This is a genomic window from Dehalococcoidia bacterium, assembly GCA_040902535.1.
Taxonomy (GTDB): domain Bacteria; phylum Chloroflexota; class Dehalococcoidia; order DSTF01; family JACRBR01; genus JBBDXD01.
In genome coordinates this window covers 113,902-171,572 of record JBBDXD010000018.1, presented here as the reverse complement: position 1 = coordinate 171,572, position 57,671 = coordinate 113,902, and the positions used below count along the sequence as shown (strand labels likewise).

Genomic DNA, 57,671 nt, shown 5'->3' with positions numbered 1-57,671 from the left:
GCCGTCGCGCCGCACCTCGTCGTCATCACCGACGTCTGCCTCTGCGAATACACCAGCCACGGTCACTGCGGCGTCATCGTCGATGGCGACGTCGACAACGACCGTTCTGTCGACTTGCTGGCGCGCACGGCCGTGTCGCATGCGCGTGCCGGCGCTGACATGGTCGCGCCGAGCGACATGATGGATGGCCGCGTCGCCGTCATCCGCGAGGAACTCGATGAGGCAGGCTACGTGCAGACGCCGATCATGGCGTACAGCGCCAAGTATGCGTCTGCCTTCTACGGCCCGTTCCGCGAAGCCGCCGACAGCACGCCGCAGTTCGGCGACCGCCGCGGCTACCAGATGGACCCGCCGAATGCCCGCGAGGCGCTGCTCGAGATCGAAGACGACATCAACGAGGGCGCAGACATCGTCATGGTGAAGCCGGCTCTCTCGTACCTGGACGTCATTGCGCAGGCGCGCGAGGCGTTCGATACGCCGCTCGCCGCCTACAACGTCAGCGGCGAGTACGCGATGTTGAAGGCCGCCGAAGCGAACGGCTGGATCGATGGGCCGCGCGTCATGATGGAGATCCTCACCTCGATCAAGCGCGCCGGCGCCGACATCATCATCACCTACCACGCCAAAGACGCCGCAAGGCTGCTCGCGCAGCAGTAACCTCCGCACTCCGGCTCCCGCTTCCCGCTCCCACTCGCTACCCTCACCCACGATGCCCACCAGCGCCGTCCCCAGCACCCTCTTCGCGCCGCGCTCTGTCGCCATCGCCGGCGCTTCTTCGAATGTCGACAGCCCCGGCCACGATTACGTGAAGGCCATCATCGGCGCCGGCTTCGCGGGTGCGATCTATCCGATCAACCCGCGCGCGACGGAGGTCGCCGGCCTCCCCGCGTACCCGTCGCTCGCCGAAGTGCCCGGCGATGTCGACCTCGTCATCTCCTGCATCCCCGCCGATGCCGTGCTCGAACTGATCGATCAGGCCCGCGCGAAGCACGTCACGACGCTGCATCTCTTCACCGGCCGCTTCAGCGAGACCGGCGACGCAGCGGCGGCGGACCTCGAACAGCGCGTGCTGGCGGCGGCGCAGCAGGCGGGCATCCGCATCCTCGGGCCGAACTGCATGGGCGTCTTCGACTCGACGAGCGGGCTCTCCTTCCGTCCCGACCTCCCGCAGCAGCGCGGCGACGTGGCGTTCATCAGCCAGAGCGGCAATAACAGCGTCGAGCTCATGCTTCATGGCGCCGCGCGCGGCCTGCGCTTCAGCAAAGTCGTCAGCTATGGCAACGCGCTCGACATCACCGAGGCCGACCTGCTGCTGCACCTTGCCGAAGACCCGCACACGCGCGTCGTCGGCGCGTATATCGAAGGCACGCGCGACGGCCGGCGGCTGTTCGAAGCGCTGCGCGCGTGCGCCGCCGCGAAGCCCGTCGTCATCCTGAAAGGCGGCCGCACGGGCGCCGGATCCCGGACCGCCGCATCGCACACGGCGGCGCTGGCGGGGCAGCGGCAGGTGTGGAGCGCGGCGATCCGGCAGGCGGGCGCGCTCGAAGTGCTGACGTTCGACGAGTTGATTGACATGCTCGTGGCGTTCGCGAACCTCAGCGGAGCGGCTGGCCGCAATGCGGGCGTCGTCGGGGGCGGCGGCGGTCGCGCCGTGCAGTCGGCCGATGTCTGCGAGGAGGCCGGCCTGCACGTGCCGAAGCTGCCCGACGAGATCCGCGCGGTGCTTCGAGAGAAGGCGCCGCAACTGGCAGACTGGGTGGACAATCCCGTCGACCAGTCGATCCTGGCGGGGTCGGGCGTGTCGGGCGCGCGCGTGCTGGAGATGATGCTCGCGCACCCGGCGTTCGACGTGCTGATCGCGAACGTCGGCGAAGACTGGGTGTTGGGCCGCCCGGACGCCATCGAACGCATGGCGCACCTAGTGCAGCGCTTCGTGCAGATCGGCGAACGGGCGCGCGAAGCGGGCAAGCCGCTGGCGTTCGTGCTGGGCACCGCCGATTCGCCCGACGAGACGAAGTGGCGCGCGGTCGAGGGCGGCCGGCGGTTGCTGACGGACGCGCGGCTGGCGGTGTACCCGTCCGTCGACCGCGCAGCATCGGCGCTCGCGCGATATGTCGCCCGCAGCGAAGACGGCGCGTAGCCGTCGTCCCGGCGCCTCGCCTTGCTGCAAATTTGATTGCTTGCGCTTTCCGGGCGCGCTTCGCACGTGTTCGAAGCTGATCTTGATTGTCCGTTTTGATTGAGTGCGCGGGGGAGGGCAACCGCGGCGGCGGAGGGGCACGCTCTTTGGGGGACGGGAACCACAGAGGCACAGAGGCACAGAGTGTTTGGGCATTTCGGGGACGGGAACCGCAGAGTCGCAGAGAAGCAGATGTGTTTGGGCATTTCGGGGACGGGAACCGCAGAGTCGCAAAGAAGCAGAGGTGTTTGGGCATTTCGGGGACGGGAACCGCAGAGTCGCAGAGACGCAGAGGTTTCTTGGGGGATGTTTCGAGGACGGGGGCCGCAGAGTCGCAGAGACGCAGAGGTTGTTTGGGTTTTTCGGGGACGGGGACCGCAGCGTCGCGGAGACCCAGAGGTTGTTTGGGTTTTTCGGGGACGGGAACCGCCGAGGCGCAGAGGCACAGAGGTTGTTTGGGGGTGGGGGCGAGTGTGCTGGTGTTCATGCGAGCGGGGGGTCGCTGTATTCCTCTTCCCACCACTCGAGGAGGTCTTCGTAGTAGCGGCGGTGGAGGGCGCGCTGGACGCGTCGATGGGCGGCGGTGATGGTGCGGGAGACGCCCGGCGTCACGGGCTCGTAGCGGTTGGTGAGCGGGTTGTAGGGCGCGCCATCGGTCTCGCGGAGGAAGACGATGGGGCCGCCGTCGGCGTCTCGCTCGATGGCGGGCGGGGGGACGATCCACGTGCCGTGGGGGAGCGCCATGACGAGGCGCTCGATGCGGCGGGCGCGGGCGTTGCGGAGCCTGCGGAGGCGCCTGCGGGCGTACTCGTGCTTCGCGTCGGTGATGGGGACGCCCTTGAGGGCGTGCTTGACGAGCGCGGAGGTATCGCCGCCGCGGGCGCCGACGCGCATCATTTCGACGATGAAGCGTTGCATGACGGGGTCGGTGGCGAGGGCGCGCAGGTAGGCGAGGAGCCTTGGCGAGCGGCGGCCGTTCTTGAGGCCGTTGAGGTTGCCTCGCGGGGCGCCGGCGCCGGGCCGTTTGCCTCCCCAGGTGGCGGGTGAGTCCATCGGTCTTTCAGTCTTCAGTCAGTCGTTCAGTCAGTCAGGGTGTTGCGGCGGTCAGCGGTCAGCCTGTTTGGGTGGTCCGCAGATGGGGACAGATGGCCGCAGATGCGGGTTTGGTTGGGGGCTAGTGTAGTGCGGGGGTGGGGTGGGGCTAAGGGGGTTGTGTCACTGGGGGGATGGGTGATTTGAAGATAGTCTCGCGAACGCTGATCCGAAGCACGGCGTGTCGGCTTCGGCGGCTCAAGGAGTGACATAAACGGCACCGAGATGCCGAGGATCCTGAGGTAGAATCGTGGCGGCACCGAGCAACAACCTGTGGAGGAAGCCATGCCAAGGTGGGGATTAGCGCCAGAGCAGAGGGAACTTGCCCCGTGGAGCCTGCCCCCAAGAGTGCTGGTGCCGAAGAAAGTCATCACGGATCCGGTACACGGCGATATCTACCTCAACGAAATCGAGCGAATGTTCCTTGACTCGCCGCCGATGCAGCGGTTGAGGCGGGTGCGGCAACTCGGAACGACTCACCTCGTATATCCGGGTGCGACTCACAGCCGATTTCTCCACGCGGTGGGCGCGTTGCGTGCCGCGCAAGACCTTCTGGATGCCGTCGTCTCCCAAGGAGACGGTCTACATCCTGTACGTGACCTGTTCCAACAATGGAAGGCGGACCCTGCAGACTACGCGCTAAAGCTCGCGGAAGCGACAGTACTCGCGCGGTTAGGCGCGTTGCTCCATGACCTCGGTCATGTCGCGTTCGGACACTCTATCGAGGACGACCTCAAGATCCTGGATGCCCACGACAAGAACGTAGCCCGGTTTGACTACTTCTGGGCGCAGATCGAGAACCATGACGAACTCGGAGAATTGATCGCGCCGGAGCTGAAGGCTGCATTGCGACCGTTGATCCTCTCCAAGGAGATCGAGGATCGCGAGAATCTACCCGAACCTGCGCGGCGCTATAGGTTCGTGGAAGACATAGTCGGGAATACGATCTGTGCTGACCTGCTCGATTACCTCCCGCGCGATCACCACTTCACCGGGTTGCCAGCGAAACTAGGGCACCGCTTCATCGATGGTTTCTATGTAACGCCCAAGGACCATCCCTACTTACCCATGCGCATGGCGATCCAGATCGCCCGTGATGGACACCCCCGGGCCGATGTGGTTTCGGAGCTCTTCAAGTACCTGCGATACCGCTACGAACTCAGTGAACGCGCGCTAGTGCACCACGCCAAGCTCGCCGCAGATGCGATGGTTGGTAAGGCACTAGAGATGTGGGCAGATCTGCTTTGGGCCGATGCCGCCGCTACCCGATTCCCGAAGGTCATCAAGGCAGCAGACCGAGACCTGGAGATCGACGAGATCAAAGCGAAGGTCCGTCAGTCGCACAGCGCCGAGTTGGCGGCGATCGATGAACAGGTGCGAGACGCATTGGAACTCTCGTTCCGCACGCGAGGCGATGACGGTCTTCTTGAGCATTTGGCGGTAGATCTTCCTAGCGCTAACGGCAGACGTGGCGCCGCAGTCAGTGCCCTCGCGAGCGCTCTGCTCAATAGAAAGCTGTTCCAGCTCGTTGGGCGCTGCTCCAGTCTTGCGATGGCCGCGCAAATCTATGACAAGCACGGCAGCCGCGACTCACGACGGACGCTAGAGCAGGAGGTAGCACGCTTCGCCGGACTTGAGCACCGGTGGCAGGTTGTACTGTGGATTCCGTCGCCGGACATGCGGTTGAAGGCGGCTTCGGTGTTCGTTGACGACGGCACCCAAGTGGCACCTCTCGATCAGGTGGACAAGAGCGGTGCCAACCGTGGCCGAGAGATCTATGCCAGCCATGAGGCACTTTGGGCTTTAAGCGTCTTCGTGCATAGGTCTGTCACGGACGAACAACAAGCCGTGATTCTTGCGTGGCTCGCAGAGCGGTTGAATATCAGATGGGAAGGCGTTCCTCGCGAGAAGCCTAGGGTGGTTGATCTCGCGATCAGGCAGGTGCTCAAAGAGTTGAGCCTCCCGCGGCGGTATGAAGACGAACTGATGGCCGGCGCCGCCGACATCGCCGCCCGGGGCGGCGAAGACACATATGAGGGGGTGATGAGTCGGATGAAGGACGTCGGGCGACATTTCACCCGCGCCCCTGAGGACGATGACGCCTCAGACGGGTCACTTGGTGCCGAACCGAGGTTGATGTGATGAACAAACATCGCTGGCCTCAGTGGCAGTTGGCAGCCGTGCCAAGTGATCGTGTGGCTGAGCAGTTGGCACTCGAAGTACGCGAGTTTTCGCTGGTTGGTTCAGCCTCTTGGAGCGGCCCGTGTGACTTCCAGCAGGTGTGCGAGCGTGCCGGATTTCGTATCAGCTACGTGCCATTAGAGGCGGGCACGGGAGGACATGAAGCGCTCCTCGTGCCGCGTCTCGACGGGTCGTTCGACATTCTCGTCGACGACGATCCGCCACCTCCAGACTCTCTACTCGCTGAATGCGAAGGAGACACGGATGAGCAGCGCGCGCAATACAGAATCGCGCACGAAATCGGTCATAGCTTCTTCTATGACCGCTCCTCGGCGCCACCCCGCCGGCTTATTCCGCCCAGTCCTCAAGAGGAGCGATTCTGCGATCTGTTTGCCTCCGCGCTGCTAGTGCCGCCTGGCGTGACGGCGCGCATCAGCGCGGTGCAGGAAGTCCTTGAATGCAGGAAACGGTTCGAGGTTTCCACGGCCGTAGCAAGCAAAGCCTTAACGCGCGAGCACCCGGGAACGGTTGTAATAAAGGCTACGACGAGGCGACAAGACAAGCCGGAGACGATCCGGCTATTTGTCGCGTGGTCAATCCCTAATCGCTTTGCGCCTGGCACCGTGCTGCACAGTCGTGCCGCCGCGGAAGCGTTCTGTGCAGGTGCCGCGCGGGATGAGGAAACCGTGCGCATCGAAGGGGTGTTGGGACGCTACCTCGTGGATGCCGTCCGAATGCCCGATGTCTCAGAAATCCTCATGGTGATGATGCCCACGCTCCGTCTCGCGCGGAGGCGGCGCTTGCAAATGGCCTTCAATATCTAAGCTCCTCGAGCGCGCCCGCCTTACGAGTCTTCCCTACCTTCCCCACCGCTAGGTGCCACCCCCTTACCCCGCGGCGCGCGCTGCCGACAACAGATGCGGAGGCCCAGCGATGCGGGGCCGCGCATTCGCGCGCGCCCGTCGCAGAGCCTCGAACCTGGAACTTGGAACCGGGGACGAGGGAGGGCTGAACGCTGACGGCTGATAGCTGATAGCTGAAAGCTGACACGCGCAAGGAGGCCACGGTGGCTGTTACTGATGCGGTGATGGACGGGACGCGGCGGACGGTCTCGACCGGAAGCAGCGAGATCGATAAGAAGATGGGCGGCGGCATCCCGGAAGGGTCGCTGATCCTCATCGAGGGGTCGTCGAACGCCGGCAAGAGCGTGATCACGCAGCAGCTCGTACACGGCGCGCTGAACGCGGGCTTCCGGGCGTCGCTGTACACGACGGAGAACACGGCGCGCAGCCTGTTCCGGCAGATGGCGAGCCTGAGCCTCGACGTGACGGACTTCTACCTGCTCGGCGCGCTCAACGTGTACCCGGTGCCGGCGGCGATGGACGAGGAGTCGGCGGACAAGGCGTTCCACAAGCTGCTCATGCACATGAACACGCTGCTCGGCCGCTACGACTGCGTGTTCATCGATTCGCTGACGTCGTTCGTGTCGCAGGTGCCGGAGTCGCACACGCTGCAATTCTTGTCGGCGGTGAAGGAGCTGGTCGACCAGAACATGACCATCTTCTTCACCATGCACTCGCACGCGTTTGAAGAGGCGATGTTCATGCGCATCCGCTCGCTGTGCGATGCGCACCTGCGGCTGCGGACGGAGGAGATGCGCGATCAACTCATGAAGGTGCTCGAAGTGGCGAAGGTGCGCGGCGCCGAGAAGACGACGGGCAACATCATCAACTTCGACGTCGAGCCGGGGCTGGGGATGAAGATCATCCCGGTATCGAGCGCGAAGGCGTAGGGGCGGGGCATGCCGGCACGACTGCCGTTCGACGTCGCACCGGACGCGCTGCCCGATGGTCATTCGGGCGCAGTCGCGGCGTCGTGCCCGATCCACGGCATCCTGGCGACGGAGCTACGCGAGCAGGCCGACGCGAACCCGCACCTGATGGCGTACCTGCACCGCGTGCCGATGGCGGAGTTCGGCGTGCCGGAGTACTTCCCGGAGATCAGCCGCAAGATGGGCGACCTCAAGGAGCCGAACCTCATCTACCCCGTCGGCAAGAACACGTTCATCCACATCTACCCGGAGTCGGCGGGCGACCGTAACTGGTACGTCGCGATCGAGCCGGGGTCGGACAAGATCGTCGACTTGCTGGAGCAGATGGAGTTCCGGCTGCTGGACTTCGTCGAGATCCTGGCGGAGGCGCACACGCCCGAAGAGAAGACGGCGGTGCTGCTGAAGGCGATCGATGACTCGTGCGACGTCATCGACGGCGAGAAGCCGGCGCTGGCATCGACGATGCCGAACGTCGATGCGGGCGAGGGCGGCTTCTTGAAGTTGCCGTTCGCGTCGAAGAGCGGCGGCGGCGGTTCGAGGCTGCGCGTGACGGCGACGGACTACAACAGCCTGCGCTACATGGTGATCCGCGACAAAGTCGGCATGGGGCCGCTGGAGCCGCTGATCAGCGACAACTGGATCGAAGACATCTCGTGCAGCGGCATCGGGCCGGTGTATATCGAGCACAAGGTGTTCAAGGGGCTGAAGAGCAGCATCAACTTCGACTCGCACGAAGAGCTGGATGACTTCGTGCTGAAGCTCGCCGAGAAGATGAAGAAGCCCGTGACGTTCCGGGCGCCGATCGTCGATGCGACGCTGCCCGATGGCTCGCGCATCAACATCGTCTACGGCGGCGACGTTTCGAAGAACGGCTCGAACTTCACGATCAGAAAGTTCATGGGCATCCCGCTCAGCGTCATCGACATCTGCGAGTCGGGGATGATGACGTACCAGATGTGCGGTTACCTGTCGCTCGTCGTCGAGGAGGGGCTGAACTTCTTCGTGTCCGGCGAGACCGCATCTGGCAAGACGACGCTGATGAACGCGCTGATGACGTTCGTGCCGCCGCACGCCAAGATCGTCAGCATCGAAGACACGCCCGAAGTCGTCGTGCCGCACCCGAACTGGACGCGCGAAGTGGTGCGCGGCGCGTCGTCGCAGGGGACGGGCGTCGATATGTTCGCGCTCCTCAAGGCGGCGCTTCGGCAGCGCCCAAACATGATCATCATCGGCGAGATCCGCGGCGAAGAGGGCAACATCGCATTCCAGGCGATGATGACCGGCCACGCCGTCAGCGCGACGTTCCACGCGGCGACCGTCGAGAAGCTGATCCAGCGCATCACCGGCGCGCCGATCAGCGTGCCGCGGACGTACGTCGATAACCTGAACGTCGTGGTGATCGCGAGCGCCGTGCGGCTGCCGAGCGGCAAGTCGGGGCGCCGGCTGATCAGCATCAGCGAGATCATCGGCTACGACCCGGTGCAGGGATCGTTTTCGTTCGTCGAGATTTTCCGCTGGGACCCGGTGAAGGACGAGTTCGAGTTCGTCGGGCTGAACAACAGCTACCTGCTGGAGCAGCGCATCGCCCCGTCGCGCGGCCTCTCGGAGAAGCGCCGGCGCGAGATCTACAAAGAAGTCGACCGCCGCGGCGCGCTGCTGCAAAAGCTCGCCGAGTCCGGCGTCAACAACTTCTACGAGTTGTTCAAGCTCCTGTCGAAGGCGCAGAAGCAGGGGCTGTTTTAGCGGTCGGCCGTCCGCGATCAGCGGTCAGCGGTTAGCTGTCAGCAGTCAGCAGTCAGCTCTCAGCGCTGACGGGAACAACTCGCGCCGTGCAGAAGGCGCAACGGGTGGCGTCTGCGACGATCGATGATTTGCACTCGAGGCATTCGCGCATGCCGTCGTCGTCGCCGGCTGCCGCGAGTTCGGCGGCAGTTGGGCGGACGAAGAGCCACCAGGCAATGAGTGCAGCGAACGCCAACGTAAGAAGATCGACGAGCGGAATGCCATACGAAATGCTTGCATCGCCGATGTTGAAGTCGAGGTCCGTGAATCCGAAGTTGCTGAACCCCTCCTCCTCATCGCCCAGCGGTGTCTGGGAGAGCAATGGCGTGAGCATATAAAGGAAGGCAGTACGCAACAGCTCTGAGAGCGCGAGTCCGGCGACGACGCCGACGGGGATCGTGATGCCGATGAGCTCGTTGCGGAAGAAGTCGCGCAGGCGGTTAATCATGGTGGCTGCTCCCCTTCGCTGATCGTGCGTTAGCGCGGAGTGCAGGCCGGGGAGGGCCGGATTACAACAGGCGCCAGAGGACCGGCTACGCCCCGTCGGCTCTGTGATTAGTAAGTGAAACATCGCACATCTTCTTATCGCTCTGGGCTGCTCACGGGCAGCGCAGCAGGCCCGACGTGTCGCCCCCTTTTTCCCTAAGCAACATAAGGAATGCCGATCTAGGGACGGCTAAGCCCTATAATAGAACAAAATTCCTATTTCTCAAGGTGATGGCGACTGTGACAGCTCTGGAGTGGGTGCTCGCACGTCTTGCAGCGGATTTGGGCGCGGGGGAATTCGGGGGGGCCTATCCGCGGCAGAGTCAGCTGTCATCGAAGAGGCAGCCAGTTGCCCGCCCACACCGCGAAGCCAGATCGAACAATTCCGTCACTTGATCGGCGGCGGAGATGATCCACTTGGAAGGATTCTCTCGGACATGCGGTCTGCCGTTGAGAAGCGATCCCTAGGAGCCATTTTCACGCCTTCGACGATCGTTGAGCCGATGGTTGACTGGGTGATGGATCGCGCAGCCTCAACGCGTCGTGGACGCGGGATGCGGCTCGGGGCGCTTCGCCAGTAGCGTGGTACGCCGAGACGCAAACGTTGACGTCATCGCGGTTGATCTCGATCCGTTTTCTACGCTTGTCACGAGAGCGAACCTTAAAACGTTGGGAGCTCGTCGCGCACGCGTTTTCAATTCGGACTTCACCACTACCACCATTCCTCGAATCGACGGGCGCACCGCGTGGGTTGGGAACCCGCCATACGTGCGCCACCATCAGATCGATCAGCAGAACAAACGTGGTTGAGCGAAGCGGCAGCCAAGACGGGGCACATCGCCTCGCGTCTCGCCGGGCTGCACGTATATTTCTTCGTCGCAACTGCGTTACAAGCACAGCCTTGCGACCTCGGGTGTTTCATCACGAGCTCTGAATGGCTCGATGTGGCCTACGGCAAAGTGGTACGCAACCTTCTCACGAATGGACTCGGACTTCAGGCCATCCATTTGATCGATCGCCACACCATGCCATTCGAAGACGCGCAAACCACCGGTGCTATCGTGTGTTTCGAGGTGACCTCTGATCGTGGTGGCGTTTCCGTGTCGCTTGGATCGCGAAAGGTGGCTGGCCCCCAAATCGGCTCAGGTCGCACCATTGCGTTGGACTCGCTCATTCACGCAGAGCGGTGGACGCCAGCTCTCTTAGACCGTACACCCCATGCGGAGGGCCTCCAATCCCTGGGGGAGATCGCCCGCGTGCACCGCGGCATTGCGACTGGCGCCAACGGCTTCTTCGTCATTAGCCGGCAGGAAGCCAAGCTCTTCGGCATCGAACGCTGGTGTGTGCCAGTAGTCTCCGACGGACGAGAGATTCTTCAGTCTAACTTTGAGATCCGCGACGGCGAGGAGAGGAAAGTGCTGGTTGTCTTTCCCCGCGACGTGGATCGTGCATCGCATCCGGAAGTCGACCAGTACTTGCGCATGGGCGAGGAAGAGATTCTTGATGGCCTTCCCATCAGCCAGCGATATCTTTGCACACATCGGCGATCGTGGTGGAATCTAGGAACCATTCGTCGACCACCAATCGTGGCGTCGTATATGGCCAGACAGCCGCCTCGCTTCGCGCTGAATCCTGATCGACTTGGAATCATAAATGTCGCCCATGGGCTTTACCCCGGAGAGGACTTGCCTCAAGAGCGCCTGCAATTGCTGGTCAGATCCCTAAACGGCTCACGCGCCTCGTTCACAGGGATGGGTCGAACCTATCAAGGCGGGCTCGAGAAATTTGAGCCGCGAGAGATGGAGGCGCTTCGGTTCAAATGGGTGACTGATGGCTGATCGGCGCGCCCTGCCTCAAACGTGGACGCGCGACCAACTCACCCTTATACCCGATCGCTCTATAGACGCCTTCATTTCGTGGTTTCAGGAAAAGGGCAACACTTCCCATCGTAATCACTACGCGACGGCAGTTGAGTCAGTCGAGCGGCTGCTTTCGATCTCGAACGATCTCCGGAACCTCTCGAAGGACACGCTGCTTCGTGGCGAGAAGTCGATTCGCGAGGCCGCGCGTTACGTCGCCGGACCACCACTGAGTAGCGACGATCTAAAGATTCTCGCACGAATGAAAAGATTATGGGAGCCGGACCGATTACAAGATCTGGTTGATGTCATTGTTAGCGCGCGAGATCCGCTGAGGTTTCCATGGCTATTCGAGACACCACCCCGTGCGCCCTTAGCGGAGGAACGGCGACTGGCCGTCGCTTGGACTGCGGGCCTGCTCGCAGCGCAGAAGGCATCAACAGAGAGAAGGGGCGAGTCATCCAAGCGCCAGGAGGCCGCTGTCGATGCCGTTCTCAGCAGCATCGGATTCAAGAAGGAGTCCGCCCGAGCCATCCGGTCCATTCGGGATCTAGAGACGGGTACGTACTGTCGTCAGTCAATGGTCTCAAGCACGCGCGCAGACCTATCGGTGGGCCTCTGGGATGGTCGCCTTCTCTTGCTGGAATGCAAGGTGTCGAATTCTGAGGTCAATAGCTACAAGCGATTGAATGCCGAAGTTGGACGCAAGGAGACAGTGTGGAGAAATGAGTTTGGCAATCAAGCCGTCACTGGAGCCGTACTGGCCGGTGCTTTCAGCCTTGAGAACCTCGCCAGTGCGCAGACGAACGGCATCTATTTATTTTGGGAAGCGGATCTGGGCTCGCTGGTTTCATTCGTCGGATCCACTAAGTGAGTCTATCAGTACTCCGTTGACACGTCGTTCCGTCGTGGATCTGACCCCACAGTGTCCTAACCCCCACCCCCGCCGTCAGCTGTAAGCAGTGTGTGACGCGAGGGGGCGACGGATGACAACATACGAATCCTCTGCCGACCGACGAGCGTGCAGCCGTGAGCGATGATACGTCATCGTAGCTGCTATTCATTTTTTCGATGCTTGATGCGGCGTTACGTCGCGCTGTAGCTTCGGTCGCGGTTTGCAACTCCGTTGCTGCGTGATGTCCGCGCATTATGGAAATTGACAGCGTCTCACCTGCAAGATTAGGATGTTTCATAACGAGCCTGGCCGAATCCGCGCCCCCGTCGCGAGCGCGGAACGGGGGAACCAGATACCGCCACGATGCTTCCATCCGCGATGTCGCAATGCTTTCGCAATCGCGGGTCTGTTAGCTTCGTAGCGGGTGGGGTGAATCTCGCCGATGGCGGCGAGTAGGGCACGTCTCGAGCCCGAATCCGTCAGCTAACCCCGTAGGAACCAGAGATGCAGGCGCAGGTGCCCGGGCAACCCTAAACGGGCGTCCCTTTCAACCCTGTGCATGCCATGGAGGAAACCGTATGTACGGCACTCTGGCGCTGTCGCATCGTGCGTTGGACGACCTTGCCGACTCGGCGGGTCGTGATGCCATCGATGAGCTACGTTCGCTCGCCCGACCCATCGAAGGCTTACGCGTCCTCAATCTGAGTGTCACGGGCTTCGGCACGGGCACCGCAGAATTGCTCAATTCGTCCGTCCCGCTGATGACCGATCTGGGCCTCGACTGTTCGTGGCAGGTCGTCCGCACCTCCGAGGAGTTCTCGCACGTGACGCGCGCCATGTATCAGGCGCTTGGCGGAGTGTACGTGTCGTGGACGCAGGAAATGACGGATACGTGGCTCAGTTATGCCGCGATGAACGCCGGCCTCCTGACCGAACCGTTCGACGTCGTCATCATGCACGATCCGCAGCCGGCCGCGATTCGGTCCTACGTTGCCGACGGCGGCGCGAAGTGGCTGTACCACTCGCATCTCGATCTGTCGTCCGCCCAGGACGATGTCTGGATGCAGCTGCGCCAACACATCGGCCAGTTCGATGCGGCTATTTTCGAAACGGAGCGCTTCAAGCGGGAAGACAACGGCAACATCAAGACGTACATCGTGCCGCCCGCGATCGATCCGAATAGCCCGCGCAACATGCCTCTCCCGGATGATGTCGTCCGCACCGTGCTGGAGCGTTACGGTATCGACCCCGAGCAGCCGCTGGTCGTGCAGGTGTCGCCGTGCGATGCTGCCAGTGACCTCATGGGCGCCGCCGATGCGTGCAGCACGCTCTACGAGAAGTTCCCGGGCCTCCAACTCGCCGTGATTCTCACGACCGAGCCGCAGGATCCGCAGGGACGCCAGTGCTACGACGACCTCGCACGCCGTTGCGGCGAGGACCACCAGATCTTCGTGCTCAACATGGGCAACGAGGTGGGCAACGTAGAGGTCAACGTCTTCCAGCGCGCCGCCGACGTGATCATCCAGAAGGGACTCCGCAAGGGCTTCGGCATGTGGGTGTCCGACGCGCTCTGGAAGGAGCGCCCCTGCGTCGTGGCGCCGGTGGGCGGCCTGCAGGAGCAGGTGATCGACGGCCAGACGGGGATCGTCGCGCACACGAACGAGGAATTCGCCGCAGGCATCGAACTGTTGCTGAAAAATCGGGAGTTGGCCGCGCGATATGGGGAAAACGGCCGCCGCCACGTTGCACGGCGATTTCTGATCACCCGATATCTACGTGACTACCTTCAGGTATTGAACGCGCTCCACAGGAGAAGCTAGTGCTCGGTTCCGTCCCCACGACGCCGAAATCCCTCGAGGACTACCGGCAGATCATCGGCGACGAACGGACCGAGGAGATTCTCGCCCTTGCCGACTCCCTGAAGGACGCGCGCGTCCTGCACGTCAACGCGACCGCGTTCGGCGGCGGCGTCGCCGAGATCCTCGCAACGATGGTGCCGCTGTTCAACGACGTGGGTCTCCACGCCGACTGGCAGGTGATCAAGGGCGCCGAAGAGTTCTTCAACATCACCAAGGCGATGCACAACAGTCTGCAGGGGATGTACTACGACTGGACCCCCGGCGCCCGCGAGATCTGGCTCAACTACAACAAGCTCAACGCCGACCTGTTCGATGACTCCTACGACTTCGTGGTCATTCATGACCCGCAGCCGGCCGCCATGCTCTCGTTCCTCGATGAGGCGACGGGCTCACATCGGGGCAAATGGGTGTGGCGCTGCCATATCGACCTCACCGAAGCTCAGGTGCAGGTCTGGGACTTTCTGCGCCCGCACATTGAGCGGTACGACGCAGCGATCTTCACGCTTCCCGACTACGTCAAGGACGACCTCACCGGCCCGCACATTTACTCTGTGCCGCCCGCCATCGATCCGCTCAGTCCGAAGAACGTCGACCTCCCGATCGACACGGTCAATGGCATCCTCCAGCGCTACGGCGTCGACCCCGACCGGCCGATGGTCACGCAGATCTCGCGCTTCGATCCCTGGAAGGACCCGCTCGGCGTGATCGATGTCTATCGCAACGCCAAGATCGAGTTCCCCGAACTCCAGCTCGTCATGATCGCGTCGATGGCCAGCGACGACCCGGAAGGCTGGGACTGGTACGAGCGCACGGTGCGCCGCGCCGGCGAGGACTTCGACATCCACATCCTTTCGAACCTCAACGGCGTCGGCAGTATCGAGGTCAACGCGTTCCAGCGCGCGGCGCGCGTGGTCATCCAGAAGTCGGTCCGCGAAGGATTCGGGCTCGTAGTCTCGGAGGCGCTATGGAAGGGACGTCCAGTAGTCGCGGGGAACGTGGGTGGCATTCCACTGCAGATCGTGAGCGGGAAGACGGGATACCTGGTCAACACAGCCGAGGAATGTTCGGAGAGGCTTCTCTCGCTCCTCCACAACCGCGAAGCGGCGGACCAGATGGGCGCGGAAGGAGTCGAGTACGTACGGGACAAGTTCCTGACTACGCGCTACCTGCGGGACTACCTCAACATCTTTCGCGACCTGGCCGGACTGTCCACGCAGGCTCAGCGCCCGCGCTCCGCACAGCGCGTGCGGCACTAGATCATGGGGTGTCGATGAAACGCGTCGTGGCGCTCATCCTGGCTGGAGGCCAGGGCGATCGCCTCAGCGTCCTCAGCGAAGAGCGTGCAAAGCCCGCCGTCATCTTCGGCGGACGCTACCGGATCATCGACTTCGCGCTCAGCAACATCGTCAACTCAGGCGTCACCCGCGTCGGCGTACTGACGCAGTATCGGCCGCGCTCGCTCAACGACCACATCGGCATCGGCCGTCCGTGGGACCTGGACCGCGCCGGCGGCGGCGTGACGCTGCTCCAGCCGTACCTCGGACGCGAGAGTTCGGATTGGTACCGCGGCACGGCAGACGCCGTGTTCCAAAACATCTACTACCTCGAAGAGTCGCGCGCCGATGTCGTGCTGATCCTCGCCGGCGACCACGTCTACAAGATGAACTACGACGAACTGATCTCGTACCACGTCGCGAAGGGCGCCGATGTCACGGTGCCGCTGTACCGCGTCCCGATGGATCAGGCCCACCGCTTCGGCGTGCTCACACTCGGCGAAGACAGCCGCATCGTCGAGTTCGACGAGAAGCCGGAACAGCCGCAGTCGAACCTGATCTCCATGGGCATTTACGTCTTTAACCGACGCGCGCTCATTGAGCAGCTCGTCGCCGATGCCCGGCTCGACACCACGCACGACTTCGGTCGCGACATTGTCCCGGCGATGGTCGAAGATCCGACCCAGAACGTCTACGGTTTTCAGTTCGAAGGCTACTGGCGTGACGTCGGCACGATCGAGTCCTACTACGACGGCAACATGGATCTGCTCGAAGACCTGCCCGAACTGAACATGTACGACCCCGATACGCGCATCCGCTCGCGCGTGACGGGCTACCCGCCCGCGAAGATCGGCCATCGCGCGTACATCTCGCGGTCGTTGCTCGACCTCGGCAGCATCATCAACGGCCACGTCGAGCATTCGGTGTTGTCGCCGGGCGTCTTCGTCGAGGAGGGCGCGGTCGTGCGCGATTCGATCATCTTCGACGACTGCCGGATCGAATCCGGCGCCATCGTGGAGCGCTCGATCGTCGACAAGCAGACGGTCGTCGGCAAGAACGCCTATGTTGGCTATGGCGATGACTGGACGATCAACCGCGAGCGTCCGGATATCGTGAATTGCGGTATTACCATCATCGGGAAGCGTGCGCGTGTCGAGCCTTACGTGCGCGTCGGGCGCAACGTGGTCATCGGCCCTAACGTCGTCGCGGAGGGTGTCCAGGACGGCACCATCCCCAGCGGCACGACCATGCGCTCGCCGGAAAAGCACTTCCCATACACCGTATAGCGAAAGGACCGGCGGGCTCCGCCACGGAGCCGCAGCATGAGCAAGAAGCAAGGCGCGTTCACATTCGTCCTCCACTCCCACTTGCCGTATGCCCGCATGGCGGGTCGCTGGCCTCACGGTGAAGAGTGGATCCACGAAGGCGCCGCCGACACGTATATACCGCTGCTCTCCGCGCTTCACGATCTCGCCGCCGAAGGCGTGCCGTATCGTCTGACGATCAGCATTACGCCGGTGCTCGCCGAGCAACTCGCCGACGGCGATATCCTGCGCAACCTCGACGACTACATCGAAGACCAACTCGCGCGAGCCGTGAGCGACATCAGCCGATTCGAGCGCGAGGGCGAGCCGCACCGCGCGTACGTCGCCACGTTCTATCGCGATCGGTTCGCCGGCCTGCTGCACGAATTCCGCGATCGCTTCGGCCGCGATCTGCTGGGCGCGTTTCGCAGGCTGCAGGACCAGGGCTACGTCGAACTCGCCACGAGCGCCGCGACGCACGGCTATCTGCCGCTGTTCGAGCGCGACTCGTCGATCTACGCGCAGATACGGCAGGGCGTACGCACATACGAACGGCACTTCGGACGCAAGCCGGAGTCCTTCTGGCTGCCGGAGTGCGCCTATCGGGCGGGCTACCTGCGCGAGGACGGGCAGCACAAGCCGGGGCTCGAGGCGTTCCTCGCCGACCAGGGCCTGCTCGTCTTCTTCGTCGAGACCAACGCCATCCTGGGCGGCAAGCCCGTCGGCAAGGCGGCCGGCGACGCCGTCGGCCCTTACGGCCAGGTGCCCAAGCGCTACACCGTGCCACAGCCTGACTATCCCGCACCAAATGAACGCACGACCTTCCAGCCGTACTGGGTTGCGGATCCGCGCGTAGCCGCCATCGGACGGAACGTCGAGACCGGATTGCAGGTATGGTCGGCCGACCACGGCTACCCCGGCGACTTCGTCTACCGCGAGTTCCACAAGAAAGACGGCGAGTCGGGGCTCCACTACTGGCGCACGACGGGCGCCCGCGTCGAGCTTGGCGACAAGGACTTCTACGAACCGCACGCCGCTTTCGAGCGCACGAAGGACCACGCGCGGCACTTCAGCGATCTTGTCGAGCAGCAGATCGCGTCGTACGCGACGACCAGTGGCAAGTACGGCATCGTCAGCGCGGCGTACGACACCGAACTCTTCGGTCACTGGTGGTTCGAGGGTGTCGCCTGGCTGAAGGAAGTCCTGCGCAATCTTTCGCGGAGCGAGGTTGTCGACCTGACGGGCGCCGCGCAGTACGTGCGCGAGCACCCGGCCGAAGACGTCGTGTCCCTGCCCGAAGGTTCGTGGGGACAGCAGGGCACGCACTTCACCTGGTACAACGCCGACACGTCGTGGATGTGGCCGATCATCAACGGCGCCCAACGCCGCATGGAGGAGATCGTCGCCCAGCGCCCCGGCGCGCCGGCTGAGGCGCTCGCACAGCTTGCGCGGGAACTCTTGCTGCTTGAGTCGAGCGATTGGCCGTTTCTCGTCACCACCGGCCAGGCCCGGCAATACGCCGAATTGCGCTTCACCAGCCACGTCGAGCGCTTCAACAGCGTCGCCATGCAGATCGAGCAGGGGCAGGTGGACATGGCGTCCGTCAGGGCGCTCTACGAGCGCGACAAGCTCTTCCCGGATGCCGATCCGCGCGATTTCGAAGCGCGCGAGGGCAGGACGGGCCGCCCCGCCGACGCCACCCGCGGGCGATGACGAGCAGATGATCAACAATAGAAGGGGCGCAACGACGGCCCCGGGAGCCGATTCGGTGCGATGGCAGGTCAGGCCGTAAGGCCTGTCCCGCTATCCCGGACATAGCGGAAAGGGACGCGGCCGCCGCGCGGCCAACACATGTCAACGATCTATTGGGCCTCGCTGCTCCACTTCTATCAGCCGCCAATCCAGATCCCGGAGGTGCTCCGCAAGGTCGTCGATGAGTCCTACCGGCCGTTGATCGACGTGTTCAAGCAGCAGCCGCATGCCAAGGTCAACGTCAACATCAACGGCGTCCTCACGGAAATGCTCTACGAGAGCGGCTACGGCGATGTCATCGATGGGCTGCGCGAACTCGCCGAGAACGGGCAGGTGGAGTTCGTCGGTTCGGCGAAGTACCACGCGATCCTGCCGCTCATCGACGCCCAGGAACAGCGGCGCCAGATCCGGCGCAACCACCTGACCAACAAGCACTTCTTCGGCGACGCGTACAACCCGAAAGGCTTCTTCCCGCCGGAAATGTGCTACGACCGCGCCATCCTCGACCCTATCGCGGACTTCGGGCACGAGTGGGTGATCATGAGCGGCGTCGCGTGCCCCGCACCATGGCCCACAAACGTCGTCTATCAGGCGAAGTCCGCCGATGGCGTCGATCTGGCGGTCATCTTCCGCGACGACGTGCTGAGCAACCGCATCTCATTCCAGGACATCGATGGCAAGGGCTTCGTCGAGCACTTGCGTGAGGCGCACGGCAACGAGGGCGATATGTACATCGTTACGGCGATGGACGCCGAGACGTTCGGCCACCACATCGAGAACTGGGACCAGTTGTTCCTCGCCGAGGCCTACGAGGCGGTCCACCCTTACGAGGCTGTCGTGCAGGCCCGCCCCCTCGCGCAGAGCACGCGGGCGCTGCTCACCATGACGGAAGCACCGCCCGTTGAAGATGTCGACCGCATCGCGTCATCGACGATCAGCGAGATCATGGAGCAGTTCCCGCGCGGCGACGTCATCGAGCCGAAGCCCGCATCATGGAGCACTTCCCACGAAGACATCGCCGCGGGCGTGCCGTACCCGCTGTGGCAGGCGCCGGGCAACTACATCCATAAGCTGCAGTGGGAACACGTCGATGTCGCGCTGGCGCTCGTGCAGCTTGCGCAGGAGTCCGCCGATGGCGCCGTCAGCCAGCGTCACGCCGAGATCGCGCGCGGGCTCATGGATCCGGCGCTCCACTCCTGCCAGTTCTGGTGGGCGAGCCGCAGACCGCACTGGGACGTTAACATGATCGCACGCGGTCTCGATCAGCAGGCCGATGTCATCGTAAACGCGTTCCGCTCCATCAATCTGAGCGGCGCTGCCGAACACGTGAAGCGCGACGCGTACTACAAGGTCGTCGCCGCGCGAGACATCCAGCACAAGATCCACGACCAGTTGTTCTGGGACTGATACGCCGCACGGCCGCGAATCTCATGGCCGATATCGTAGCGTGAGAGAGGTCGTCTCAGACAGCGTGCGTCCAGGGGAAGGGTGAGGATGAAGCGAGTCAACGTAATCCTGGCGTTCCACGCTCAGGAACCGCTGTGGGACCTGCCCCGCAAGGTGCTCGACGGGCTGGCCGACGAAGATGTGAAGCGCGAAGCCGTCGGCAACGACAACTGGGTGCGCCGGCGCGCGGAGGCCAACCGCGATATCTACCGCGGTCTCGTCGAGATGGGGGCGCGGCTCGGCGCAACGGTGTGCCTCGAAGCGACGAACGAAGTCCTCATGCAGATCAAGCGCTTCATGCCGGATACGTTCAGCCGCCTCGGCGAGGCCTATCGTTCCGGCGCCATCTACCCCGTGTACGGCAACGCTTTCCACACGCACATCGCCATGCTCACCGATGACGAGTTGACCGATGAGCTGCGCATGAACCGCGAGTTCCTGCACGACGTGCTCGGCGCGCCGGAACCGCGCCACGCCGGCGCATTCCCGATGGAAGGGTCGATCGACGCGCACAAGCTCGCCGGCTTCACGCGGGCTGGCATGGAATACGTCATCTTCCCGAACCTCAGCGAGCGCAAAGCGCGTTTTGCGTTCGAAGGCTTGCCCGAGGGCGCCGATCCGGTCTACGGGCCGTTCACGATCGGCGACGGCCTCCTCGCGCTGCCACGCCACTTTCCGATCTCGCAGGAGATCTGGCGGCCGATCACAAAGTGGCAACCGGAGCGCCTCAAGGCACAAGGTTACATCCTCGGCAAGTACTGGGTGCTCGATGAGGAGTACCGTGAGCGCAAGTTCGTCGAGTTTCCCATCGATCGTCCCGCCGCCGTCGAGCAGTACGCGCAAGTCCTCCGCGATGCCGTCCAAGCGGCGCCGGATGATGCGCTCCTGCTCTACATCCAGGATCTCGAACTCATGGACTTCGGCGAGGAAGCGCTCGACATCATGGGCGATGCGTGGGAAGCCGTCCGCGCCGAGCACCACGCCGACATTCGCTTCGTGACGCCCGACGACTATCTCGATGAGCTGCGTGATTCCGGCCGCGCGCTGCCCCACATGAAGTTCCACCAGGTGTCGTGGGCGCCCGAGATCCGGCTCGTGCTGCGCAGCGACGGGCACTACCCGCCGCTGCACGCGGGCGAGTTCCGCGGCGTCGACAACGACCTAGAGGTGTTTCGCCGCTGGCCGTTCATCTTCTGGGAGCCCGGGCGCTTCATCGCCGATGCGTTCAAGTCGCTGCTCACGAGCTTCGGCCACGACCTTGCGATTCCGCTCAGCGGCGCCGAACTCGATGCGCGCGGCTACGAGTTTGACGACGACCTCGACGACGCCACGAAGCTCGCCATGCACGTCCGCATCATGCAGCGGGCGTGTAACTTCGGCTGGCAGCCGGACGAAGACCGCCACAAGTGGCCGTACATGCACGCGATCGGCATCACCGAGATCCTCAGGGCGGAGTTGAAGCGCCCCGCGGTCGCCGAGCGGGTCTCGCATTCGTTTCGCCCGCTGCCCCAGCGCGCCCTCGAAGGGCTCGACCGCGTGCTGGAGATCTTCATCGATACGCGTATCGCGTACCTCCGCAGGGGCATCGCGCGTCTCGGTGACCGTGCCGGGAGCGACGAGAAGCGCGCCGAGTCCGAGCAGCATCTGCGCAACGCGGAGCAGCGCCGCTCTCGGGCTTCGGCGCTCATCCGCCAGGTGCGCGCGGAGAACGGCAAGTTCATCACGAGCTGCGCGATCGATGATCGGGGCATTCAGCGCATCCTCGCGCTGATGCAAGAGCACGCGCGCGAAACGTTCCTCGGCATCAACGAGATCCAGCGCGCATGGATGTGCATCGACGACACGGCGGGGATGATCGAGCAGATGTACGAATACCTGTACGAGGTCTACCCGCCGCGCTTCCCGCAGATCCTGCGCGAACTGCTCAGCGAACAAGAGCTTGCCGAGATCGACGAACCCGCCCTGGCATAAGCCCGCCCGGCCGACGATGACGCCACTCCGGCCGCTATGCCGGACGTCCAGCGGGCGCTACCATCCACCCCATGCGATCAGCGGAGGATCTCGCGCGCCTGGCGCTCGCCGTCAACGAAGCGCAGTTCGCGCTCGGCAACGAAAGCTTCGAAGCGGACGGCGGCCGCTTCATCCGCAATCGCGATACGCCGGACATCCGCGATGCGAACCACGTCGCGTACGTGACCGCCGCCGCGCCTGCCGGGATCGACCGGCTGCTCGAGCGCGTCGATCTGGAGTACGCGCACGCTCCTGCGCGCGCCTACCACTGTGACTTCACGACGCCGCCGGCGTTCGAGGCGCGCCTCACGCTCGAAAACTTCACGATGCGGAGCAACCTGGTCTCAGTCCTCGAAGGCGAACTGATTGGGGAAGCCGCGCCGTTTGAGATCCGCGCCGTCGAGCATGAGGACGACTGGCGCCAGTTCGAGGGCCTGCACGCGCTCGACTGGAAGGAGACGCGCGAGCGCCTGGGGCAGGAAGAAGTCGCCGATGCGGGCGTGCGCATGGCGCGTACGCGGCGGCTCAAGTGCCCGCCATCGCGTTACTATCTTGGTTTGATTGACGGCGCGCCCCGCGGCTACTTTTCGACGCTGCCCGGCGTGGATGGCATGGCGCAGGTCGAGGACCTCTTCGTCGACCCGGCTCACCGGCATCGCGGGCTGGCGAGCGCGCTCATCCACCATTGCGTGCGCAAGTGCCGCGAAGCGGGCGCCGGGCCCATCGTGATCGTCGCCGACCCCACCGACACGCCGAAGCACATGTACGCCGCGATGGGATTCCGTCCGGTCGCGATCAAGCGCGACTACTGGAAGGTGCCGGGTTAGGCTGCCGGAACGAGCGTTAGAGCTGCAAGCGACGGCCGTCAGTCGTCCAGCTACGGCTGGATCTCGAAAATGAACTCCGCTTCCACGCTCGCGCCCAGCGGCAGTTCGAACATGCCGATCGCCGATCGCGCGCCCAAGCCCGCGTCGCCAAAGACATCGCGCAGCAGCTCCGAAGCCCCGTTCGCAACCGACGGCTGATCCGTGAATCCTGCCGCCGATGCCACGAACACGGTGCTCTTGACGACGCGCGTCACTCGGTCGAGCGATCCCGCCGCCTGCCGCACGATCGCCAGCGCCGAGATCGCGCACCCTCGCGCCGCTTCGCTTCCGCGTTCGACGTCGACTTCGCGCCCGAGCTTTCCCGGGTGCAACACGCGCCCGTCCTGCACGGCGATCTGCCCCGACACGAAGAGCAGGTTGCCCGTCCGCACGCATGGCACGTACGCCCATCGCGGCGCCGCGACCTCCGGCAGCGTCAGGCCGAGTTCGCCCAGTCGTGCTTCCGCGCTCATGGCTGCGACTCCAGCGTCACGCTGCACATCTCGCCGCCTGTGTCGTCCTTCGCGGTGATCGTCAGCACATCCGGCGTGACTTCGACGAGCGCGTATGCGTACGAGTGCAACTCCGCGCAGTCGACCTTCAGCAGGCCGGTGAGAAAACCTTCGACTCCGCCCGCCGCCGCCTCTCCGACGACATCCACGATCTCCTGCCGGAACTGCGCGGTCGCGATCGGCCCGGCGATCGCCTCGTACGCGATCTGCTCGTCATCGAACGGCTCCAGGCGCACGCCGCCGAAGATGTTCGCGTGAAAGTCCGTCGTCAGGAAGACGACGTTCTCGATCCCTTCGTCGCGGATGTACTCAAGCACCTCGCGACGCTCGGCCGCGAATCCCTCCCACCGATCATACGGCGACACCAACAGGTGCTGGATCGCCACAGGGTTCACGACGATCTTCCAGGTCGCGTCGGTCGACGACAACCAGTCGAGGAAGTACTCCTTCTGTTCTGTGCCCAGGAGCGTCCGGCCGGCGTCCTTGATGGCGTCCTCGCATCCCTCCGGCAATTCGTCCGCCAGGCCGACAAAGCCGCGGATGCCGCGCAGCGCATCGGCCGCATTGTCAAAGGCGGCGGCAGGCAGCGGATCGGCAGTGGATTCCTCGCCCGAACTGCATTCCTCTGCGGCCGAGTCGTCGCGGAAGCTGCGTTCGTCGAGCAGGATCATCTCCACGTCGGCCCCCCACCGGAACGTGCGATAGAGGATCTCGGGATCGCCGCTGTCATCGATCGGCAAGTACTCTCGAAACGCCTGCTGCGCGTCGTCGAACAGACCCGGATCGACCTCTGTGCCCGCGTAATCGTTGTGCACCTCGTGGTCGTCCCACGTGTTGTACGTCGATGTGGCAGCAAATATGCGACGCAGGGCTTCGTAACCGCGGTTCTGCGCGTACTTGCCGCGAAAGCCGGTCAGGTCCTCTGCCGACGGCGTCCTGTCTGCATAGATCGTGTCGCCGAAGTACAGGAAGAACGCCGGATCATCCGCGGCGGCGGCGTCGAGCACTTCGAACTCGTTCCACACCGGCGTGCCATCCTCCTGGCGCGAGCCGTCGGAGTCGCCGCTGAACACGAACCGCAGCGCCTGCGACGTCGATGCGTCCGGCGCCGTCACGAACGTCCCCGCGTCGCTCAGCGCGTCCCCCGACCGGAAGCGGAAGTGGTAGCGCGTATCGGGCAGCAGGCCATCGACATGTGCCTTGACGGTGAAATCGCGCTCCTCCGAGGTCTCCGCATCGATCTCACGGACGTCGCCGTCGAATCGGGCGCTCGTCGTTACCTCGACGCTCAGCGCGGCCGCGCCTTCCGCGCGCGTCCACAAGACCGCGCTCTCGCTCGTCACGTCACCGCTCGCGATGCCAAGCTCGAACGTGACGTCTTGCGCGGCATCGGAGTCTGAGTCCGGTGTGCCGTCGTCGCAGGCTGTGGCGACCAGCGCAAGGAGCGCGACGACCATGGCGAAGCGGGTCACAGGAACTCCGTGGTGTATGTGCGCCACGCGGAGCATGCGCCCCGCCCGCAAGACGTACGATAGCATCGCCATGGTACGAAGGAGAACAATCGGTAACGCGCCGTCCGACCCCGGTCAATTCGCATATGCCTGGGCCGCAGCAGACCCGCAGCATGCCGGCGTCAGTGCCAGAAGTACCATCGCCAGCTTCGTACTCGGATACGTTTAGGCTCCGTTTAACAGTTTCCGCGATCGTCCTTAACAGCGTCCGCGGATACTAGCTTCTGTACCAAGCAATGGATGGCGCCGCGACCACGCTCCCCCGGTCGCGGCGCTGTTCATTTTTCGAGGTTGGCATCAGCCCGGTGCGGCGCAGTGAAGCCCGGAACCCACCGCTACGCCCCGGCCCGCTCCGAAGCCAGCACGTTCATGATCCGCATCCGGCTCACGTATCCGACAATCCGTCCCGCGTCGACGACCGGCAGTTGCAGCTGTCTCGCCGACTCGAGCTGTTCGAGCGCCGTCGCCAGGTCGGCTTCGGGGCCGATGGTCTGCACGTCGGAGGTCGGCGTCATCGCCTGCGGCGCGTATGTCGTCGCCCAGCGGTCCTTTGGCACGCGCGCCGCCTCAGCGTCGCTCAGCATGCCCAGCACGCGCTCGTCCCGATCGACGATGAACGCGCAGAGCCCGAAGTGCGGGTCGAAGTAGCGTCCTACCGTCTCCAGCACCGTCGTCGTCTCGGGCACCGTCGGCAGCATCGTGCGCATCACGTTCGATGCGCGGTACTTGCGCAGCGTCTCGAGCACTTCGACCTGCGTCCACGCCTGACGCGCCGCATTGTCCAGGAAGAGCCCGACCAGCACGAACCAGGCGCCGCTGAACTGGTCGAACCACGTGAACACACGCAAGAACACCAGCAGCCCAAGCGCCATCAACGCGAAGCCCAGCACCCGGCCGCAGATCGAAGCCAGGAAGGTCGCGCGCTTGAAGTTGCCCGTGATCCCCCAGATCGCGGCGCGCAGCACGCGGCCGCCATCGAGGGGGAATCCCGGCGCCATGTTCACGACGCCGAGCGACAGGTTCATCACGAACAGGAACTCGAACATGATCCCGGCCCGACCGCCGGCGATGCCCGGCGTAAACGCGAGCCCCAGGAAAATCGCCGCCAGCGCAAAGCTCGTCAACGGCCCGACGATCGCGGTCACGAACTCGACGAGCGGGCGCTTCGCCTCTTTCGTGATCTGCGAGACGCCGCCGAGCATGAACAGCGTGATCGCCCGCACCGGGATGCCGTTTCGCTGCGCCACCAGGCTGTGCGCCAATTCGTGCACGATGATCGAGGCAAAGAAGAGCAGTCCGCTTACGAGCGCCAGCGCCCACAAGAACCAGGCTGGCTCGTCTTCGAGCGCTTCCGGATAGAGCTGGCCGCCGAGCACGTACACGAAAAAGGCGAGCGTGAAGAGCCACGTCGGATTGACCTCGATCGGAATGCCGAACAGCGAGAAGATGCGGTAGTTGCGAATGAACAAGCGGGCTGCGCTTTCTACGGGGGCGAGGCGTGTGTCACATCCATCCTACCAGCACAGAGGGTCTCAGCCCGCACGCCCGTCACCGTCGACCGGCGTTCAGCTCGCGCGGCGTCGCGTGCAACGGCTCCCCGCCAGCGCCGCGCTAGAATGCCCTAAGGAGACGTCGATGCAGGAAGAGCAGGGCCCCGTCCGCGCACCCGAGTTCCCGCCCGACGCCACGTGGCTCCAGGGCGGCCCGCTTCGCATGGCGGACCTCCGCGGCAAGCCCGTGCTCATCGACTTCTGGGATTACACGTGCGTCAACTGCATCCGCACGCTGCCCTACGTCAAGGAGTGGCGACGGCGCTACCGCGAGCACGGCCTGACCGTCATCGGCGTGCACGCGCCCGAGTTCTCGTTCGCGCGCGACGGCGGCAACGTGCAGCGCGCCGTCCGCGAGCATGGCATCGATTATCCGGTCGTGCTCGATAACGATTATGCGATCTGGCGGGCCTGGGCGAACCGTTACTGGCCCGCGAAGTACCTCGTCGACGGCAAGGGCTACCTGCGTTACTACCACTTCGGCGAAGGCGCCTACGGCGAGACCGAGGAGGCGATCCAGTTTCTCCTGCGTGAAGCGACGCTTGACGTGCTGCTCCCCGGCAAGATGGAGCCCGTCCGCGACGAGGACAAGCCCGGAGCGGTCTGCTATCGCGTCTCGCCGGAGCTGTACCTGGGATTCGCGCGCGGCAGCATCGGCAACATGGCGAACCTCACGCCCGATGCCCCGGCGACGTATCGCGATCCCGGCAAGCATGTCGCGGGCCATGCGTATTTGGACGGCGACTGGCTGCTGTCCGGCGAGTTCCTCGCGCGCCCGGCGAATGCCAGCGGCACCAGCCGCCTCGTCGTCCCGTACATGGCGAAGGAAGTGAATTGCGTCATCCATCCGCCGGCGTACGGTGGCCAGGCCGTCTTCAGCGTGCTGCAAGATGGCAAGCCGCTGGCGGCCGAAGACGCCGCCGCCGACGTGCAACCGGGCGCGACGTCGATCATGGCGATCGACGTGCCCCGTCTGTACCGTATCGTTAACAACCGCGAGATCGACCTCCACGAACTAACGCTTGAGACGATGTCCGACGGCGTCGCGCTGTATGCCTTCACGTTCACGTCGTGCGTGGTGCCGGAGGGTGCCGGTTAACCTACCATGTCGAGACCCGGGCGCGTTTCGACGCCGAGCAGCGAAAGGTACAGCAGCAGATCGGCGCGATGGTGGATGTCGTGTTCGAGGAGGTGAAAGGCGACCCAGTGGCCCGTCCGGAGCGGAGCGCCCGCCCACCAGCGGTCTCGGTACGTGGCATCGAGCCTTTCCTGATCGGTGACGGTGCGCTCGACGCGTTCCCAGGTACGCTGGAAGGCAGCCTTGATGTCGCGATTGCTGTGGGCGTTCTCGAAGACGCGCAGGTCGGGCTCGCCGTCGTTGATCGCGCGGTTCATCCACTCTTCGCGGGCGTCGGCGAGATGCCGGAAGATGTGGTCGAAGCTCCAGAGTTCGGGCTTCGGCGACCAATCCATCTTGTCGTCCGGAACGATATCGACAAGCTCGATGAGCATGTCATTCAGTTTTCGCCAGACGGGTACGATGTCGAGTCGCGCGGTGGTCTCGCCGGTCATGTGCGGCAGGGTAGCATTGCACCACACATCGTGCCGCCCGGCGGCTCCTGCAGATGAGTGATGTTAATGCCGCAGCGGGCAGGTGAAACCCGAGGAGGTATGCGCCTGACGGTATCCACCATCGAGGAACGTGCCGCACAACTCCACGACGAAGGCGTCCGCACGCTCGCCGACGCCTGGGACGATGACATCGGCCTCGTGCGATACGAGACGCAGTTCGGCGTCTTCCACGACGGCCGCGCCTCGCTCGCGTACGCCGGCGCGCTGCTCGCCGAAGGCGGCGATGCCAACGTCGAGCGCGCCGATCGCATCATCCGTAACGTCGCGTCCATGCAGGAACGCCGGCCCGATGACGCGCACTACGGCAACTTCCGCTGGTTCTACGAGGACGCCGGTGTCACGGACCTCAACGCCGTCGAGTTCGTGCTCGATGGGCTGAATCACCTGGTCCGTGCCGGCGGTGCGCTCAGCGCATCGCGCGACGTCATCGTCGAGATGATCCGACTCGGGCTCGACGAGATCGACCGCCTCGACGTGCATCCGTCCTATACCAACATCGCGCTGAGCGACATCTGCAACAGCGTGCTCGGCGGCGAGGCGATCGACGAACCCTACTACGTCGAGCGCGGCGCCCGTCGCCTCGATGAGTGGTTTGAGTTCACGAACCGCTCGGGCGCGCCGCACGAGTACAACAGCCCGACGTACCTCTCCGTCGATATCGCCCGCATGGCGGTGCTCGCCGCGCAGACGCGCGATCCGCGCATCGCGCTGAAGGCGCGCGTCGCCGAGGAGCGCCTGTGGCTGCACGTCGCAGCGCATTATCATCCCGGGCTCGCCCAGCTCAGCGGGCCGCACTCCCGCTCGTACCGGGACGGCTGGACAGGGGCCGGCGGCTACCTCAAGCTCATCCTCTGGAAGCTCCTCGGCGATGACGCGCTCCGCCGCCCGACCTCTTACTACGCAAAGGGGCGCGAGGAAGGCTTCCTGGGCGTCGCGCACCACGAGTTTCACTGCCCGGCCTACGTGCTCGATTCGCTGCGCGACAAGCGCTATCCGTTCGCGACGGACGAAGTCGCGGATGCGGCGCACGGCAATGACCTGACGTCGTACATGACCGACGCGTTCGCGTTCGGTACCGCGACGCAGTCGTACGGCGTCGGAGAGCCGCGGGAGCGCTGGTTGCAGCCGAACTCGTCGCTCCTCTACTTCCGCCGTGACGGCGACCCGCCCTACGGCGTGCTCTACGCGCGCTACGTGATCGACGACAAGGGGCCGGGCGCCTCGATGCACGAGTCGAACCGCACGGCAGAGGACGTGTGGGACGAAGGTCGCTTCGTCGGCGCTCAGCACGCGGGTCGCGCGATCATCGCGTACGGCCTGCTGCCGCGCGTGCGCCCGACCGAGAGTTACAAGCTGTCGTTGCGCATGCTCGGCGCCGCATCGAACGATGTCTGGGTCGGCGACCGCAAGGCAGATGCGTATCCAGCGACGATCGAGCCCGGCGACCCGATCGTCGTCGATGCGGGCAGCGTCTACGTCGCGATGATCCCGCTGGAGCCGTCGGACATGGGCTCCGGCGCGTCCATCGAACTGCGCCTGAGCGGCGACGAGCTGGCGCTCGACATCTACAACTATCGCGGCCCCGCGAAGTCGTTCTGGGAGCATCGGTCGCAGGGCGGCCCGTTCTACAAGGGGAACGTGCGCAGCGCCGCGATCATCGAGGTGGCCGACAGCGCGAGTTTCGACAGCGCCGAAGCGTTTCGCCGCCACGTCGCCGCGGCGAGCGTCGCTGACAGCGTCGATGAAGACTTCGCGCGTGAGATCGTCTATGCGTCCGGCGGTTCGACGATCTCGCTCCGCTACAGTCTCTGGGACATGAGCGTCATCGAACGCAAGTACGACGGCGCGACGCGCGTGCCTCCGATGGGCCGTGCCGGCGCATTGGACGGCGGCGGACCGCAGTGGCTGCAGTCCCGCGACGCGCTGATCGAGCTTGCCGGCGTAAAGCTCATGGCCGGGCGCACGCCAAAGTGGCTGTTCGCCGACCCGGACCGCGCTCGCTACGTCTTCGTCAACCCCAGCGACGATCCCGTTCCGGTCTGGCTCGAGACGGACGCGACGATCGTCGAGTGCGACGAGTTTGCGTTCGGACGCATCGAGATCGACGAACGCGCCGCGATCATCAGCATCGAGGCCGACGGCGACATCGCGCCGATCCGCCTCCGCGCAGCCCCGAAGACCAGGCTAATCGTCAACGGCGCCGACGTCACCGCTGCTCTCCGCACATCCGAACTCGAAGGCGCGCGCGAGTTCGGGGGTCTTTGATCTTCGCGCATCCTGGGTCCGCGTGACGTGCAGAGCGCCGGCCGCCGCATCGCCGTCGCCAACGCCCACGCTGACGTGCTCGCGTGCGCCGACGAGATCGCGCCCTCCAACGACGCTGACGGCGTCGCAGCCGTGATCGAGCGCCTGCTCGCTCCCGTTTGACGTAATGTAAGCCAGCGCGCCGTGTCGTAACGCTTCCGATACAAGACGCGCAGCCACCTTGACGCCGGCGGCGGGTCGATGCGAGATAATGGTTGTGATTCAAGAGGGCATCGCCCTCTTTGGAACGGCGGGATCCGCAATGGGACCGCCGTTCACGTTATCCGGAGGACCCCCGCAACAGCCTGCGCCGCCGAGCAATCGAACAACGGCTCGTTCAAACCGATCGAAATCGCCGTGTTCCGGCCGAACGACGCCTGACGCCGTCGCGACGTGCGCTACGGCGTGATGTGCACCTTGATGGCGCCGCTGCTCTTGTCGTCGGCGGTGGCGTACGCATCATCGATGCGGTCGAGCGGGAAGCGGTGCGTGATCAGCGCGCGCAGTTTGTCAGCATTACGGCGCATGATCTCGATCGCCAGTTCGTAGTCGGACCGGCGGCCGCCCCGCCCGTAGCAGTTGGAGCCGACGAGCCGCAGTTCCTTGAGAAAGAAGAAGATCGGATGGAGCTGCACGGGCTGCGTGAACGCCCCCAGCACGCTGATCCGCGCGCTCGGCCCCGCGATCGTCATCGCGTGGCCAAGCGTGTCGGCATGGCCGCCCACGGTCTCCACCACGACGTCGGCGCCGCCCAGGTCCGCCGCCATCCGTGCGATGCCCTCGTCCGTTGCGTCGTAGACGGCGTCGGCGCCGATCGCCACCGCCATCGCGCGCTGGTGCGCATGACGCGCCGTGATCGCCACGTGCGTCGCGCCCATCGCCTTTGCCGCGGCGATGGTCAGCAGGCCGATCGTGCCCGCGCCGAGGATGGCGACAGTATCGCCGAACCGGACGTCGACGAGCCGCAGTCCGTGCACGTCCACGGCGAGCGGCTCGACGAGCGCGCCCAGTTCGCAGTCCACCTCCGGCGGCAGTTTGTACATCGCATAGGCCGGCACGGTCATGTACTCGCGAAGGCCGCCGGGCGCGTTCAACCCGCTGGCCTTCCGCGACGGGCAGAGGTGGTAGTTGCCCATCCGGCACTGCACGCACGTCAGGCAGACGGTGAACAGCTCGAGCGCGACGCGGTCGCCCCGCGCAAACCCCGTCACGCCGTCGCCGAGCGCTTCGATCTCGCCCGCGCACTCATGCCCCAGGATGAACCCCTTCGGCACGGGGAATTCACCGCGGAAGAAGTGGAGGTCGCTGCCGCACACGCCGACGCTTCGCACGCGGATCAGCGCTTCCCCGTGCCCCGGCTGCGGGCGCTCGATCTCCTGCAGCTCGAACGTGCGCGGCCCCGCGTACAGCGCTGCTCTCATCGGTCACCCTCACTCGTCGCGATGCGCCCCGATCGAGAGGCCACGTTATGATGGGTCAGTGAAAGCCCTGAATCAACCGGAGAGTTGGTGGGGGTGGCACGGATACAGCCACCCGCAGCCGCTCTCGATCATCGAGATCATGCAGGCGGGCACGATGACGCCACGCGTCGCGGCGCTGCTCTGGCTCGCGATGGAGCGCGGCGCTTCGATGGTGCTCGCCGCCGATCCCCCCGGCGCCGGCAAGACGACGATCCTTACGGCCTTGCTCGCCTTCACACGGCCCGAGGCATCCGTCTACTTCACCCGCGGCTGGGGCGAGACGTTTCGGTTGCCGCCGCCGCCTCAGAACGGCGATGCGCCGACCTACCTGATGATCAACGAGATCTCTGACCATCTCCCGGTCTACTCCTGGGGGCCGTACGTGCGGCGCGCGTTCGAGCTCATGGCCGACGGTTACTCACTGCTCTCGACCATGCACGCCGACACCGTCGAAGGCGTGATCGAACAACTCACCGACGAAAACGACGTTCCCGCGTCTATCGTCGGCCACCTGGCCTTCGTCGTGCTGCTGTTCGTGGGCGTGCGGGGCGGCGAGCGCATCCGTCGCGTCCATGAGATCTCCGTGCTGGAGCCGCTTGGCGCTTCCTACGATCGTCATGCGGTCGTGCGATGGGACGCCGCCGGCGACACATTCGACGTGCTCACGACGCCGGCGCAGATCAACGCGGGCGCGCGTCGCCTGGGCATGGAGGAGGAAGACTTGCTGCAGGCGGTCAGCACGCGCCAGCAGTTCCTCGAAGGGCTGCTGCGCGATTCGGTGACGGACATTGAGGACGTCCAGCGCAGGGTGCTGCAGTTCAGCGGCTACGACCTGGTCGAGTAGGCGTGATGCGCGGCACATCCCGGGGCATTTCGCTCGGTGCGCCTATCTGTCGTGCGTGGGTGGTGACGTGAACAGCCGGGGGCGGCTGTTCTCCACGCTTCGCGTCAGAGGTAAGGGACGGCCGAAAAGCAGGACGAATCCGCCATGGGCGGACTCGTTTGGCGCGCTGCTGCGCAGGCAGGCTACACCGTGACCTTCTTCGCCCGGCGGCGACGGCGTGCGGCCTTCGCCCGTGCGATGCGGCGGCGTTCGCTCTTCGGGATGAAGTGACGCCGCTGCTTGATCTCCCGCAAGATGCCGTCGCGCTGGATCGACTGGCGAAACCGCGTGATCAGGTGCTCGCCCGATTCACCCTCGCGTAGTTCTACTTGCGCCACATGTGCTCCTTCCGATCCGCCGCGGCGGTGTCGATCAGTCTGCCTTCGCCGCTACGCCGTTGCCACCCTGACGGCGGTGCCAGCCGCCGTCGCCGGCCCAGAGCGCCCGGATGGCGTCCCACTTTTCTTGCTTCTGCGCCTCGAGCCCGTGCAACTGCTCGCGTAGCGAGTGCTTCGTCGCGCCGCGCAGCGATGCGATCTGCTTGCCGATTTCCGCGATCTCTTGCAGCAGACGCTCGTGCTCGGAAGCGCGCCATTCCGGCGGCACCAGGTCGCCTTCGTCGCGCGTCGTGTCGAATGGCTCGCCCTGCTTCGCCTTGCGGAAGATCAGCTTCTTCTTGCCGGTCTCCAGCGAGCAGTCGACGGTAATGCCCCAAAGGTCGCGGGAGACCGTCTCCGACACGACAAGGACGACGCGCTCTTCGTGCACGAACGTGATGTCTTGCTCGATCGGTTCGTCGAGGATGAAGCGGTAGTTGCCCTGGGTCGTACTGAGACGGAGGCACCGTTCGCCTCCCCTCCGGCCAAGCAGATCGTTGAGTGCCTGGCAAGCAGCTTCCGTTACGTGCACCCCGACGAACCTCTCTCTCCGCCGGCCCGCTTCGCGCGCCGTGCGACGGCCCCGCTCTGCGCGGCGCCGGCTCTGCATCCACCGTGACGTTCCTGGGGAGCGGAGTCGGGCGGCCGGCTCCGCGTGGGAACTCTACGGGATCGGAAGAATATCACAGCTTCCGATTCTGGGCAATCTTATGTACCGCGCACGACGAAGCCGGCGCTTACCATGCTTCGTCGCGATTCCGCATCGGCGCGAGGACGTTTCGCGTCGCCCACCAGTTCAGCAGCGTGCTCACGAGCGAGATGACAAGCGCCCCGAGGAACGCCGCGATGAAGCCGTCGACCTTGAACGCGAGGTCGAATAACCCCGCGGTCCACGCCGTAAGACCGAGCATCAGCGTGTTCAGGATCAGCGTGAACAGGCCCAGCGTGATGATCGTAAGCAAACACGTCACGAAGGCCAGCACCGGCCGGATGATCGCGTTGATAACGCCGAAGATAATGGCGCCGAAGACAAGCGCGCCCGCGCTATCGATGTCAAAGCCGCGCACGAGCCACTGCGCGACCCACAATGCGGCGACGTTCACGGCAAACCGGACGAGCAGCCCGATGAAGCCGAAGTCCTGCGGTGCCGGGCGTCGCCACTCCCAGTAGAAGGAGCTGTTGTCGCGCCTCACACGCGCTTTACCCGGAGGGTCCCGCCGTGCCGCCATTCCTGCGCCGGCGAAGCTTGAGTTTGCGGAGGAGCCGCTTGTATCGCTGATCACGTGACGCCACGTGCACGGCGTTCTCTATGTCCGCCGCCGTCAGCATCGCCAGCGCGCGGTCGGCGCTGACGCCGCGCTTCATCTTGCGCGCGATCGCAATGCCCGCCATGAGCGTCGCCGCGCTTGAAACGACGGCGGCCGCGCCCGCGTACGCCTTGTAGCGGCCGCGCATCTCGGGAAACTTGGCCAGCGCCCGGTGCGCGACGTTCAGCGTCTTGTGCGTCGATTCGTCGGGACGCTCACCCTCGGCGACCGCCTCCCAGTCGAAGTCGTCTTCGATCTGGTCGGGATGCCGTACTTCGTCTGCCTTCACTGCCACGGTGCTTTGCCTCCAGTTGCGGGTGCCCGCCTTTGGCGGAACGAGGCCGCACTCTACGGTTGATGCTGGCTACTTCTCCCGGCTTCCGAACTCGTGCCCGACGCGCCGCATGGTGTGCGCCATCTCGATCGCCGTCAGCGCTGCCTCGCGGCCCTTGTGGCCCTCGGCGCCGCCGATGCGTTCGAGCGCCTGCTCCTCGTTGTCGGTCGTCAGCACCCCGAACACCACCGGTACACCGGTGTCGAGAGATGCACGTTGGATGCCGCTCGCCGTCTCCGACGACACGTAGTCGAAGTGCGGCGTATCCCCCCTGATGATCGCGCCCAGGCAGATGATCGCGTCGAAACGGCCGCTCTGCGCGAGCGTGCGTGCGACAAGCGGCAGTTCGAAGCACCCCGGCACTTCGATCGATGTTACCGCTGCCTCGTCGGCGCCGTGCGCTTCCAGCTCGGAGCGGCAGCCGTCGTGGAGAGGGCCTGTCACATGGGCGTTGAAGCGAGCGACGATGACGCCGAACCGCAGTCCCTTCGCGTCAAGGCCACCTTCGTAGCTGAACCCACCCTTCGGCATCTACACTCCGGACACACGTACCGCATCGCACGACGTTCAGATCATCGCCCGGCTGCGCTTCTGCGTCACGGTACGAACGTACCATTTCGGCGATGCAATCGTGTTACAAAATGGCGTTATGTTCGGGATCGCGCGGTTTGTTGCGTAGGTGTAACCGATGCCGGCGGTCAGGGCAGCAGATGCCCCATCTTCTTCCGCTTGGTCTCCAGGTAACGCACGTTGTGCTCGTTCGGCTGCGACATGATCGGCAGGCGCTCGACCACTTCGAGCCCGTACCCTTCGAGGCCGGCGCGCTTCGACGGATTGTTCGTCAGCAGCCGCAGGTGCTTCAGCCCCAAGTCCACCAGGATCTGCATCCCGATGCCATAGTCGCGACGGTCAGCAGGGAAACCCAGCGCCTCGTTCGCCTCGACCGTGTCCATGCCGCCATCTTGCAAATGATAGGCGCGGATCTTGTTGTGCAGACCGATCCCGCGTCCCTCCTGGCGCATGTACACGATGACGCCCTTGCCGGCCTCCGAGATCATCTTCATCGCCATGTGCAGTTGCTCGCCGCAGTCGCAGCGCTGCGAGCCGAACACGTCGCCTGTCACGCACTGACTGTGTACGCGGACGAGCGTCGGGTCGTCGCCCTCGACCTCGCCGTACACCAGCGCGACGTGCTCGTCCGGGTCGGTGAGCGCGCGGTATGCCACGCAGCGCCACTCCCCGTACTCGGTCGGCAGCTTGGTCTCGGCCACCCGCCGCACGAGCTTCTCCTTGTGCATGCGGTACTGAATGAGCTGCGTGACGCTGATGATCTTCAGGTTGTGGCGTTTCGCGAAGCGCCGCAGTTGCGGCAGCCGCGACATCGTGCCGTCGTTGTTCATGATCTCGCAGAGCACGCCGCCCGGGTAAAGGCCGGCGAGTTTGCAGAGGTCGACCGTCGCCTCGGTCTGGCCGGCGCGCACCAGCACGCCGCCGTCGCGGGCGCGCAGCGGGAAGATGTGCCCGGGCATCACCAGGTCCTCTGGCTTCGACTTGGGATCGATCAGCACCTGAACCGTCCGCGCGCGATCCGCCGCGGAGATACCCGTCGTCACGCCGGCGCGCGCTTCCACGCCCATCGCAAACGGCGTACCGAAGTGCGAGCTGTTGTTGGGCGCCATCATCGGCACGTGCAGCTCGTCAAGACGCTCGGCGGTCAGGGGCACGCAGACCAGCCCCCGCCCGAAGCGCGCCATGAAGTTGATCGCTTCCGGCGTCGCGAACTGCGCAGGGATCGTGAGGTCGCCTTCGTTCTCACGGTCCTCGTCATCGATGATGATGACGAAGCGGCCGTTGCGGAACTCGTCGATCGCTTCTTCGATCGTGGCGAGCCCCTTGGCGCGCACGACCTCTCTGTCGCTGATCTTGGGCGCCGCTTCGTCCACTGTCGCCTCTCGTTCCACGGGGTTAGACCGCGCCGGCTTCCCGGCGCTCCTCCAGCAGCTGGTCGACGTATCGCGCGATGATGTCCGTCTCGAAGTTTATGCGGTCGCCGGGCTTCCGCGTGTGCAGGTTCGTGTGCTCCTGCGTGTACTGCACCAGTGATACCGAGAACGTTTCCGCGTCCTTTGCTACCACCGTGAGACTGATGCCGTCGATCGCGACGGGCCCCTTGACGATGACGTAGCGGAGGATCTCAGGCGGCGCGTTGAAGCGCGCGATGATCGCTTCGCCCTCCGGCGTGAAGGAGTGCAGCGCGCCGGTCGCCTCGACGACGCCGCGCACGAGGTGGCCGCTGACGCGGCCGGCGAGTTGCAGCGAGCGTTCCAGGTTCACCACGTCGCCGGCGCGCAGGTCGCTCAGGTTACTCCGGCGATACGTCTCGGGCATGATATTTGCCGAGAAGCCCTCCTCATCGAAGTGCTTCGCCGTCAGGTCGACGCCGTTCACGGAGATGCTGTCGCCCAGGTTCGTGCCCCACAGCACCCTCTTCGCCGAGATCACGATCTCGCCTTCGTGGTTGCTGCGTACGGTGCCGACCTCTTCGATGATGCCGGTAAACACGTCGACCTCCGGAGTTAGTGTCAGATTAACGCTAAGTCCTGATTGCGTCAATCCAGCGTCAATCGATTGCGAAATACGGGACTATCGTGCCTTACGAGCTGCGAATATCGAAACTCCGCCCGAAGTCGGCGGTCCCGTCCCCAAACCCGCTGGAAATTGTACCAGCAGCGCACGGCCTCAACCGCCGACGTAGCCCAGGAACGCCACGTCGTCGCCGAGCCGCACCACCTCGACCTCCCGAAGCCGCAGCGCCTCCGACATGTGCGCCGCTCCCTCGCCCGCTACGGCCGGATACATCGTGCCGCCGACGATCTTCGGCGCGATGATCGCGTGCACCTTGTCGACGAGCCCCGCCGCGAACATGCTCGCGTGCAGGACGCCCCCTCCCTCGACGAGTAAGGACACCACGTCCCGCGCGCCGAGCGTGCGCACCAACTCACGCATTTCGACGCGGCCGCTGGCATCCGCCTCGAGCACCAGCACCTCCGCGCCCAGCGATGACACTGCGGCACGCCAATCTTTGGAAGAAGCATCCGTCGTGGCGATCAGCGTCTTGCCGCCGGGCCCCAGCACGCGCGCGTCGAGCGGCGTCCGGCCGCGCGAGTCCGCGACAATCCGCAACGGTTGTCGCTCCGAAGGCGAGCCGCCAGGCCGCGCCGTCAGTTGCGGATCGTCGAGGAGCACGTTGTTGATGCCGCACATGATCGCGTCGATCTTCGTGCGGAGTCCGTGTGCCCAGGCGCGCGCCTCCTCGCCGGCCACCCAGCGCGAGTCGCCGCTCGTCGCGGCGATCTTGCCGTCGAGCGTCGCCGCGAACTTCGCGATGACGAACGGCAGGCCCGTCGTGCGGTGCTTGATATGCCACTCCAGGCTACGGCGCGCCTCCGCTTCACCATCGCCGATCTCCACGTCGATGCCCGCTGCCCGCAGTTTCTCGATGCCGGACCCGGAGACCTTCGGATCGGGATCGAGCAGCGCCACGCGCACCGCCGCCACGCCCGCAGCAATCAGCGCGTCGGCACAGGGCGGCGTCCGCCCGAAGTGCGAGCACGGCTCGAGCGTGACGTAGACTGTGGCGCCGCGCGCCGCGTCGCCGGCCGCCTGGAGCGCGCGCACCTCGGCGTGCGGTCCGCCGGCGGGCGCCGAGTATCCCTCACCGGCGATGACGCCGTCGCGCACGAGCACGCAGCCGACGCTCGGGTTCGGACTCGTCGTCCCGAGTCCGTCGTAGCCCAGTTCGACCGCGCGCCGCATGTATTCCGAGATCATGGCGGCAGCATATCGCGAAGCCGGATTGTCACCGGCGGCGGGCCGCCTCCCGAGCTCGCGCTAACGTCCGCGAGCCAGCCGCAAGTACAGGCGCTCGAGCTTCGCCATCTGCACTTCGTTGAGCCCGCGCTCTTCGACGATGCCGCGATTGATCGCGGCCGCCCGCCGCCGCAATGCGCCGTCGTCGAGCGCCTGCGCGATGCGCTCGGCCAGCACATCGGGCCGGTGCAGCGGCACCCGGTAGCCGTTGACGCCGTCGTCGATCATCTCGTGCTGCGATGGCAGGTCAGAGACGATCGGAAAGCATCCGGCGGCCATCGCCTGCAGCAGGGCCACCGACGTCGCATCGGATGACGGGATCGAGACGAAGACGTGGGCGTCCGCGAGCGCATCGCGAAAACGCGCGCGGTCCAGGAACCCCATGAACTCGACGCGCCCCGCCCCGCCTGTCGCGTCTCGCTGGAGCCGCTCCGAGAGCGACCCGCGATGCACGACCACCAGCCGGACGTCTGGCCGGCGGCGCGCAAGCGTGCCGTACGCCGCGATGATCTCATCGATGTTGTACAACGGCTCGTGCGCGCGCGTGCTGATCACGACGGGCGCCCGCGAGGCGTCGTCCCCGCGCAGGTTCACGGACTCTTGGGAGCGCCCCAGGTCGTAGCGGTCGGCGCCCAGCGTCACGACCTCAACCTTCGCGGGATCGGCGCCCAGCGCGACGATCTGCGCCGCCATGTGCGCGTTGTTCGAGGTCACGAGGTCCGCGCGACCCAACGTCCACCTCGCGATCCTCTTCGAGAGCGCGTCGCGCCGCGGCTCCACGAGCACGTCGGAACCCCACGCGCTCACGACGTAGGGGTGAAACCCGGCTGTCGCGCCATACAATCCGTGCTCGACGAGATAGTGCGCGTGAAACACGTCGGGATCGATCTCGCGCAGCACGCGCGAAAGGCCGGCCGCACGATAGCGCAGCGCATGCACGATGCGCATCACGCCGCGCGGCACGTGTGATGCGCCGTCGCCGCGTTTGCCGCCCTCATCGCTCGTCGCGGATCCACGTCGCTGGCGCAGTTCGTGCAGCGTCGCGCCCTCCACTGGCACGCGCGGCCGATAGAAGCTGATCGCGTGCACGGCGTGTCCGCGGTCGATGAACCAGCGCAGCCACGCCCGCGTGTGTACGCCATCGAAATCGCCGAGCACCGCGATCGAAAGCCGGTCGGCTGCTTCGACGCGCTCCACGTCGCTCACGGACGGGCGCCGGTCTCGCTGCCCGCGCCGACACGCCCTGAAGACGATCTCCGGGCTATCAACGCACGCACGGCGCCGGTATAGAGCGCGGCGTCCTCCCGTCGCGGCAGGACGGCGGCGAGGGCGGGCCGCCCGGACAGGCGGTTGTACGCGAACAGCGCCGCCGCGAAGTGCGCAACGTACGCCAGTGACGAGGCCGTCGCGGCGCCGTTGACGCCGAAGCGCGGGATCAGCGCCAGGTCCGCGACCACCGTCACGACCAGCGATACGACGGTGATGCCGGTGTTCACGAGCGGCCGCCCCTGGCTGAAGATGTAACTCGTGAGCACCTTGGAGCCGGCCAGCGCGACGGTCCCCGGCAGCAACAGCCACAACGCCTGCACGCTGTCTTCGAACGCATCACCGAAGACGGCCGGGATGAGCAGCGGCGCCACCGCCGCAAGCGCCAGCGCGCCGCACGTCGCGATGAGCATCGTGTTGCGCGACGCGACGGGCGCCAGCCGCGCCGCCTCCTCCGGGTCCGCGGACGTGAGCCGCGGCAGCAGCACCAGCGCGACGGCGTTCGACAGGATGAAGACTGCTTCCGTCATCGACGTGCCGACGGCGTAGACGCCGACCGCCGTCAGGGACACGAAGTCGCGCACGATGTACTGGTCGAGACGATAGTTGGCAAGCTGCAGCACGTTGCCGATCTCGCCCTGCACGCCCCACCGCGCGAGCCGCCTGATGACGCCGAAGCGCGGCCGTACGAGCCACGCCAGGTCGACCTGCGAAAAGCCGATGCGCGCCAGGGCGTAGATCGCCGCCGCACCGCTCCCCGCGAGCAGGAAGAGCACTACGTCGGTACCATCGGGATCGCCGGTCGCGAACGCGAACGCGACGAGTGCGAGCAGCGCCGACTGCTGCCCGACCGTCGCAACGCCCAGATCGACGAAGCGGCTCTGAGCCTGCAGCACGAGCCTGAGCAGGCTCATGTAGAGCAGCACCGGCACCGACGCCACCAGCAACCACGGCGAGATGCCGGCGCCGAAGATCGACTCGCCCGTAAATCCGATCTCGTGGCCGCCGATCGAGCCGAAGTTCGTGTCGATCGGCGCGATGACGGCGACCACGGCGGCGGTGATCGCCACGGACGCCAGCACGACGAAGTGCACGACGCCGAGCACGTCCTTCACGCTGAGTTCGCGCTTGTTCAGGTAATAGAGCGCCGCGTTGCCGATGCCCAGTCCCAGCAACAACTGTCCGAATGCCGCCGACACTACGAACAGCGCGTAGGCGCCGCGCCCGTCGGCGCCGAGCGCGCGCGCAACCAGCGCTCCCGTCGCCAGCGCCAGCAAGCCGTCGGCGGCGTACGTCAGCATCACGATGTTGACGTTGCCCAGGAACGATCGCTCGCGCGCCGGTTCTGTGGTCACAGGCGTGATTGTAGCGGGCGAGGCGCACCCGCGATGCGGACTATGACGGGCGGCGCGCCACCCCCGCGACCGCCGAGAGTTCCGCCTCCATACGCTGCTCCCACGTCCAAAAGTGTTCGCGCGCGAACGCTGCCGCGCCGGCACCGAGGCGATCTCTGATCGCCGGGGCGCCGGCAAGCGCAACGATCAGGTCGCTCAGACGCTCCTCCAGCGGTTTCACGAACCCGGAGCGCTGCGAATTATCGACGAGCCTGCCTGTGCGGTTGTCGACGATCAGATCGCGCGTATCGCCGGCGTCCACCGCGACGATGCACATGCCGCAGGCCATCGCTTCCAGCAGCGGGTTGCCGACGTTCGAGAGGTCCGCCGTCGCAAGGAACACGTCCGATGCGTGCATGTAGCGCACGACGTCCCGTTGCGGCACCGCCCCGGCGAATCGCACGGCGTCCGCGACGCGCAGTTCTCGCGCCAGCGCTTCGAGGCGCGGCCGTTCTTCGCCGTCGCCGACGACGAGCAGCGTCGCGCCGGGCACCCACGCACGCACCTTCGGCAACGCCCGCACCGCGCGGTCGATGCGCTTCCACGCCGCCAGCCGCGACGCGGTCATCATCACGAACGCGTCCGGCGCGATGCCGAGCGCTTCCCGCTCAGCCCGCCGCCCGTCCGCGGTCGCCGGCCGCAGCCGGTCGAGGTCGAGGCCGTTGCGCCAGAACTTCACGCGGTCTCCGGCCGCCGGCTGAAGTCGCGCGAGCACGTCATCGCCCTGCGTGCCGTCGTCGGTCATGATCACGAGGTCGGCGCGCGTCTTCAGCGCCAGCGCCTCCTCGAACCGGCGGTAGTACATCACGCGGTCCTTGAGCGCGGGCCGCATCACTGTCCCCTGGAAGCGCGTCACGAGCGGCAGCCGATACCCCTTACGGCGAAACAGGCGCGCTGCCAGCACACCGTGCACTTCGTAGCCGTACAGCACCTCGAACTGGGTGGGCGCGTGACGCAGCACGTGCTCGGCGCGCCGCGCCGCCAGCCACGGGAACGCCAGCGCGAAGCGCAGCTTCTGGTCGACCGCCGCGACCGGCTCCGGCAAGCGCGGCAACGGCAGGTCGCGGATGCTCGGCACGTGAAACGTGTGGAAGCGGACATTCGGGATCTGCGGCCGTGACTCCCGCGATTCGCCGCGTTCGCCGCGACGCCGATAAAAGTGATTGGCGCCGATCGTCGGCAGCACAGCATCGACGCTGTGGCCCGCCTCGCCATACGCGCGCAGTGTGCGCTCGAGCGTCGGCGCGCCCTTCCCCTGGTCGAGGGACCATACGTCGAGCGCGCAGATCATCAGGATGTGCATCGGCGGGATTGTACGCGTTCGGGCGGAGCGGACGGAATCAGCCGAGCAGGATCGCCAGCAGCGTCACCACCAGCAGGCCCGAAACGGCGCCGTGCGCCATCCACGCCTGGCGTACGGGCTTGCGCAGCACGCGCTCCACGGCGATGTGCGCGACCGCGCCCGCCTCCAGCGAGATGCCGCCGGCAACCACCCAGATGAGGGGTACGGACGCATCGCGAAGCAGGTAGACGACGACGGGAATGATCGCGAGGAAGATTGCCGTGACGAGAAGGAACGTCGCGCGGTTGATCGCGACGTAAAACGGCCCGACCGCGCCCTCGATGAGTCCGTCACGTGCATCACGGCTGACGTGTGCGGCCAACACCTTCGCCTCCGCGTCCATGGTCGCACTCGCAATATTGCGGCGCGGTCAAGATCGCGCGCCCGGGGCCGCCGGGTGCGTGAAGAACGGGAGTCGCGCTGCTAAGACTCGTCGAAGGGGACTTGCACCGGAGCCGGCATGCCCTCTGGCCGCGGTACCGCGGCCTCTGCCGCCAGCACCGTCTTCATCGCGGCGATCGCGACTTCGATCTGGTCGTCGCCGGGGTCGCGCGTCGTCATGCGCTGCAACCAGAGGTTCGGCGCCTGCAGCACGTGCAGCACCGGGTGCGATTCGTACGCGTGGCTGATGCGGATGAATTCGTACGCCGCCGCCGCGATGATCGGCGTCAGCAGGATGCGCTCGAGGATGCGCTCGGTCAGCGGCGGCGTCCCAAGCATCGTGAACACGCCGAACGACATGACGCCGACGGTCAGCAAGAACGCGGTGCCGCAGCGCGGGTGCGCGTTCGCGAACTCACGCACCGCCTCTACCGTCAACGGCCGGCCGTGCTCGTACGCGTGGATCGTGCGGTGCTCGGCGCCGTGGTAGGCGAACACGCGCCGCACCTCCGGCAGCCGGCCGATGAACCAGATGTAGCCGAGCAGCATCGCGATCCGCAGCAGACCCTCGGTGAGCACCTCCAGCCAGGCGTTGCCACCCGCCCGCTCGATCCAGCCCGTCATCAACACCGGCCCCGCGATGAATACGGCCGCGGCGGCGGTCAGCGTGACGCCGGCGATCGCGAACTCAGCCTTCGACGCCGGTTCGTTCTCGCGACCGGCGGCGACGCGCGCCGACCAGTACAGCGACTTGATGCCGAGCGTGAAGGTGTCGTACAGCGTCAGCACGCCGCGGACGAACGGGACCTTCCGGTACGCGGCGCCGGCCGGCGTCTCCGTGACCTCGGAGCGCGTGATGATGCGCCCGTCGGGAGCGCGCACGGCCATCGCCATAGCGCGCATCCCGCGGATCATCACGCCCTCGATGAGGGCCTGGCCGCCGTATGGATTCAGGGGGGTTTCGGAAGTAGTGCGATTGTCCGCCATGACGTGTACGAAACGATATCAGACCCGGCTCCGGATCGGGACCTGTTGGAGGCGCGATCCCGCCCAAATCGCATTACAAAATCAAGGCGTCGCGCGATCAAAAGATCGAGCCGGAGCAATCCCGCTCGCGGCGCTCAAACGCCGATCCGCTCGCGATCTCTCGCGCCCTTGGCGACGACACAGAACGAAGACTGCCCGGTCCGCCCCCGCCGCGAACGCAGCACCCACTACGCGTCCGGGCCGTCGCCACGCGGCGGGTGTTGGACGCGCGCGCTCCCGCGCCGCCGCTCCAGCTCGCGCTGGACCATCCGCTCCTCCGCCTCGCGGCCCCAGAGCACGGGCGCCATGAACGTCGTCAGGAACTGCATGGCGAGGAAGGCGCCCCAGATGATCGCCACCCACTGCACCCACCAGCCGCCGCCCGTCGCCCAATCGAGCAGCGCCAGCCCGCCGACGATCAGCCCGAAGAACGCCAGGTTCTTCAGGAAGTCGAGGCGCTGGCGCACGCGCCTGCGGACGGCGCGCACCTCGGCGTCGTCGTCCCATTCGTCGCGGCGGAAGCCGCCGGAGCCGAGCCGGATGCCGCCCCACGGGCCGCTGATGTCGATGCCCTCGAACTCGTCGCGGTCGCGCGTCATGGCGCACCTCCAAGAAGATCATATATCGGGCGGCCGGTGTGGCGGGCTAGTGGTTGCCTGCGTTTTCGGTAAGGAGCGCCGTTGTGAGAACCCAGAACCTGGAACTTTTAGAACTGGTTCCAGGTTCCAGGTTTCCAGGTTCTTCCCGTGTGCGTAGCGCCTGCGTACACCGTCGGTTACAATCGCGCCCGAATCTACGCAGGGAGGAGCATGTGGCCGAATTCGTGCGCGTCGCGAGGCTGTCGGATATCCCGGCGGGGACCATGAAAGGCGTCAAGGCGCGCGGCAAGGAAGTGCTCGTCGCCAACATCGACGGCGAAGCCTATGCCGTGGGCGACCGCTGCACGCACCTCCGCTACCGGCTGCACAATGGCACGCTCGACGGCACGGTCGTCACCTGCCAGGGGCACGGTTCCCGCTTCGACGTCACCGATGGCGGCGTCTGCGGCTGGGTGACGCATCCCGCCTGGTACAGGATGCTGATGGATGCCACGTTCCCCGGCTTTCTCAAGCGCAGCCTGCCGTCGTACCCGACGCGCGTCGAAGGGGATGACGTGTATGTTGAGTTGTAAGTGTTAAGTCTTAAGTTGTCAGTTGTAACTCTGAAGTTGTCAGTAGAGAGCGCGGGCTTTCAGCCCGCGATCGTGCGCGAGTCGATTTCGTTGTACCCAGCGGGCAAACTCCCGCATAACATCGCAAGGCACCCAGGTCGACGGTAAGGCATACGGTTGGGCCTACGTCATGAACCAATCATGGAATACAGCGATCTCTGATTCCGCCACTGATAACTTCCTACTTACAGCTTAATACTTACTACTCATGACTTCCTCACCCGCAGATCGCGAAACCGCAGCCGCACGAGCCCGCTCACCATCTTGATGATGTCGTCCGGGAACTTCACGCGCGTGTCCGGATCTTCGACCCACTTCACCGGCACTTCCTTCAGCCGGTAGCCGTTCTTCTCGGCGAGCACCAGCAGTTCCGTGTCCCAGAACCACTCGCCGTCGCGCACGTGCGGCAGCAGCGCCTGCGCCGCTTCACGCCTGATCGCCTTGAAGCCGCACTGGGCGTCGGAGAACTTCGTCCAGAACAGCGCCTTGATCAGCAGGATGAAGGCACGCGAATTGACCTCGCGCTTGATCGACCGCTCGATGTCCGAGCGGCGCGAGACGCGCGATCCGTACGCGACGTCGTAGCCTTCTTCGAGCACGCCGCCGAGCAGCGGCAAGATCATCGACAGGTCAGTGGAAAGGTCGACGTCCATGTAGCACATGGCGTCGGCGCTGCTTTCGAGCCAGGCGCGCGTGAGTGCGCGCCCGCGCCCCTTCCGGTCGAGGTGGATGTAGCCAATGCCGTCGGGATCCTCGGCCGCCAGCCGCTTCGCGACGTCCAGGGTGCCGTCGCGCGAGGCGTTGTCGGCGACGACGATCCGCCAGCGGTACGCCGCGAGATGCTCGATGCACCAAGCGCGCAGCGCCTCGACGCTCTGCGCCAGCACGCGCTCCTCGTTGTAGCAGGGGATCACGAGGTCGACGGACTTCATGGCGATAAGCGTAAGGCGTCGGCGGCGCGAGCGGGAGGGTGCGGGGGAGACGTTACACAGCAAACAGCAAAGAGCAAACAGCAAAGGATCGATGAACCACGTTTTGCTGTTTGCCGTTTGCTGTCCATTCCCTCGGTACAGAAAAGGCGCCCGCAGGCGCCCTTCTGTTGTCTGTTGTCTGTCGTCTGTTGTCCTTCCGGTCAGTAGTCCATCGGCGGCGGCGCCGGCGCTGCCGACGGCGGCTCCGGGATGTCCGTCACCAGCGTCTCCGTCGTCAGCACCATCGCGGCGATGCTGGCGGCGTTCTCGAGCGCCGAGCGCGTCACCTTCGCCGGGTCGATGATCCCCGCCTTGAGCAGGTCGACGTAGCGGTCGTCGCGGGCGTCGTAGCCGTAGTTCGCACCCTTGCCCGCCCGCACGTTCTCGACGACGACCGAGCCCTCCTGGCCGGCATTCTCGGCGATCACGCGCAGCGGCTCTTCGAGCGCCTTCTCGAGGATCGCCGCGCCGGTGCGCTCGTCCCCCTCCAGCTTTTCCTTCGCGGCGATGACGGCCGGGATGGCGCGCAGCAGCGCGACGCCGCCGCCCGGCACGATCCCCTCTTCGACAGCGGCGCGCGTCGCCGAAAGCGCGTCTTCGACGCGGAGCTTCTTTTCCTTGAGTTCGACTTCGGTGGCGGCGCCGACCTTGACGACGGCGACACCGCCGGCGAGCTTGGCCAGCCGCTCCTGCAGCTTCTCGCGGTCGAACTCCGACGTCGCCTCTTCCGTCTGCGCCTTGATCTGGCGGATGCGGTCTTGGATCGCCTTGTCCGTGCCGTAGCCCTCGATGAACGTCGTCTCGTCCTTGGTCGAGGTGACGCGCCGGGCGCGGCCCAGCTCGCCCACCTGCGTGTTCTCGAGCTTCAGTCCCATGTCCTCGGTGATGAACGTGCCGCCCGTCAGGATCGCGATGTCTTCGAGCATCGCCTTGCGGCGGTCGCCGAAGCCCGGTGCCTTGACCGCAAGCGCGTTGATCGTGCCGCGCAGCTTGTTGACGACGAGCGTCGCCAGCGCTTCGCCGTCGAGATCGTCACAGACGATGACGAAGTTCTTCGTCACCTGCAGCACCTTTTCGAGCACCGGCAGGATGTCCGCTACGGCGCTGATCTTCTTGTCGGTAATCAGGATGTACGGCTCGTCGAGCGATGCTTCCATGCGCTCGGTGTTCGTCACGAAGTACGGCGAGATGTAGCCGCGGTCGATCGCCATGCCCTCGACGAAGTCCGTCTCGAACTTCAGCCCGCGCGACTCCTCGACCGTGATGACGCCGTCCTTGCCGACCTTCTCCATTACCTCGGCGATCATCTCGCCGACCTCCGGGTCGCGCGCCGAGATCGTGGCGATCTGGGCGATCTGCTGGCGGCCCGACACGGGCGTCGCCAGGTCGCGCAGGTACGCGACGATCACCTGGACGCCGGCCTCAAGGCCGCGCTTCAGCGCCATCGGATTGGCGCCAGCCGCGACGTTTTTCAGGCCCTCGCGCACCATCGCCTGTCCGAGCACCGTCGCCGTCGTCGTGCCGTCGCCGGCGACGTCGTTCGTCTTCGTCGCGATCTCTTTCGCGAGCTGGGCGCCCATGTTCTCGAACGGGTCCCTCAGCTCGATCTCTTTCGCGATCGCGACGCCGTCATCGACGACGGCGGGCGGCCCGAACTTCTTGTCGAGCACGACCGTGCGTCCGCGCGGGCCGAGCGTCACCTTCACGGCCTCGGCGAGCGCGTCCACGCCCGCCTTCAGCGAACGCCGCGCCTCTTCATCGAATACAAGTTGCTTTGCCATCGCTTGTCCTGGTCTCCTGGTTGCTAGTCGCTGGTCGCTGGTCGTCGCGGTCGGCGTGTCACGGCCTCGAGAGGCACGGGCGACAAGCGACCAGCGACAAGCCGGCCAACTACTGGATCTTCGCCAGCACGTCCTTCTCGGCGATCACGATCAACTCTTCGCGGTCGACCTTCACTTCCTGGCCGGTGTACTTGGCGTAGAGCACGCGGTCGCCGATCTTGACGTCCATTGCGATGCGCTTGCCGTTGTCATCGAGCCGGCCCGGGCCGGCCGCGACGACCTCGCCCTGCTGCGGCTTCTCCTTCGCCGTGTCGGGAATGACGATGCCGCTCGCCAGCACCTCTTCCTGGACGACGGGCCGAATGACGATGCGGTCGTGCAGCGGCATCAGCTTCGTCGATGCAGCGGCGCGGCCGTTCGCCGTCTTCTTTGCGGATGTGGACTTCGTAGCAGCCACCTTCTACCTCCTCTGGATATGGTTCTTGGTCAGGGATGCCTTGATGTTGGGGCTTAGCACTCGTAGGTTGAGAGTGCCAGCAACCGTGATACTACCGCGACGAACGCTGCGCGACAAGGGTGCGGCTGCCAGATCGCGCGAAGATTTTGCGCGCCCCCGTCGCCGTTGTTGTTGCCGCGCTACACGGAAACGTGTAGGCTGGCGCCATGGCTAACCGCCGCCGCGCAACGTGGGACGCCGCCTCGGTCAAGGCGCTGCGGCGTCATCTTGCGCTCACGCAGGACCAGCTCGCCGGGGAACTGGGCGTCCGCCAGCAGACGGTGAGCGAGTGGGAGACGGGCGCTTATCGCCCCCGCGGCGCCAGCGAACGCCTGCTGACGATCGTCGCCGAGCGCGCCGGCTACGCCTACGAGGCGGGCGCATGATGGCGAGCGTCGCCGAGCAGCGCCCGGCGTACCGTCCCGCGGCGCCGGACGGGGCTCTGACGGAGTCGCAGCTCACGGCGATCTGGCACGGGCGGCGGTTTCCGACGGGCGCACTCGTGACGCGCGGCGGCGTGCCGGTGCAGGTGATCTTCCAGGGTCGCGCCGGCCGCGGCCCCGGCCCGGACTTTCGCGGCGCCGTGATCGCCGGCCCCTCGGGGCTGCCGCTGCGGGGCGACGTCGAGCTGCACGTGCGTTCGTCCTCCTTCAAGCAGCACGGCCACGAGGACGACCCCGCCTACGTCAACGTCATCCTGCACGTCGTCTTCGAGGACGACACCGGCGTCGACACGCCGCTGCCAGGCGGCAAGACGGCGCCGGTGATCGCGCTGGCGCCCTGGGTGGCGCGCCGCGCCGAAGACCTGCAGCGCTGGCTCGCGACCCCCGTCCTCTGGCGCGAGCCGTGTCACGACGCCGTCATGCGCCTCGGCGAAGACGGCGTCCGGGCGGCGCTCGCCGGAGAGGGCGACCGGCGGCTCGAAGTGAAGGCGGCGCGCGCGGCGGAGACCGTGCGCCGCCATGGCGTCGACCAGGCGCTGTACGAGGGCATCCTCGAAGCGATGGGCTACGGCGGCAACGCGGCGCCCATGCTCGCGCTCGCCCGCGTGCTGCCGTGGCCGCTCCTCGATGCACTGACGCGCTCATCGCACGACCGCCGCCTGCACATGGAGGCGCTGCTGCTCGGCGTCGCCGGCCTCCTGCCTTCGCAGCGGCGCCACGCCTGCCCGGTGGCGCCGCACGTCGGGCAGCTCGAGCGCGCGTTCGAGGCCGCGGAGCTGGCGTCACTGGGAAGCGAACGCTGGAAGCTGTGGGGCGTGCGGCCGGAGAACATGCCCGCCCGCCGCATCGCGGGCTGCGCGGCGCTGCTGGCGCATCACGGCGCCCCGTCGCGCCTGCTGAACGTGCTGGAAGCGCGCACCGTCAACGAAGCCGTGCGCCCCTTCGCGGTCGCGGCGTCCGGCTACTGGCGCGGCTGCTACGACACGTGCGCAGCGCCCGTGCGGCTCGGCAACACGTTCATCGGCCGCTCGCGGGCGCTCGAGATCATCATCAACGTCGTGCTGCCCGTCGCCGCGGCGTCCGGCGATCCGGCGCAGGCGGCGAAAGCACGCGCGCTCTACGAAAAACTGCCGCGGCCGTCCGCGTACGGCGTCACGCGGTTCATCGAAACGGCGCTCGCGTCAGAAGGCGTGCGCGTGCGCGTCGACGCCCGCGGCGCGCAGGGCATGCTGGCGCTGCACCGTGATTGGTGCACGGCGAACGGCTGCGGCAGGTGCCCGCTTTCGTAGGAAGTAGGAAGGTAGGAAGTAGGAAGTTGGAAGTTAGAAGTTAGAAGTTAGAAGTTAGAAGTTAGAAGTTAGAAGTTAGAAGTTAGAAGTAGGAAGTTGAAAGCTGGAAGCTGGAGGCTGGACGGGTGCTCCGCGACGCATGACTGATCTACTGAGAGACTGATCGACTGAAAAACTGAACGACTGAGAGACTGACCGACTGAGAGACTGAAAGACTGATGGACCTGAAACCCTACATCCGCGCCGTGCCCGACTTTCCCGTCGACGGTGTCCTTTTTCGCGATATCACGCCGCTGCTGCGCGATGCCGCCGCCTACGCCTACGCGCTCGACGTCATGGCGGCGCACGTGCGTACGCTGGCGCCGCACGCCATCGCCGGCATCGAGTCGCGTGGCTTTCTCTTCGGCGCTCCCGTGGCCGCGATGCTCGGCCTGCCGTTTGTGCCGATCCGCAAGCCGGGCAAACTCCCCGCCGCGCGGATGACGGTCGAATACACCCTCGAATACGGCAACAACCAGCTGGACATCCACGCCGACGCGCTGGCGCGGGGACAGCGCGCCGTCATCATCGATGACCTTCTCGCCACCGGCGGCACGGCGCGCGCGGCGGCGAAGCTCGTCGAGCTGCTGGGCGCGGAGGTCGTGGGGCTCGTCTTTCTCATCGAGCTGGCGGGCCTCGATGGCCGCGCCGCGCTCGCCGGCTATGACGTGACGTCGTTCGTGCGGTACGAGTGACGAGTAGAACCGAGAACCTGGAGCCGATCAGGGACAGTCGTTTGCCCTAAGGACGGCGGTCAACAGCAAAGAGCAAACAGCAAACAGCAAATTGGGCCAGTCTGAGCTGCTTCCCGCTGTATGCCGCATTCGTTAGGATCGGCGGCGGGTTCTGGGTTCTGAGTTCTAAGTTGTCAGTTCTCAGTTCTCAGTTCTCAGTTCTACGTTCAAGGTTCAAGGTTCAAGGTTCTCGTAGTTCGATGACCACCATCCAGCCACAACGGCAGCCGCAGGCGAGACCGCGCGACAAGCGCATGCTCATGGTCGTCTCGCACACGCACTGGGACCGCGAGTGGTACCTGCCGTATCAGTCTTTCCGCGTGCGCCTCGTCGGGCTCATGGACATGCTGCTCGACCTCTTCGAAGACGACCCCGGCTACAAGCACTTCATGCTCGACGGCCACACGATCCCGCTCGAGGACTACATGGAGATCCGCCCGGACCGCTTCGACGACGTCGAGCGGGCGGTGCAGACCGGCAGGCTGCTGATCGGGCCCTGGTACATCATCCCCGACGAGGCGTTGCCCGGCGGCGAGGCGCTCGTCCGCAACTTCCTGCGCGGCCATCGCGTCGCCAAGGCATTTGGCCCGGTCATGAAGGTGGGCTACATCCCCGACCCGTTCGGACAGATCGCGCACATGCCGGCGATCCTGCGCGGTTTCGGCATCGAATACGCGACGATGTGGCGCGGCGCCGACGATTCGTTGAAGACGACCGAGTTCTTCTGGCGCTCGCCCGACGGCAGCGAGGTGCTGACGATCCACAAACCGCACGGCTACGGCGTCGGCGCGACGTTGCCGCTCAACGCCAAAGCCTTCATGTCGCGCATCAAGTCGATCCGCGAGGATCTCGAGCCGCTCGCCACGACGCCGTACCTGCTCGTCATGAACGGCAGCGACCACCTGCCGCCGCAGCCCGAACTGGCGGCGATGCTTCGCACCGCGAACGAAGCGCTCGATGACGCCTTCCTGCTCCATACGTCGTTGCCCGAGACGTTCGAGCGCGTGCGCGCGCACATGGGTGATAAGGCGCACGAGTGGCCGCGCCACGAGGGCGAGTTCCGGAGCGGCCAGCGCGCGCACTTGCTGCCCGGCGTGCTTTCGGCGCGGATGTGGATCAAGCAGCAGAACCAGGCCTGCGAGGACCTGCTCGCGCACTGGGCGGAACCCTACTCCGTCTGGGCGGACATCCTCAAGCGCGAGGTGGCGCCGGAGTGGCGCGAGCCGCTGCCGCCGACGACCGCGCACATGCCGTTCCCGACGTCCGAAGAGTCGATCTCGGCGCTGATCGACCGGGCGTGGCGGCACCTGCTCGAGAATCAGCCGCACGACTCGATCTGCGGCTGCTCCGTCGACCCCGTGCACGAGGAGATGCGCCAGCGCTACGAGTGGGTGCACGAGATCGGCGAGGAGATCGTCCGCCAGGCGCTGCGCACGATCGGCGCCCTCGGTCCCGACGACCCGCTCGGGACGATCACGGTCTTCAACCCGACGCCGCGGCCCGCGACGCGTTACGTCTCCACGATGGTGCCCTGGAACGACGAGCGTCCGATCACGGGCGTGCGCGCGCCCGGCGGCGCGATCGTCCCCGCGACGAAGATCGGCGACACGCAGCAGTTCCAGATCCCCGATGGCGCGCCACCGGGCTTCGAACGCGCGCGCGCCGAGATCGGGTTCGTCGCGAAAGACGTGCCCGGCTACGGCTACAAGACCTACCGTCTGCAACTGGGCGACGTTGGGGCGCCGGTCGAGCAGTCGCCGGCCGCGCACGTGATCGAAAATGAGTACCTGCGCGTCGAGGCCGACGCGTCCGACGGCACGCTGACGGTGCACGACAAGAGTTCCGGCCGCGTGCTGCAAGGCCTCAACCGCATCGTCGACGGCGGCGACCGCGGCGACGAGTACAACTTCTGCGCGCCGGAACAGGATCGCCTGGTCGATGCGCCCGCATCGCCGCCGGAGATCCGGACGACGCAAGTCGCCGGCTCGCGGGCGCTGGTCGTCGAGTCGACCTACCGGCTGCCCGCCGGACTATCGTCCGACCGCGCCCGGGGCGGCGACGCGACCTGCGACGAGCGCGTCGTCAGCACGGTCACGCTCACCGATGGCGTGCCGCGCGTCGACATCAGCACCACCGTCTTCAACGCCGCGGAGGACCACCGCCTCCGCGCCCACTTCCCGTCCGGCCTGCGCGCCGCCGTCTCGAAGGCCGACCAGCACTTCGGCGTCGTCGAGCGGCCGCTGGCGCTGCCCGAGTGGGACCCCGAAACGTGGATGGAGCAGCCGCTGGGTACCTACCCGCAGAAGGCCTTCGTCAGCGTCGACGACGGTGACTTCGGCCTCACGATCGCAAACCGCGGCTTGCCCGAGTACGAAGTGCTGGATACGCCGGCAGGCGCCGAGATCGCCGTCACGCTGATGCGCTGCGTCGGCTGGTTGTCCCGCAGCGACATCTACACGCGCCGCGGCGGCGCCGGCCCGCAACTCCGCACGCCGGGCGCGCAGATGCCCGGCGCCCACACGGTTGAGTACAGCATCATCCCGCACACGGGCGACTGGGAGTCCGCCGCCGCCCACGTCGATGCGGTGCAGTTCCTGCGGCCGATGCGCGCGCGCTGGAACCGCCACGGCCTCGGGCACATCGGCGACAGCGGGTCGCTGGCGCGCGTGAGCAGCGAGGCGTTCCAGGTGAGCGCGATCAAGCGCGCCGAGGACGGCGACGGCGTCATCCTGCGCATCTACAACACCACCGCGCACGAAGCGGAGACGCTCGTCGACATCCCGCAGCTCGGCGGCGGCGTTTCGATGGTGAACCTCAACGAGGAGCACATCGCCGACGTGCCGCGCGTGCAGGGCGGCGTCGCCGTCGTCGCCCGCCCGAACGAGATCATCACGCTGCGCTTCCGTCGCTGATCCAGCTCGGAACGAGCGCGCGCTCTTACCCCCGCGTCGTATCCCGCACCCGCTACGGTTCGCCAGAACGAGCGCGGGCTTTCAGCCCGCGCGGCATCGCATGCCGCGTTGCGGAGAGATTCTTCGCGGCGCTCAGAATGACGCGCGGGCGCCTGTTGTCGTGTTGTCGCTCGTCAGGCCGCTTGCTGTTTGCTGTTTGCCGTTTGTTGTCCGGCGTAGACGCGTGTCTACGCCGGCGACGCCACGTAGTTCCCGTTCGCCACGTGCTCGAACGGCCGCGGCCCCTTGGGCGTGATGTAGCGCAACTCGTAACGCTGTACCTCGAAGAACGCCCGCACATCGGCGAAGTTCGCGCCGGCGTTGAGCCAGTACTCCGCCGTGTACTCGAAGATCACGGACGGGCGGAAGCGCGCGATCGTCTCGCGGGCGCCGCGCAGCACCGGCATCTCGTGGCCCTCGACGTCGATCTTGATCAGGTCCAGCCGCTCGCACTCGCGCTCGAACATCACTCGATCGATCGTCGTCACCGGCACGTCGGCGCACTCCATCGCTGACGCCGCGTAGGGGTCGAGCGCCAGGTTGCCTTCATACATCGTCGCCTTGCCGGCGCCGTGGTGCGTCGATGCCGGCGCGTAGAGTTGCATCGTGCCGCTCTCTGCGCCCGCGGCTGTCCGCAACGTCTCGATCTGCTGCAAGCCGTTCATCGCGACGTTGGCGCGCAGCCGTTCGAACACGCGCGCGTGCGGCTCAAGCGCGATCACGCGCCCCTGTTCGCCCGCGCACTCCGCCATGATCAGCGCATGGCACCCGACGTTCGCGCCGGCGTCGATCGCCGTCCCTCCCGGCTTGCAGGTCTCGCGGATCAGCTCGACGATCTCCGGCTCGTAGCGGCCGTAGAAGAAGATCTGCCACTCGATGAACGACGACGTGTCCAGGAGCATGCGCAGGTTGTTGCCGTAGGGGCGGATCACCTCGAAGTGGTTGGCGGCGCGGCGTTCCGGGCTGTAGACCGTCGTGAGCAGGCGATGCGCGCCCTTCGGCTTGAAGCGCCGCGTCACGCGCGCCATCTGCTCCAGCGCGATGATCTTCGCGCCGCCCTCGCGCGCGCCGCCGCCTGTTTTCTCCATGCGGGAATCGTCCGATACGCGGTCTCCGCGCGGCAGTAGGGAAGTCCCCAACCTTGAGCTTGTCCCGCTTGTCGCACCCGCTTGACACGTTTCGAGGGCGAAGCCTACACTGCGCGAAATCGAAGATTGGCGATGATCGGGAAGAGTAGGTCTGGCAGCGGGCCAACAAGAGAGCCGGGACAGGTGAAATCCGGCGGCGGCGCGGCAGACAGAATGGATCCGGGAGCCTCGGACCGAACCTCCGCCAGGGCGGACAAGTAGGCCCCGACGGGATGGGCGCCGTTACCACGGCCCACGGCATCGGCGGCGAAGCCCCGTGCCGGACCGAGATGGTGCGTCCGCGTTACGGACGTAACCGAATGCAGGGTGGTACCGCGAGCAAGCTCTCGCCCCTCAGTGGGTGAGGGCTGTTTTAGTTTTCTTGAGAATATGAAGAACCTTGAACCAGAACGTAGAACCCAGAACCTTGAACCTTGAACCAGCACCGATGAAGGTTCCAGGTTCGAGGTTCCAGGTTCAAACGCAAAACGCATCCTGGGGCGATGATGTTCACTCTGACGGGAGGCCACATGACGGACGAGCGCACGAAGTTCCTGCTATCGGAGGCCGACCTGCCGGCGCACTGGTACAACGTCGCGGCCGACCTGCCGAAGGCGCCGCCGCCGCCGCTCAACCCCGGCACACACGAACCGATCGGGCCGGAGGCGCTGGCATCGCTCTTTCCGATGGCGTTGATCAAGCAGGAAGTCTCGACCGAGAGGTTCGTCGAGATCCCCGATGAAGTGCGTGACATCTATGCGCTCTGGCGGCCGACGCCGCTGATCCGCGCTCGTCGCCTCGAGCGCGCGCTCGACACGCCGGCGCACATCTACTTCAAGTACGAAGGCGCGTCGCCGGTCGGCTCGCACAAGCCGAACACCGCCGTCGCGCAGGCGTACTACAACAAGCAGGAAGGCATCACGCGTCTGACCACCGAGACGGGCGCCGGCCAGTGGGGCTGCGCCCTCGCGATGGCGTGCAACTTCTTCGGCATCGACCTGAAGATCTACATGGTGAAGATCAGCTACGAGCAGAAGCCGTATCGCCGATCGCTCATGCAGGTCTACGGCGCCGAGGTCGTCGCCAGCCCGAGCGGCGACACCGATGCCGGCCGCGCCATCCTCGAGGCGACGCCCGACACGCCGGGCAGCCTCGGTATCGCGATCAGCGAAGCCGTCGAGGACGCAGCGAAGCGCGACGACACCAAGTACTCGCTCGGCAGCGTGCTCAACCACGTGTTGCTGCACCAGACCGTGATCGGCCAGGAAGCGATGAAGCAGATGGAGATGGCGGGCGAGTACCCGGACGCCGTCATCGGTTGTGCCGGCGGCGGCTCCAACTTCGCAGGGCTGGCCTTCCCATTCATGCGCGAAAAGCTGACCGGCGGCAAGCCGACGCAGTTCATCGCCGCCGAGCCGGAAGCCTGCCCGTCGCTGACCAAGGGCGAGTACCGCTACGACTTCGGTGATACGGCCGGCACGACGCCGCTGATCAAGATGTTCACGCTGGGCCATACGTTCATCCCCGAGGGCATTCACGCCGGCGGCCTGCGTTATCACGGCATGGCGAACCTGATCTGCGAGCTGTACGACCAGGGATTCATCGAAGCGCGCGCCTACCACCAGAACACCGTCTTCGATGCGGCGCTGCAATTCGCTCGCACGGAGGGCATCGTCCCGGCGCCGGAAAGCGCGCACGCGATCCGCGCCGCGATCGACGAGGCGCTCGCCTGCAAGCAGTCCGGCGCATCGAAGACAATCCTCTTTAACCTGAGCGGCCACGGCTACTTCGACATGACGGCGTACGACAACTACCTGGCGGGAAAGCTGCAGGACTTCGCGTACCCCGCGGACAGGGTGAAGGCGGCGATGCAGGAAGTGCCCTTGGTATGACACGACAACAGACAACAGACAACAGGCAACAGAGGACGCGGGGAGGTTACTCGTTCCGTAACCTTGTGATGTGGGAGAAGGCACAGCTCCTGACCGTCGAGATCATCCGGTTCACGAAGGCGTTGCCCGCCGATCGAACAACGAACGTGCTCGTCCAACAAATCGTTCGCTCGGCCACTGCTATAGCCGCGAATATTGCAGAAGGTCATGGACGCTTCGCTGCGGGCGCGTATCGCAATCACCTCTCCATAGCCCGCGGATCCGTCGCCGAGACGATGAGCTGGCTGGACACATTTCGTCGCCTGGATCTCATTGATCCTCATCTCGAGGAGCGGATCATCACGCTTGGCGATGAAGTGATGAGGATGATTTCGGCGAAGATGATTGACCTCGACAAGGAAACCGGCAAAGCACGTGCATTCCGCGAAGAACGGGCAAGCTACGATGCAACGTAACCCTCTGTTGCCTGTTGTTTGTTGTCTGTTGTACGCCGCATCGGGGGTGGCCGTTGTCTGAACGAAAACGCATCCTCACCGGCATCCGCCCCACCGGCTCCCTGCATCTCGGCCACTACGCAGGCGCGCTGGAGAATTGGATCCGCCTGCAAAACGAGTACGAGTGCTTTTTCCTGATCGCCGATTACCAGGTCTCCGACTACGCGGACGACATCGACCGCGTGCGCGACGCCGTCTGGGAGGTTGCGCTCGACTGGCTGTCGGTCGGGCTCGATCCCCAGAACAGCCATTACGTGATCGAGAGCCAGGTGCCCCAGC

51 protein-coding genes, 1 pseudogene and 1 riboswitch (2 of these 53 only partly in view) are annotated in these 57,671 nt (G+C 65.6%); of the genes and pseudogenes, 27 read left to right on the top strand and 25 right to left on the bottom strand.

Annotated features, from left to right (window positions below):
• A protein-coding gene (gene hemB / locus WEB52_08970; GenBank protein MEX2226565.1) for a porphobilinogen synthase crosses the window boundary here: on the top strand, positions 1 to 657 show its 3' portion. Its footprint begins 336 nt before the window's first position; 657 of the gene's 993 nt are visible here — the last part of the coding sequence; the start codon falls outside the window, past its left edge; the stop codon is at positions 655 to 657.
• A 52-nt stretch (positions 658 to 709) separates the two neighbouring features.
• The gene (locus WEB52_08965; GenBank protein MEX2226564.1) at positions 710 to 2,140 is read left to right on the top strand and encodes a CoA-binding protein; all 1,431 of its coding nucleotides are present in this window, start codon (positions 710 to 712) and stop codon (positions 2,138 to 2,140) included.
• A gap of 522 nt (positions 2,141 to 2,662) precedes the next feature.
• Here the strand turns inward: WEB52_08965 and WEB52_08960 are convergent.
• Positions 2,663 to 3,232: a hypothetical protein gene (locus tag WEB52_08960; GenBank protein ID MEX2226563.1), complete on the bottom strand. Its 570-nt coding sequence runs from the start codon at positions 3,230 to 3,232 to the stop codon at positions 2,663 to 2,665.
• A 393-nt stretch (positions 3,233 to 3,625) separates the two neighbouring features.
• Between WEB52_08960 and WEB52_08955 the strand changes: the two genes are divergently transcribed.
• The 4 genes from WEB52_08955 to WEB52_08940 all read left to right on the top strand — a co-directional run bounded on the left by WEB52_08955 (position 3,626) and on the right by WEB52_08940 (position 9,026).
• The gene (locus tag WEB52_08955; GenBank protein MEX2226562.1) at positions 3,626 to 5,413 is read left to right on the top strand and encodes an HD domain-containing protein; all 1,788 of its coding nucleotides are present in this window, start codon (positions 3,626 to 3,628) and stop codon (positions 5,411 to 5,413) included.
• Positions 5,413 to 6,276, top strand: a complete 864-nt coding sequence (locus WEB52_08950; protein ID MEX2226561.1) for an ImmA/IrrE family metallo-endopeptidase — start codon at positions 5,413 to 5,415, stop codon at positions 6,274 to 6,276. The genes WEB52_08955 and WEB52_08950 overlap by 1 nt, the downstream gene beginning before the upstream one ends.
• Positions 6,277 to 6,518: 242 nt before the next feature.
• The gene (locus tag WEB52_08945) at positions 6,519 to 7,244 is read left to right on the top strand and encodes an ATPase domain-containing protein (GenBank protein ID MEX2226560.1); all 726 of its coding nucleotides are present in this window, start codon (positions 6,519 to 6,521) and stop codon (positions 7,242 to 7,244) included.
• 9 nt (positions 7,245 to 7,253) lie between these two features.
• Positions 7,254 to 9,026 (top strand): type II/IV secretion system ATPase subunit, encoded by a 1,773-nt coding sequence (locus WEB52_08940; GenBank protein ID MEX2226559.1) that lies wholly within the window; start codon positions 7,254 to 7,256, stop codon positions 9,024 to 9,026.
• A gap of 52 nt (positions 9,027 to 9,078) precedes the next feature.
• Here the strand turns inward: WEB52_08940 and WEB52_08935 are convergent, their stop codons facing one another.
• Complete coding sequence (locus tag WEB52_08935) at positions 9,079 to 9,513, bottom strand: hypothetical protein (GenBank protein ID MEX2226558.1); 435 nt, start codon at positions 9,511 to 9,513, stop codon at positions 9,079 to 9,081.
• An 844-nt stretch (positions 9,514 to 10,357) separates the two neighbouring features.
• Between WEB52_08935 and WEB52_08930 the strand changes: the two genes are divergently transcribed.
• From WEB52_08930 to WEB52_08890, 9 genes are all read left to right on the top strand, one after another.
• A complete protein-coding gene (locus WEB52_08930; GenBank protein ID MEX2226557.1) occupies positions 10,358 to 11,389 on the top strand; it encodes a hypothetical protein in 1,032 nt (343 codons plus the stop codon).
• Complete coding sequence (locus WEB52_08925; GenBank protein MEX2226556.1) at positions 11,382 to 12,284, top strand: XamI family restriction endonuclease; 903 nt, start codon at positions 11,382 to 11,384, stop codon at positions 12,282 to 12,284. Before WEB52_08930 ends, WEB52_08925 begins: the two co-directional genes overlap by 8 nt.
• Positions 12,285 to 12,602: 318 nt before the next feature.
• A riboswitch (cyclic di-AMP (ydaO/yuaA leader) is annotated at positions 12,603 to 12,816 on the top strand.
• Between the two features lie 67 nt (positions 12,817 to 12,883).
• Entirely contained in the window at positions 12,884 to 14,125 is a 1,242-nt protein-coding gene (locus tag WEB52_08920; protein ID MEX2226555.1) for a glycosyltransferase, read from the top strand.
• Entirely contained in the window at positions 14,125 to 15,420 is a 1,296-nt protein-coding gene (locus tag WEB52_08915; protein MEX2226554.1) for a glycosyltransferase, read from the top strand. The genes WEB52_08920 and WEB52_08915 overlap by 1 nt, the downstream gene beginning before the upstream one ends.
• A gap of 14 nt (positions 15,421 to 15,434) precedes the next feature.
• Positions 15,435 to 16,724 (top strand): glucose-1-phosphate adenylyltransferase, encoded by a 1,290-nt coding sequence (locus WEB52_08910; GenBank protein ID MEX2226553.1) that lies wholly within the window; start codon positions 15,435 to 15,437, stop codon positions 16,722 to 16,724.
• 36 nt (positions 16,725 to 16,760) lie between these two features.
• Positions 16,761 to 18,455, top strand: a complete 1,695-nt coding sequence (locus WEB52_08905; GenBank protein MEX2226552.1) for a 1,4-alpha-glucan branching protein domain-containing protein — start codon at positions 16,761 to 16,763, stop codon at positions 18,453 to 18,455.
• Positions 18,456 to 18,593: 138 nt separating this feature from the next.
• Positions 18,594 to 19,901 (top strand): hypothetical protein, encoded by a 1,308-nt coding sequence (locus WEB52_08900; GenBank protein MEX2226551.1) that lies wholly within the window; start codon positions 18,594 to 18,596, stop codon positions 19,899 to 19,901.
• An 87-nt stretch (positions 19,902 to 19,988) separates the two neighbouring features.
• Positions 19,989 to 21,911, top strand: a complete 1,923-nt coding sequence (locus WEB52_08895) for a hypothetical protein (GenBank protein ID MEX2226550.1) — start codon at positions 19,989 to 19,991, stop codon at positions 21,909 to 21,911.
• A 71-nt stretch (positions 21,912 to 21,982) separates the two neighbouring features.
• On the top strand, positions 21,983 to 22,777 hold the full coding sequence (locus tag WEB52_08890; protein ID MEX2226549.1) for a GNAT family N-acetyltransferase: 795 nt from the start codon (positions 21,983 to 21,985) through the stop codon (positions 22,775 to 22,777).
• 50 nt (positions 22,778 to 22,827) lie between these two features.
• Here the strand turns inward: WEB52_08890 and WEB52_08885 are convergent, their stop codons facing one another.
• The 3 genes from WEB52_08885 to WEB52_08875 form a co-directional block, all read right to left on the bottom strand.
• Complete coding sequence (locus WEB52_08885) at positions 22,828 to 23,289, bottom strand: RidA family protein (GenBank protein ID MEX2226548.1); 462 nt, start codon at positions 23,287 to 23,289, stop codon at positions 22,828 to 22,830.
• Entirely contained in the window at positions 23,286 to 24,872 is a 1,587-nt protein-coding gene (locus WEB52_08880; protein ID MEX2226547.1) for an alkaline phosphatase D family protein, read from the bottom strand. Before WEB52_08880 ends, WEB52_08885 begins: the two co-directional genes overlap by 4 nt.
• Positions 24,873 to 25,174: 302 nt before the next feature.
• Complete coding sequence (locus WEB52_08875; protein ID MEX2226546.1) at positions 25,175 to 26,308, bottom strand: site-2 protease family protein; 1,134 nt, start codon at positions 26,306 to 26,308, stop codon at positions 25,175 to 25,177.
• Positions 26,309 to 26,474: 166 nt separating this feature from the next.
• Here WEB52_08875 and WEB52_08870 point away from each other — a divergent pair, with 166 nt between their 5' ends.
• Positions 26,475 to 27,488, top strand: coding sequence for a redoxin domain-containing protein (locus tag WEB52_08870; protein MEX2226545.1), 1,014 nt, complete (start codon positions 26,475 to 26,477; stop codon positions 27,486 to 27,488).
• Here WEB52_08870 and WEB52_08865 read toward each other — a convergent pair.
• Complete coding sequence (locus WEB52_08865) at positions 27,485 to 27,961, bottom strand: DinB family protein (protein MEX2226544.1); 477 nt, start codon at positions 27,959 to 27,961, stop codon at positions 27,485 to 27,487. The two genes, WEB52_08870 and WEB52_08865, sit on opposite strands and share 4 nt — an antisense overlap.
• A gap of 99 nt (positions 27,962 to 28,060) precedes the next feature.
• On the opposite strand from WEB52_08865, the gene WEB52_08860 reads away from it, so the two are divergent.
• Together WEB52_08860 and WEB52_08855 are read left to right on the top strand one after the other, a co-directional pair.
• The gene (locus WEB52_08860; GenBank protein MEX2226543.1) at positions 28,061 to 30,286 is read left to right on the top strand and encodes a hypothetical protein; all 2,226 of its coding nucleotides are present in this window, start codon (positions 28,061 to 28,063) and stop codon (positions 30,284 to 30,286) included.
• Between the two features lie 36 nt (positions 30,287 to 30,322).
• Positions 30,323 to 30,448 (top strand): annotated as a pseudogene (locus WEB52_08855) (HAD hydrolase family protein).
• Between the two features lie 275 nt (positions 30,449 to 30,723).
• Here WEB52_08855 and WEB52_08850 read toward each other — a convergent pair.
• Entirely contained in the window at positions 30,724 to 31,746 is a 1,023-nt protein-coding gene (locus tag WEB52_08850) for an alcohol dehydrogenase catalytic domain-containing protein (protein ID MEX2226542.1), read from the bottom strand.
• A 58-nt stretch (positions 31,747 to 31,804) separates the two neighbouring features.
• Between WEB52_08850 and WEB52_08845 the strand changes: the two genes are divergently transcribed.
• Positions 31,805 to 32,629 (top strand): hypothetical protein, encoded by an 825-nt coding sequence (locus tag WEB52_08845; protein MEX2226541.1) that lies wholly within the window; start codon positions 31,805 to 31,807, stop codon positions 32,627 to 32,629.
• 182 nt (positions 32,630 to 32,811) lie between these two features.
• On the opposite strand, the gene rpsU is transcribed toward WEB52_08845, so the two are convergent.
• The 14 genes from rpsU to WEB52_08775 form a co-directional block, all read right to left on the bottom strand.
• Entirely contained in the window at positions 32,812 to 33,006 is a 195-nt protein-coding gene (gene rpsU, locus WEB52_08840; GenBank protein MEX2226540.1) for a 30S ribosomal protein S21, read from the bottom strand.
• Between the two features lie 34 nt (positions 33,007 to 33,040).
• Positions 33,041 to 33,577, bottom strand: coding sequence for a hypothetical protein (locus WEB52_08835; GenBank protein ID MEX2226539.1), 537 nt, complete (start codon positions 33,575 to 33,577; stop codon positions 33,041 to 33,043).
• Positions 33,578 to 33,782: 205 nt separating this feature from the next.
• Positions 33,783 to 34,238 (bottom strand): phage holin family protein, encoded by a 456-nt coding sequence (locus WEB52_08830; protein ID MEX2226538.1) that lies wholly within the window; start codon positions 34,236 to 34,238, stop codon positions 33,783 to 33,785.
• A gap of 7 nt (positions 34,239 to 34,245) precedes the next feature.
• Entirely contained in the window at positions 34,246 to 34,647 is a 402-nt protein-coding gene (locus WEB52_08825) for a hypothetical protein (GenBank protein ID MEX2226537.1), read from the bottom strand.
• Between the two features lie 69 nt (positions 34,648 to 34,716).
• Positions 34,717 to 35,217, bottom strand: a complete 501-nt coding sequence (gene ribH, locus WEB52_08820) for a 6,7-dimethyl-8-ribityllumazine synthase (GenBank protein ID MEX2226536.1) — start codon at positions 35,215 to 35,217, stop codon at positions 34,717 to 34,719.
• A gap of 167 nt (positions 35,218 to 35,384) precedes the next feature.
• Complete coding sequence (locus tag WEB52_08815) at positions 35,385 to 36,629, bottom strand: bifunctional 3,4-dihydroxy-2-butanone-4-phosphate synthase/GTP cyclohydrolase II (GenBank protein ID MEX2226535.1); 1,245 nt, start codon at positions 36,627 to 36,629, stop codon at positions 35,385 to 35,387.
• A 22-nt stretch (positions 36,630 to 36,651) separates the two neighbouring features.
• Complete coding sequence (locus WEB52_08810) at positions 36,652 to 37,248, bottom strand: riboflavin synthase (protein ID MEX2226534.1); 597 nt, start codon at positions 37,246 to 37,248, stop codon at positions 36,652 to 36,654.
• Between the two features lie 177 nt (positions 37,249 to 37,425).
• On the bottom strand, positions 37,426 to 38,517 hold the full coding sequence (ribD, locus tag WEB52_08805) for a bifunctional diaminohydroxyphosphoribosylaminopyrimidine deaminase/5-amino-6-(5-phosphoribosylamino)uracil reductase RibD (GenBank protein MEX2226533.1): 1,092 nt from the start codon (positions 38,515 to 38,517) through the stop codon (positions 37,426 to 37,428).
• A 60-nt stretch (positions 38,518 to 38,577) separates the two neighbouring features.
• Entirely contained in the window at positions 38,578 to 39,762 is a 1,185-nt protein-coding gene (locus WEB52_08800) for a glycosyltransferase (protein MEX2226532.1), read from the bottom strand.
• The gene (locus tag WEB52_08795) at positions 39,759 to 41,177 is read right to left on the bottom strand and encodes an oligosaccharide flippase family protein (protein ID MEX2226531.1); all 1,419 of its coding nucleotides are present in this window, start codon (positions 41,175 to 41,177) and stop codon (positions 39,759 to 39,761) included. The genes WEB52_08800 and WEB52_08795 overlap by 4 nt, the downstream gene beginning before the upstream one ends.
• Before the next feature lie 40 nt (positions 41,178 to 41,217).
• Complete coding sequence (locus tag WEB52_08790; GenBank protein MEX2226530.1) at positions 41,218 to 42,519, bottom strand: glycosyltransferase family 4 protein; 1,302 nt, start codon at positions 42,517 to 42,519, stop codon at positions 41,218 to 41,220.
• A gap of 37 nt (positions 42,520 to 42,556) precedes the next feature.
• The gene (locus WEB52_08785) at positions 42,557 to 42,901 is read right to left on the bottom strand and encodes a hypothetical protein (GenBank protein MEX2226529.1); all 345 of its coding nucleotides are present in this window, start codon (positions 42,899 to 42,901) and stop codon (positions 42,557 to 42,559) included.
• An 80-nt stretch (positions 42,902 to 42,981) separates the two neighbouring features.
• Entirely contained in the window at positions 42,982 to 43,926 is a 945-nt protein-coding gene (locus WEB52_08780) for a DUF1385 domain-containing protein (protein MEX2226528.1), read from the bottom strand.
• 227 nt (positions 43,927 to 44,153) lie between these two features.
• The gene (locus WEB52_08775) at positions 44,154 to 44,564 is read right to left on the bottom strand and encodes a 2TM domain-containing protein (protein MEX2226527.1); all 411 of its coding nucleotides are present in this window, start codon (positions 44,562 to 44,564) and stop codon (positions 44,154 to 44,156) included.
• Between the two features lie 212 nt (positions 44,565 to 44,776).
• On the opposite strand from WEB52_08775, the gene WEB52_08770 reads away from it, so the two are divergent.
• Entirely contained in the window at positions 44,777 to 45,136 is a 360-nt protein-coding gene (locus WEB52_08770; GenBank protein ID MEX2226526.1) for a Rieske 2Fe-2S domain-containing protein, read from the top strand.
• A 245-nt stretch (positions 45,137 to 45,381) separates the two neighbouring features.
• Here the strand turns inward: WEB52_08770 and WEB52_08765 are convergent, their stop codons facing one another.
• From WEB52_08765 to groES, 3 genes are all read right to left on the bottom strand, one after another.
• Positions 45,382 to 46,107, bottom strand: coding sequence for a dolichyl-phosphate beta-glucosyltransferase (locus tag WEB52_08765; protein MEX2226525.1), 726 nt, complete (start codon positions 46,105 to 46,107; stop codon positions 45,382 to 45,384).
• A gap of 200 nt (positions 46,108 to 46,307) precedes the next feature.
• Positions 46,308 to 47,927, bottom strand: a complete 1,620-nt coding sequence (gene groL / locus WEB52_08760; protein MEX2226524.1) for a chaperonin GroEL — start codon at positions 47,925 to 47,927, stop codon at positions 46,308 to 46,310.
• A 109-nt stretch (positions 47,928 to 48,036) separates the two neighbouring features.
• Complete coding sequence (gene groES, locus WEB52_08755) at positions 48,037 to 48,384, bottom strand: co-chaperone GroES (GenBank protein ID MEX2226523.1); 348 nt, start codon at positions 48,382 to 48,384, stop codon at positions 48,037 to 48,039.
• A gap of 206 nt (positions 48,385 to 48,590) precedes the next feature.
• Here groES and WEB52_08750 point away from each other — a divergent pair, with 206 nt between their 5' ends.
• From WEB52_08750 to WEB52_08735, 4 genes are all read left to right on the top strand, one after another.
• Positions 48,591 to 48,809 carry a helix-turn-helix domain-containing protein gene (locus WEB52_08750; protein ID MEX2226522.1) on the top strand — a complete coding sequence of 73 codons (219 nt, stop codon included), beginning with the start codon at positions 48,591 to 48,593 and terminating at the stop codon, positions 48,807 to 48,809.
• Positions 48,806 to 50,155, top strand: coding sequence for a DUF2851 family protein (locus WEB52_08745; GenBank protein MEX2226521.1), 1,350 nt, complete (start codon positions 48,806 to 48,808; stop codon positions 50,153 to 50,155). The genes WEB52_08750 and WEB52_08745 overlap by 4 nt, the downstream gene beginning before the upstream one ends.
• 218 nt (positions 50,156 to 50,373) lie before the next feature.
• Entirely contained in the window at positions 50,374 to 50,889 is a 516-nt protein-coding gene (locus WEB52_08740) for an adenine phosphoribosyltransferase (protein MEX2226520.1), read from the top strand.
• Between the two features lie 239 nt (positions 50,890 to 51,128).
• On the top strand, positions 51,129 to 53,840 hold the full coding sequence (locus WEB52_08735; GenBank protein MEX2226519.1) for a glycoside hydrolase family 38 C-terminal domain-containing protein: 2,712 nt from the start codon (positions 51,129 to 51,131) through the stop codon (positions 53,838 to 53,840).
• Between the two features lie 227 nt (positions 53,841 to 54,067).
• On the opposite strand, the gene WEB52_08730 is transcribed toward WEB52_08735, so the two are convergent.
• The gene (locus tag WEB52_08730) at positions 54,068 to 54,967 is read right to left on the bottom strand and encodes an FkbM family methyltransferase (GenBank protein ID MEX2226518.1); all 900 of its coding nucleotides are present in this window, start codon (positions 54,965 to 54,967) and stop codon (positions 54,068 to 54,070) included.
• 569 nt (positions 54,968 to 55,536) lie between these two features.
• Here WEB52_08730 and WEB52_08725 point away from each other — a divergent pair.
• From WEB52_08725 to trpS, 3 genes are all read left to right on the top strand, one after another.
• On the top strand, positions 55,537 to 56,898 hold the full coding sequence (locus WEB52_08725) for a TrpB-like pyridoxal phosphate-dependent enzyme (GenBank protein MEX2226517.1): 1,362 nt from the start codon (positions 55,537 to 55,539) through the stop codon (positions 56,896 to 56,898).
• Between the two features lie 68 nt (positions 56,899 to 56,966).
• Positions 56,967 to 57,353, top strand: coding sequence for a four helix bundle protein (locus WEB52_08720; protein MEX2226516.1), 387 nt, complete (start codon positions 56,967 to 56,969; stop codon positions 57,351 to 57,353).
• A 53-nt stretch (positions 57,354 to 57,406) separates the two neighbouring features.
• Positions 57,407 to 57,671 carry the start of a tryptophan--tRNA ligase gene (trpS, locus tag WEB52_08715; GenBank protein ID MEX2226515.1) on the top strand. It continues 755 nt past the right edge of the window, so only the first 265 of its 1,020 coding nucleotides appear in the window; its start codon is at positions 57,407 to 57,409; its stop codon lies off the right edge, out of view.

What these genes read in the sequence shown, in the direction of transcription:
- WEB52_08965 (MEX2226564.1), top strand. Translation starts at nt 710, where the DNA reads ATGCCCACCAGCGCCGTCCCCAGCACCCTCTTCGCGCCGCGCTCTGTC.
- WEB52_08960 (MEX2226563.1), bottom strand. Translation starts at nt 3,232, where the DNA reads ATGGACTCACCCGCCACCTGGGGAGGCAAACGGCCCGGCGCCGGCGCC.
- WEB52_08950 (MEX2226561.1), top strand. Translation starts at nt 5,413, where the DNA reads ATGAACAAACATCGCTGGCCTCAGTGGCAGTTGGCAGCCGTGCCAAGT.
- WEB52_08940 (MEX2226559.1), top strand. Translation starts at nt 7,254, where the DNA reads ATGCCGGCACGACTGCCGTTCGACGTCGCACCGGACGCGCTGCCCGAT.
- WEB52_08935 (MEX2226558.1), bottom strand. Translation starts at nt 9,513, where the DNA reads ATGATTAACCGCCTGCGCGACTTCTTCCGCAACGAGCTCATCGGCATC.
- WEB52_08925 (MEX2226556.1), top strand. Translation starts at nt 11,382, where the DNA reads ATGGCTGATCGGCGCGCCCTGCCTCAAACGTGGACGCGCGACCAACTC.
- WEB52_08920 (MEX2226555.1), top strand. Translation starts at nt 12,884, where the DNA reads ATGTACGGCACTCTGGCGCTGTCGCATCGTGCGTTGGACGACCTTGCC.
- WEB52_08910 (MEX2226553.1), top strand. Translation starts at nt 15,435, where the DNA reads ATGAAACGCGTCGTGGCGCTCATCCTGGCTGGAGGCCAGGGCGATCGC.
- WEB52_08905 (MEX2226552.1), top strand. Translation starts at nt 16,761, where the DNA reads ATGAGCAAGAAGCAAGGCGCGTTCACATTCGTCCTCCACTCCCACTTG.
- WEB52_08900 (MEX2226551.1), top strand. Translation starts at nt 18,594, where the DNA reads ATGTCAACGATCTATTGGGCCTCGCTGCTCCACTTCTATCAGCCGCCA.
- WEB52_08895 (MEX2226550.1), top strand. Translation starts at nt 19,989, where the DNA reads ATGAAGCGAGTCAACGTAATCCTGGCGTTCCACGCTCAGGAACCGCTG.
- WEB52_08890 (MEX2226549.1), top strand. Translation starts at nt 21,983, where the DNA reads ATGCGATCAGCGGAGGATCTCGCGCGCCTGGCGCTCGCCGTCAACGAA.
- WEB52_08885 (MEX2226548.1), bottom strand. Translation starts at nt 23,289, where the DNA reads ATGAGCGCGGAAGCACGACTGGGCGAACTCGGCCTGACGCTGCCGGAG.
- WEB52_08880 (MEX2226547.1), bottom strand. Translation starts at nt 24,872, where the DNA reads ATGGCGATGCTATCGTACGTCTTGCGGGCGGGGCGCATGCTCCGCGTG.
- WEB52_08870 (MEX2226545.1), top strand. Translation starts at nt 26,475, where the DNA reads ATGCAGGAAGAGCAGGGCCCCGTCCGCGCACCCGAGTTCCCGCCCGAC.
- WEB52_08865 (MEX2226544.1), bottom strand. Translation starts at nt 27,961, where the DNA reads ATGACCGGCGAGACCACCGCGCGACTCGACATCGTACCCGTCTGGCGA.
- WEB52_08860 (MEX2226543.1), top strand. Translation starts at nt 28,061, where the DNA reads ATGCGCCTGACGGTATCCACCATCGAGGAACGTGCCGCACAACTCCAC.
- WEB52_08850 (MEX2226542.1), bottom strand. Translation starts at nt 31,746, where the DNA reads ATGAGAGCAGCGCTGTACGCGGGGCCGCGCACGTTCGAGCTGCAGGAG.
- ribH (MEX2226536.1), bottom strand. Translation starts at nt 35,217, where the DNA reads ATGCCGAAGGGTGGGTTCAGCTACGAAGGTGGCCTTGACGCGAAGGGA.
- ribD (MEX2226533.1), bottom strand. Translation starts at nt 38,517, where the DNA reads ATGATCTCGGAATACATGCGGCGCGCGGTCGAACTGGGCTACGACGGA.
- WEB52_08790 (MEX2226530.1), bottom strand. Translation starts at nt 42,519, where the DNA reads ATGCACATCCTGATGATCTGCGCGCTCGACGTATGGTCCCTCGACCAG.
- WEB52_08785 (MEX2226529.1), bottom strand. Translation starts at nt 42,901, where the DNA reads ATGGACGCGGAGGCGAAGGTGTTGGCCGCACACGTCAGCCGTGATGCA.
- WEB52_08780 (MEX2226528.1), bottom strand. Translation starts at nt 43,926, where the DNA reads ATGGCGGACAATCGCACTACTTCCGAAACCCCCCTGAATCCATACGGC.
- WEB52_08775 (MEX2226527.1), bottom strand. Translation starts at nt 44,564, where the DNA reads ATGACGCGCGACCGCGACGAGTTCGAGGGCATCGACATCAGCGGCCCG.
- WEB52_08765 (MEX2226525.1), bottom strand. Translation starts at nt 46,107, where the DNA reads ATGAAGTCCGTCGACCTCGTGATCCCCTGCTACAACGAGGAGCGCGTG.
- groL (MEX2226524.1), bottom strand. Translation starts at nt 47,927, where the DNA reads ATGGCAAAGCAACTTGTATTCGATGAAGAGGCGCGGCGTTCGCTGAAG.
- WEB52_08750 (MEX2226522.1), top strand. Translation starts at nt 48,591, where the DNA reads ATGGCTAACCGCCGCCGCGCAACGTGGGACGCCGCCTCGGTCAAGGCG.
- WEB52_08745 (MEX2226521.1), top strand. Translation starts at nt 48,806, where the DNA reads ATGATGGCGAGCGTCGCCGAGCAGCGCCCGGCGTACCGTCCCGCGGCG.
- WEB52_08740 (MEX2226520.1), top strand. Translation starts at nt 50,374, where the DNA reads ATGGACCTGAAACCCTACATCCGCGCCGTGCCCGACTTTCCCGTCGAC.
- WEB52_08735 (MEX2226519.1), top strand. Translation starts at nt 51,129, where the DNA reads ATGACCACCATCCAGCCACAACGGCAGCCGCAGGCGAGACCGCGCGAC.
- WEB52_08730 (MEX2226518.1), bottom strand. Translation starts at nt 54,967, where the DNA reads ATGGAGAAAACAGGCGGCGGCGCGCGCGAGGGCGGCGCGAAGATCATC.
- WEB52_08725 (MEX2226517.1), top strand. Translation starts at nt 55,537, where the DNA reads ATGACGGACGAGCGCACGAAGTTCCTGCTATCGGAGGCCGACCTGCCG.
- WEB52_08720 (MEX2226516.1), top strand. Translation starts at nt 56,967, where the DNA reads ATGTGGGAGAAGGCACAGCTCCTGACCGTCGAGATCATCCGGTTCACG.